Below are 52,521 nucleotides of genomic sequence, written 5' to 3'. Positions count from 1 at the left end.
GTCACGAGTGCGTTGCGGCACTGTTTGGGCAACTCGCAACTCGCTCAACATCGAGTCCTCTGCTTCGCTTAAGATAATCCGAATCGGAGCTGGCATAAATAATGGAACACTCCGTTTAGAGAACCTATCCCATCTTATATTTAATTAGTCCCAGGTACTTAGTTCGTAAGTTAACGAGAGGCGGCGCTATCTAGGGCGGGGGATACCTCTGCCCTTTTTCGTTGATATCATCCATCTGAAACCCCCAGACATTTGCAAACTTCTCGTTGCAGTTTATGGCGTGGATAGACAAAAACGTAAATACCTTGAGATTGGAAAAGCTCGGTCTGGAATTGAGAGTAATCTAGGATACCCGTTTAAGTCTTGCCATAGTTGGATAGCAACAACCAGTCGCCTTTGAGATCATGAAGTTAGATCCATAAACTACAAGAATTGCAATGCCCATCGTCTCGGCTGAGAAACTGAGCAAAGTCTACCCAGTGGCGGTCAAAGGACCCGGACTTAAGGGGACATTACAGCACTTTCTGCGCCGCACCTACCGCGAGGTGAAGGCGGTTCAAGATGTCTCCTTCGAGATTGAACCTGGGGAAGTGGTAGGGTTTTTAGGTGCCAATGGCGCAGGAAAAACGACGACTCTGAAGATGCTCACGGGGTTAATCCATCCCTCCGCAGGCATCGTGCGTGTAGCGGGACAGGTTCCTTTCCAGCGTCAGACGTCCTTTTTGAAACAAATTACGCTGGTGATGGGGCAAAAGCAGCAGTTGCTCTGGGACTTGCCAGCGATGGACTCGCTGAGGATAAATGCTGCTGTTTATAACATCCCCGACAAAGAGTTTCGGCGGATGGTGGGGGAACTGACGGAGATGCTTTCACTGCAAGGCAAGCTGAATCAGCCGGTGCGGAAGCTTTCTTTGGGGGAACGGATGAAGGCTGAGTTGCTAGCAGCACTCCTCCACCAGCCCAAGGTGTTGTTTTTGGATGAGCCGACGCTGGGACTGGATATCAATGCTCAGGTAGGGGTGCGGGAGTTTTTGCGGGAGTACAATCAGCTCTATGGAGCGACGATTCTCTTAACCAGCCACTACATGGCAGACATTACTGCTTTGTGTCAACGGGTGCTACTGATTCATCAAGGTCAGCTAATTTATGATGGCAGTTTGGATGGACTCCTAGACCGCTTTGCCCCGTACCGCGAGGTGAAAGTAGAGTTGGCGCATCCGCTACCGAAAGATGATGTAGAAAGGGGAAGTTTGGCATCTTTAAAATCTTATGGCGAAATCAAAGCGGTAGAAGGTCAAGTGGTGCGGCTGCTGGTGCGGCGGGAGGCGCTGACGCGCACAGTTGCTAAAATTTTGGCGGAAATGGATGTATTGGATTTGGCGGTAACTGACCCGCCGATTGAAGAAGTAATCGGTCAGGTGTTTCGTGCAGGAGTCGTTGTATGAGTTCAGCAATTAGAACCGCCAAAGCTTTGTTGCTAGCTTATTACGCTCATATGCTGGAGTATCGGGCAGAACTATTTTTGTGGGCGCTATCAGGTTCTGTGCCCTTCATATTGATGGGGATTTGGATGGAGGCAGCAGCGCAAGGCGGGCAATTTGGACTGTCGCCAGTAGATTTTGCCCGTTATTTCATTGCAGCCTTTCTGGTTAGGCAGTTTACGGTTGTTTGGGTGATTTGGGATTTTGAGAAGCAGGTGGTGCAAGGGACGTTGTCTTCTCGACTGCTGCAACCTTTAGACCCGGTGTGGCATCACGTTGCTTCTCATCTTTCCGAACGCCTTGCCCGTTTACCGTTCATTGGGGGGTTGATAATCTTGTTTTTCACCCTCTACCCGAAGGCTCTTTGGTTGCCGAGTGTGGGGACAATTTTATTATTTTTTGGGGTGGTCGCGATCGCCTTCACACTCCGTTTTCTCATCCAATACACGTTTGCTCTATTTGCTTTTTGGACGGAACGCGCTAGCGCCATTGAGCAATTCTGGTATTTGCTGTATCTGTTTCTTTCTGGCGTTGTTGCACCCCTAGAAGTTTTTCCGCCAACGGTGCGTGAGGTGGTGCAGTGGACGCCGTTCCCCTATCTGGTGTATTTCCCGGCGGCGTTGTTGGTAGGGTTGCCAGTGGATTTAGGGCGGGGTTTGTTGACAATGTTCGGTTGGTGTTTGCTGTTTTTTGTCTGGAATCGTTGGATGTGGCGACGGGGATTGAAACAATATTCAGGGATGGGGGCTTAGGGAGAAAGAGGGGCAAGAATGCGATCGCGTTTCTAGATGGGGTATTGAGCATTAAGCCAATCCTTGACAGCATCCCCCTCATTCTCTGGTTTCAGGTACAGGGCGCATTCTCGGACAACATCTTCAGGTTTAATACTCTGTTGGTCACACCAAGCTTGAATGCAAGCATCACTCAATTCTTCAACTTGGTCGTAATCAACCAAAGCCGTTTCAGTCTCTTCAGTGCAGGCAATTAGATCGAGGAGCTTAACAACAGTCGGCTCACGCAATTGTTTGGTTTTAGGATTATAAACAAGCCCGTGATACTTACCATTATGATTCAGCAGAACGTAAATTGAAGGGCTATGTTCTGAGTAAACTTTGGCACTAATAATATCACTAGGAATAGTCTCAGCATAGTTACGATTATCCTGTAGTTTAGCTGTGTGCTGGAAGTAGGGTGAGATATCCATATCGGCTATAGCTTCCAGGTCTAATTGCCCCGATCTTATAGTTACTTCTGATGCCACATCTGACATATTAATTTTTTGTGTAATCCTGGTAGTTAAGACAGACAAATCAGTCAACTTTCTAGATTCCTCATGACGTGCCATAAGATTTTCCCAGCGACGTCTGATGCCTACCAAATCATATTCAAGATTTGTCTTATCCGTCAAAGTAGGAATAAAAGTATATACTTCAACCGTTCGAGGAGAATGCCAAAAACGCAGTATGCGACCAGCACGCTGGACTGGACTAATGGGAGTCCAATCAATATCATAATTGATGACTATAGACGCATCCTGCATATTGACACCGACCCCATGAGCATCTGTTGAAATGAAGACATCATAATTTTCCTCATACTTGCCTTCAGCATCGTTAGCCACTGGTGCAAACTGTTTAATAAGTTTCTCTATTTCTTTGGTTTCCTTCATCTCGTATTTATGAATAGACTCTCCCTGCTCTATCGTAGTGACTACACGCAGGGAAGGTATTAACTTAGCTAAAGCTTGTAACAAGTAAATAATAGTTGCCCGTCGTTCGCAAAATATAATAGCCTTTTCTGACCTCTGCTGAAGCTCTTTAAGAATGAGACAAAGTGATTTTAGTTTAGCGTCACTCTCAAAACTGTACTCATGCAGTTTTTCGATTATAGGTAATATAATTTTTTGTCTTTCCTGGCGTGTAAATGCAAACTCTAGTTTTCCAAGTTTATACTCATTTTTTCCTCCTGGAGTATCAATAACATTCTCAAGGACTCCGCGAATTGCTAAAGGTGAACTTGACCACGCTATTTTAACCAATCTCCTTATAAGTTCTCTAAACATTGGCTTACGTGAGTTTAGATCAAAGTAGCAATTAATAATAGCCTTAGTAAGTTCTGTTTCCAGTGGAAGAGGGAAAGTAATACTGTGTAATTTCACCTTTGGAATGTATTTCTTGTCTTCGCCAAAGGTGATGTAAATCTCTTGTCCATCCGGTTGACCGTAATATTTCGCTACGTGAGGTGTAGTTAGTTGGGAAGCTACTGGTAAGTGAATAAACTCATCAGTCTCATTGATGTGCCATGAACGTGCATCATCTACATAATCGTCCAATAAAGCACGGCTTTCAGCAGTATGAGGCAATAAAAATAACTGATTATTTATATTATCAGTATTTCTTGCATAAGGAGAGCCAGTCAGAAGTAGTACCTTGAGTTTATTTTCTTTGAAAAGCGTTTTCAACCTGACAAATGCCCTAGCTTCTGCCGGTCGCTTTTTCATATTGAATAAATCTTGCTTGTGGCGATTTCTAAAAGTATGGCTTTCGTCTATGATTAGCAGCCAATGCTGTTGGTGGATATTCTCTGCAATTTCTTCAAATAATTCAAGGCTACTATCTTGAGCGGAACTTTCTTTGTCAAAAGCCTGACGAATAAAATATTCACAAGGTAGAGCAGCATCACGCATTTCGCGCTTCCAAATGTTTCGGACTGCCTTTGGACCAATAACTATGACATTATCAATCTCGTCGTCCTCACGGAGGTGCAACGCCACATGAACTGCGACCACAGTCTTGCCTAGCCCGGTAGAGGCTACTAGCATCGAACCGCCAAAATCGCGGATTTGACGGAGCGTTTGAGCAATCATGTCTATCTGGTAACTAACAGGACGTTTTTTATAGTTTCCCTTGACAGGCTGAAGGTCTTCTAGAGCCAGCATAGTTTTTAGATAGACATCCCAAGGACGCACAAAATTTAGCCAGAGCCAGAGGGCTTCTAGTAGTTCCTGCGTGATATCTTTTGCTTGTGCAAAGTAATTATCAAACTCATTCGCAAGTGCGACAACTTCACGACGTTTAGTGATGACATTGCCAGACTCGATTTGCTCCATCAAACCACGTCCAGTTAGGTTGGACGAAGCCATAATAGCTACCTTACAGTCAACTATGTAGAGCTTGGCATGATGATCTGTAGCCCTAGCATCTACAAGGCATAAACGACCGGACTCCATTTTTTTTACTAAATCAAGCACGGTCTGCCGTCGATCTCTGTCCAAGCCAGTACGCAGATCGCGCATAATTTCATCAATCAGAGCTTTTCGTGCCCGATCTTCGCCGGGGTCGTCAATACCAACCAGGAGGTAAACACGCTTACCAGTTGTGTATCTTCGGATCAGTCCCCAACCTCTTATAGTAAAAAAACCGGAGGCGATCCGAATCTCTTTTTTGCCATCTTGAAAGTAACGGCTTATGTACTCCCAGGCTTTCTTTCTCTCAAACCAACTTTCCCGCGAACTACTTACTGAGTCGCCTATGTCATCTCCTGTCGGTTTATTCATTAGAGTGCTCCACTGCTGTATTCAATCCAGTAGCAAGTAACTTTTGCATGGTTTTCTGTAGCAAGTTTGTCAAATTCTATCTTTAACCGTTTCTGGGAAAGCAACAAAGCTTGCGCCTACTAGGGCTATTTTGGAGTAAAGTGATCGCATCCCTAACTATCCATCGCTCATAGATATAAAGTGTGAAGGCGCGATCGCTATAATAGTACAACCGAACTAAAGCTACTATAAAAATGCCATGACCCCAGTAGTAATTAGACCCTCTTCTTGGCTAACGACTGGCATCCGAGTTGAAAAAGTAAAGAATATGAATCTTTTCAAGTTCACAGAAGAACTCCAGTCCCGGATGGAAGAACTTTTGGATAAAAAAAAGGCTGATCTGCTTACGCCAGAAGAAGCTGCTGAACTGGAGGGTATAGGAGAATTAGACATGATTTTTACCTACATCAACGCCCAAATTGCTGCTCAACCGTGACGATTTCAAATAAGCTCCAGCAGTTGGTACGGCAACGAGCAAAATATTTGTGCGAGTATTGCCATTCTCCTGAATTTTTGAGTACATCTCTACTCACCATAGAGCATTTGTTGCCGCAGTCTTTGGGAGGGTCTGATGAGATTGAAAATTTAGCTTTAGCTTGCCGTCGCTGTAATGAGCGTCGTTATAATTTTATAGTAGGAATTGACACAGAAACTCAAGAAGAAATACCCTTATTTAATCCTCGTCAGCAACCGTGGGCTGAACATTTTATCTGGACAACAGCAGACGGTATAAAAATTTTAGGTATTACCCCTACAGGTAGAGCTACTTGCAATCGACTTGATTTTAATGATGAGTTTCATAATGATGGTTTTATTCAGAAATCTCGTCGGTTTTGGGTGCAAGGCGGCTGGCATCCTCCCAGCGACGATCCGCGTCAGAAAAGTGGGATTTAAAGACGCGATCGCTTTCGCCGTGTTGCTATTCGCAAATCGCGTTACTTTCAAATTGGCACACCTTGCAAGCTTGAGAAGATGCAACGATATCTACGGGTACTAAAGCTATTTTGGAGTACAGCGATCGCTGCCGAACTGGAATACCGGGTCAATTTTGTTCTGGCAGCATTCAGTAGTTTGGGAAACCTTGCAGGTAGTATGTTTGGGTTGTCCTTGTTCTACCGCAATGGTTACACCTTTGAGGGCTGGAAGTGGGAAGAAGCTTTGGTTGTGTTGGGAGTTTTTACCATCCTGCAAGGCTTTTCTAATACTTTCTTGGTGCCAAATTTAAACCGGATTGTCGATCAGGTTCAGCAAGGAACGCTAGACTTTGTGCTGCTGAAGCCCATCAGCAGCCAATTTTGGCTTTCTACCCGCGCCTTTTCTCCTTGGGGGTTGCCAGATTTAGTCTTTGGAGGAGTGCTAATTGGCTACGCTGGGGCGCGGTTGGGTTTAAAAATAAGCGATTACTTTTTAAGTACGATTCCGCTACTATTCGGTTTCGCAATTCTGTACAGCCTGTGGTTTATGCTGGGGGCGACCAGCATCTGGTTTGTGAAAATCTACAACGTCACTGAGGTACTCAGAGGATTTTTGGAAGCTGGGCGATACCCAATGGTTGCTTATCCGGCTGCTTACCGTTTTTTCTTTACTTTCGTAGTGCCAGTGGCATTTTTAACAACGATACCAGCCGAGGCGATGCTGGGACGAGTTGAGGTGGGTTGGATGGTGAGTGCAGGAGTTCTGGCGTTGGCGCTATTATTTGCTTCGCGGGTTTTCTGGCGGTTTGCGTTGCGATTTTATACAAGTGCGTCGAGTTGAAATTTCCCTCTTAGACTTAGGGACACGCCAATACCGCGTCTCTACTGTTGATAGACAGAATTTGCGATCGCTTGTTGAGAACTAACCGTCAGACAGACGATTTCTATCCGGCAATCTTTAATCAATTGAAGGGGTAGAAGACGAAAGCAAAATTAAACAATGGAAACGAAAGAACTCGGACATACAGGTGTCAAAATCAGCGCGATCGCTCTGGGTGGAATGCCGATGTCTTTAAGTAGCAGACCCCCAGAATCAGAATCTATAAAAGTCATCCATCGCGCCCTCGACTTGGGCGTGACGCTGATTGATACTGCTGATTCCTACTGCAAAGATGAATCAGATAAGCACCACAACGAAGGCTTAATTAGTAAAGCGCTTTCCTCTTATTCAGGTGACAAGAGTAATGTTCTCGTTGCAACCAAGGGCGGACTGATGCGCCCCAATGGTAGCTGGACGCGCAACGGCAACCCCGACCATCTACGAGAGACAATTCGGATCAGCTTTGAAGCGTTGGGGGGAAAGCCGATAGATGTTTGGCAGTACCACCCACCCGATACAGACTACACGATTGAAGCGTCACTGAAACCAGCAAAAGAAGCTGTGGAACAAGGAACGATCCGGTTTGTCGGCGTCTCTAACTTTTCAGTAGAGCAAATTAAACGCGCCCGCGATGTGGTTGAGATTGTCTCCGTGCAAAACCAGTACAATCCTTGGAATCGTCAGCCGGAGGAGGACGGAGTTCTGGAGTATTGCGAAAAGGAACAACTAACGTTTTTACCTTGGAGTCCGTTGGGTGGTAGCCGTCGCGTGGGCAAACTGGAAGATATTGATGCGATCGCGCAACTTGCCCAAGAAAAAAGCGTTTCTGTCTACAATATTGTCCTAGCATGGCTGCGGGCAAAATCTCCAGCCATTGTACCTATCCCTGGCGCAAGTAAGGTTTCCAGCATTGAAGACTCTGTACGTGCCGTCGATGTCAATCTGTCTGATGAGGAAGTCGCCAAAATTAACCGCGCTACAGCATCCTGATTATGGTAGGGGTGAAGCCTTCGGGTGAACAACTTGCTGCAACGACAAAAGTATTCGCCCGAAGGCTTTGCCCCTACAGGAAATGAGACAAGGAGAGAATAGGGTTTTAAGCTACCGCTAGTTCTGAATCTTCCTCAGACATTTCTGTAGGAACGCCATCCTGAACCAGTGAAGGCATCTGTCCGCTTTTCTGCGTCAGATTCGTCACCATTGCCAACAAAGCATTCACCTTGCGAGTCCGCCACGTATCCACAATCTCTTCTACCGCTGCATCTGGGAGGCGACGCTTTAGCGCTTCTAAAAGATAAGCAGCGTGTCCGGTTTCGTCCTGGGCGATACTAAGGAGTCCCTTTTTCAAACTAGCGCTGTTCGGTTCGTCCTCTGGTAACACGTTAGCCATGCGAACGAAGTCTTTGCTGGCATCTAGTTCTAGGATATAAGTGCTACCCATGAACACCACCCAGTCAATATTCTGCGGTTTGAAGCTTTCTTGCGAGTATCCTTCAAAGTAAGCTTCAAAAAAGGGACTGCGGCGGCGTTCATCTGGCTTACCCTCTGGCTTGGTTTCAGCAGCTTTCTTGAAGTCAATGACTTGCTTGTTCAGCCGCTTCAGCGCTTGGGCAAAAATTTGACCGTGACGCTTCTCATCAGAGGCGTGGCGGGCGAGTTTTTCAGCTAGCCACGTATCGCCTTCAGCAGCGGCGCGATCGCTCAAGGCTTGTAGGAATGGAACTGAACCTGATTCTGCCAGTTGGAACCCAGCGAGGACATTTGGGCGCGTTAAAGGATCGCGGATTTGGCGGGCACCAATGTAAGCACTAGCACCCGATGCGGCTAGGTGCAACAGGTAAGTAAAAAAGTTCATGCTGAAATTTTCTTGAGTGTTGAGAGCTAACGGATGATATTCTATCGCTGTTTTTTTAAATGGGTGATCGGAGGGGATGCTTTGGTTGTTGCCAATGGGGTGTTTGATGGCTGATTATAAACTTTCTTGATTGTCGAGTTGAAAGATGAAAAGCATCCCTCTAAAGGAATAGTTGTTACAATTTCACCTAATGAATTTCAGATTTTGGAAGATTCTTATCTAAGCGGGCAACGCTTTAACAGGAACTGAGTGTTTCGCTAATTTAACGGAAATTGTCAATCCTCAATTTAAAATTTAAAATCAAATAATCTCTGCCTTCAAAAAAATAAGATTGCCATGAAAACTTTACCCGTAGTTTCACTGAGTTTTGCCGCGATCGCGACGGTTTTCATATCTTCAGACGCACTCGCAGAAATTTTTAAAACCAGTCATCGACTATCGGGATTTTCAACCGATAGCCGTCACTATATCTACCTGGAAAGTTATCGAAATCCGATTACAGAAGCGCCTAAAGCACAATTGCAAATTGTGAACGCCTCCAGAAATTCTTGTATTGAATACGGCTGTATAGAAACTGAAAATACTCAAGAATTTGCAAATCCAACGACTCAAGCCGCTGAGACACAATTACTCAAAAAAACGTCGGTGATTCGGTACAACTTAAAATTAAATCGCCCAGCGGCAGGAAGAAGGCTGCCTGCTCTTTCTCGCGTCACCAACCCAGATGGAAGCGAAGTTTATACCTTTTTAGTGAAGAATAAAAAAGACCCTCTACAAGTACTGATGCGGCAAAAATATATCCCATCAGTTGCCTATGGAGGAGATGCGGATATAGATCGTGCTTCCCTGCAACTAGAGGTTATTTACAACAATCGGAGACGTACCTTAAGCAGCCTGAATACATACCGCGATAATACGATGAAATATGCGCTCAGGGAAGTGCGCTTAGCTCCAGATGGACGGAGTGCGGTTATTCTCATGAATACGATCGAACCGGCTGAACAGGGGGCGGTACAGACGACTTTTGTACAGAGTTTTCCGCTTTAAATTTCTCGGTATGAATTGCCCGGTTTAAAAATGCAATGCCGCCAGAAAATTTAACTGATTATCCCTACTTTAGTGGCCGACGAGTGGTGATGGGGCAGCGAGGTGCTGTGGCAACTAGCCAACCTCTGGCGGCTTTGGCTGGGATGGAAATGCTGATGGCTGGGGGAAATGCGGTGGATGCAGCGATCGCGATGGCGATCGCGCTGACGGTAGTTGAACCCACCTCCAACGGCATTGGTTCAGACGCTTTCGCTTTAGTTTGGGATGGGCAATTACACGGCTTGAATGCTTCGGGGAAAAGTCCCCAGCAGCTCAATCTAGACGCTTTTGTTGGAATGGAGCAATTCCCGGATCTGGGTTGGCTGACTGTCACTGTACCGGGTGCTGTGTCGGGATGGCAAAAATTATGGAAGCGTTGGGGAAAGCTACCGTTTGAGCAGCTATTTCTACCAGCGATTCGATACGCTGAAGAAGGTTTCCCGGTGTCGCCAGAGACGGCACGGGCGTGGAAGCGAGCCGAGGCAATCTATTTGCCGCTGACTGCGCCGGAGTTTCAGCCGTTTAAAGAAGTATTTTTTCCGGGAAATCGGGCACCCGCCGCTGGGGAAATTTGGCGGAGTCAGGTTCATGCCAAAACCCTAAGAGCGATCGCCCAAACTGAAGGGGAAAGCTTTTATCGAGGAGAAATTGCCGAAAAAATCGCTAACTTTGCCGCCAACACCGGCGGCATTCTAACAGCATCGGACTTAGCAACCCACTCCTGTGACTGGGTGCAGCCGATTTTCACAAATTACCGAGGCATTACCGTCTGGGAAATTCCTCCCAATACTCAAGGCATCGCGACGCTGATGGCTTTGAATATTCTGGAAGGTTATCCCCTACCTGATTACCCCCGCGAATCAGTTTCTAGCTACCATCTGCAAATTGAAGCGATGAAGCTAGCTTTTGCCGATTTACATCAATATATTGGCGATCCTCAGTTTATGGAGGTGCCCCTAGAACACCTGCTAAACAAAGCTTATGCAGACGAACGGCGCTGTTTAATTGGAAAAGAAGCTGCGATCGCTCAGCCTGGTTTACCCAAGGGAGGCACCGTCTATCTCGCGGCGGCTGACGGCGAACTGATGGTGTCTTTTATCCAATCCAACTACAGTGGCTTTGGCAGCGGCATTCTGGTTCCCGATACCGGCATCGCCCTGCAAAACCGGGCATCGGGATTTACGCTCACTCCCGAACACCCGAATCAAGTGGCAGCCGCTAAACGCCCCTTTCACACGATTATTCCCGGCTTTCTGACGCAAGACAATCAACCTTTGGGGCCATTTGGTGTCATGGGGGCACCCATGCAACCGCAGGGACATCTGCAAGTCGTTGTCAACCTCCTAGACTATGGGATGAATCCCCAAGCAGCGCTGGATGCACCGAGGTGGCGGTTTGTTGCTGGTAAGACAGTGCTTTTAGAACAGATGGTGCCTCGAAATATCGCTTTAGCTCTGGCTGAACGGGGTCATGATATCCAAATCAGCGCAGAGCCGGGAATGTTTGGCAAGGGTCAGATCATCTTGCGACAAGGCGGGGTACTGGTTGCCGCCTCCGAACCCCGCGCCGATGGGCTGGCATTAGCCTGGTAACACCTTTCCTTAGAGAGACGCGATCGCATCTCTAAATACCTCCATAGGCTGAGAGGCTATTGACCAATTTATTATTAACTTTTGTAAATAGCTCTGTAACTTATCTTTACCAAAAGGCCATTCATGAAAAGTTTAGGAAAACTGTTGTTCAGCGTCATCGGTGTTGGTAGCTTAGTTGTTCTCTCTGCTTGCAGCGGTCAGCCTGGTGCAGACACGACGAGCCAAGCTCCTGCGGGCGACTCTACCGCAACGACTGAATCACCCGTTGCTCAAGCTCCTACTACAACCACCTCACCCAGTGTTGAAGCATCTCCTACCACATCACCTGCGGCTGAAGCCAACGGTGCTGCAACCGAAAACAAAAACCTGGGAGAACTCGCACAAACCGCAGCTAGCAATGGTTCCTTCACCACCCTCACCAAAGCCGTGCAAGCAGCAGGCTTGACTGACCAATTAACTGGGGACAAGCCATACACGGTATTTGCACCGACTGATGCCGCTTTCGCCGCTTTACCAGCCGGTACTGTGGACAAGCTACTGCAACCAGCAAACAAACAAACCTTAGTCAAGCTTCTGAGCTACCATGTGGTGCCAGGGAAAATCTCTTCCAGCGAACTGAAATCAGGAGAGGTGAAAACCGTTGAAGGTACTCCTGTCACCGTTAAGGTTGATAGTGCTAGCAGCGAAATCACCGTAAACAACGCCAAGGTGATCCAGCCGAATATTCCAGCCAGCAACGGCGTCATCCACGTTGTTGACAAAGTAATTTTGCCTCCGGATATTCAAGCAAGTCTTGGTTCCACTCAGACAGCACAGTAGGGCTTGACACTCCTCTGGGTAAAGCACAGGGGATTTTTCTAGATATCTATCGAAGCCTTCTTGCAATCCAGATGTATCTACTTTAATTCCATCGTTTAAAGCTTCGGCATTCAAGCTTTTGAATGTGGGTAACGATGAGGCATTGATTAGCCTTTCAGGGCGGGGAAACCCGCCCTTTTTAGTGGGTTATCCCAAATCCTTCAGAAACCGAGAAATTATAAAATGTTACAGAGAGCCTAGCAGCCGCATTGTAGCTGCGTTTTAGCCCGATCTAGAATCCCAAGTTGTCGCTGCCTTGCTTCCTTACGACTTGCTTTCTACAGCCATCGATCTTCAAAATTCTTAATGAAAATTCTCAGCAAATCAGTCTAATCTAACGTTTTAGCGGTTTTTCAGCCGCGAACAAGATCGATACGCTCCTCCGTAGACTTTAGGGATAAGAAATTTAGCATGAGTAGCAATTTAGCAACCAAATTGCGTGAGGGAACCAAAAAATCCCACACAATGGCAGAAAACGTTGGTTTTGTCAAGTGCTTTTTAAAAGGCGTTGTTGAGAAGAACTCTTACCGGAATCTGGTCAAGAACCTCTACTTCGTCTATTCCGCAATGGAAGAAGAGATGGAACGGCACCGGCAACACCCGATTCTGTCTAAGATTTATTTTCCCCAGCTAAACCGGAAAAAGAGCCTAGAACAAGACCTCGCTTACTACTACGGCACCAACTGGCGCGAACAAATCTCTGCCTCGCCTGCTGCTGAAGAATACATCCAGCGCATCCGCGAAGTCTCAACTTCAGCCCCAGAAATGTTAGTTGCCCATTCCTATACCCGCTACCTCGGCGACTTATCCGGCGGTCAAATCCTCAAAGGCATTGCTCAACGGGCGATGAACCTCACAGATGGGCAAGGGACTGCTTTCTACGAATTTCAAGAAATTGAAGATGAAAAGGCGTTCAAGGCAACCTATCGCCAAGCCATGAACGATCTGCCCATTGATGATGCCACAGCAGACAAGATTGTGGATGAAGCCAATGATGCTTTTGCCATGAATATGAAGCTGTTCCAAGAATTAAATGGCAACTTGATCAAGGCAATTGGTCAGATGCTGTTCAACACGCTGACACGCAAGCGCAGCCGTGGTAGCACGGATCTCGCAACTGCCGAATAACAAGTTTCTGCTCGCTCAAGATTAGACTACAACACACGATTTTTTACAATCCTGGAGGCTGGGTGATGGTGAAGCCATTATCATCAAGCTTTCAGGATTGTCAGCTTTTATCGGGCATCGTGGTGATAGGAAATGTCTCTTAAACGCGACTGCAAGAAGGCGATCGCGTAGCTACACGCGCCTGGTCGATCCATTGTGCGATCGCGCCCCGCGTGGGACATAGATCCCGGCGTTGTAGCGTGGCGACTTGAAGCCGCAAAATTTGTTGATGTATTCTTTCAACGGGCGTTTGCGCGAGTTGGGCACAAGAAGCAATCCCGGCATGAAGCAGCAGCCCACAATATTCGCAACCCACACCCGGAAGGCGAGACAAGTCCGCCAAAGCCACCCATTTATTGATGTGTTGAATATGAATCTGTAACTGAGTAGCTAAGGCTTGTCTTTGCACCGGGCTACTGGCTTGCTGGAGTAGTTGCAAAGTGGTTTTTATGCCGAAGTCTATTAATCCAGCTTGATTTTCAGCACTTAATCCAGGCAGTTGCTCGATTCGCCAGTTGCTAGGAATGAAGCGATTTTGACGTGAGGGATGAACAGGTTTCATTTTCCGAACTTCAAGTGTATGGACTTTTGAGAAATCTACAAAATTGCAGCGGTTGTATCAGCGCTTCCACACACCGAGCAAGTCACATCTCGCTTGGGAGGTAATATTTCCTACTCTACCAAATGGCTAATCATACAGCAACTAACGATTTAATTGGCTGAAAACTTAGATAAAAAATTACGTAAAGTTATTTACTTCTTCAGAGAGACGTAAGAATTAAATTACTTTTATAAATTAACTAGAGTTTGAGTGTCCCATTTTGAGAACACTCATTTAATCAAGTTTAATAATTTTAGGATTTGCAGAAAATTATGGCATCACACCACGCATTTTTAGAGAAAGTCAAGACAAAAGGAAACTTAAAGGATCTGGATGAAGCAAAAAATGCGGCTGAAGTAGTCTTCCGCACCATGCGCGACGTAATGTCTAATGAAGCGGTCGAGCGAGTCGAGGAAGAACTGGACAAGTCAGCAACTGATGAAGTGGAAGATTTGTGGGAAGACACCAATCCAATTGTCAGTTTCTTAAGCAAAATAAGACCCCAGTTAAAAATCAAACCGGAGAACTTTTTAGTTCGGCTGAGGCAAGAGGGTAATTTACCCGAAAGAGATGCAGAAACAATTATTAAAGCCGTATTTTCTGCAACCAAAGAGGAGCTATCTTCGGAACGAATTCAGGAAGTTGGTAGCTATCTCCCAGGTGAAATTCAGGAGATGTGGCAACAAGCTTAATCAAGTAGGATTGCACAAAACAATCTAAGTAATGAAACGGTTCATAGTTCATCGGGGAATAGAAAATTACTTGCGAACTATGAACCACGAAGCACGAGCGTGAGTTACGTTTATCTCTACCCAGTGACTTATAACTTATCCAAAAAGTCCTTGGGCGAGCTGAATATCTGCGTTCATCTATAGTTTATAGCGGTTCTCACTTTTATCCAAGACAATTTATGGTAGGGGCATCGCTTCACAACGCACCTACGAGCGTATTTAGCTCAACATAAGAACCGCTATAAACACTTCTTATCCTATTTTTTGCATAGGCTCTAATAACCGATTGATAAAGTAAGCAACAGAGTCAAGAATTGGAGCGATCGCATCCTCTCCTCCTTCCTGAACAAGGTAAACGCGATCGCATGTCATAGGGCGCATCTCGACGCAGCCTACAACTAGGAACTCTAATAATACAGTCCACACATTATTCAGATATCAAATTATAGAAGACTCACGTTGATGACGGTACTTACTTTATTACTCAGGTTACCTATCAACGCCAAGATTGGCTATGCAGCGCAGTGGCTTGTACATCTCTTCGAGCAGCAATCGAATCGGTGCGTCAACAGTACCCTTTTTCAATTGATGCCTTTGTGCTGCTGCATGACCATTTTCACTGTAGTTAGACATTACCACCAGGGGATAGTGATTATTTATGCGCCAGATTGGGGGAATGGACAGTAAAAGCATTGAGCCACCAAGTTGGGCATCTGGTAAATAAGTAGGGTGTCTCACGAGGTACCCTACAAGCTCGGCGATCGCACTTAGTCCTCCGGATAGAACCTTTGCCAATTATTTGTGAGGATATACGCAGTCCCAAAGCCATACGCATTTCCAGGGGTTTGGACTGTTATACCGAGTGTTTTTGAAACCTCTGGCGTGACCTTGACGATGTAACGTTCTACACCTTGTTCCTTAAAGACCAATTTAGGCGTTTTTAGAACCTCGAACTCACCGTCTTTTGAAGCTGTCACCGCTGCGCCCTGTGTCCCTAGTACAGGGTCATAGGCGATATTGTTCGCCACAATCCACGAGTGAGAGTCTTTACCGTCGTCGTCCCCTGTGAATAAAATTTGTTTGGTCGGCGTTCCGTCCTCCAAAAAAACGTTTCCGCCAAAGTCGTTTTTGATAAGGCCGCCTGGGAGCGTGTCTAGCGGCTGGGTAAGCAATGTGCCTTTGATTCTGCCACTGTTATCGGTTGCTGCCTGTAAACCGGGATACGACTCAAATAAATCTTTCAAAGCATTGAGCAAGAAATGGCATTGAGTCGCGGGGGCAATCGGGGCTGCTGCACCCATTGTAATCATCATATCGATTTTTTGTTTACGTGCATCTTTAGACTTTTCTGTACCTCCGCCAAGAATGTCTTTATTGGGGTCAAAGGTATTCGTACAGTAGGTAATATCAATGCCTTTATTATTGATAAAAGCATTGAAAATTTCTTGAATAATGCTGTCTACCGCCGTCGAGTCAATGGCTTTTTCCTCAACTTGATCTTCAACGTACTTAATCAGTTTGAGTTGCGGTGTACGTTCTACAAATGCGGCATAAGCATCGGGGGAGCTTTTCTTAATCTCTGCCAAAAGTTCCTGGCTTTTGAGAATGTCAATGATTTGGTCACCTGCCTTAAGAGAGTCAAGCACATTGTTAATCAAAAATTCTCCGTTGACTTTCTTTGCTAGTTCAACCAGTTCAGAAATCTTTAGGTCTGCAGCCTGATTTGCATAGGTTTTGGTGACAATCACGTTCGCTTTTTCTAAACCCATTTTGAACATTTCCATGTGATGCATATGGGAATAGCCGAGTGTATTATGTTTTTCTGTATCCGTTCCGGCTGCTACATGGCTATCATAAAAGAACTGGAAGAAGCCTACCTTATCAGCTGCAAATAACTTTGCAGAGATACGTTTTGCTAAATGAGTATCTTTCGTCTCAATAACTTTCTTGAGTTCTGCCGTTATTTCGATTGGGTCATCAGATACCCCAGACTCTAAAATTACTAAGGCTTTCTCCTTGGCTTCTTCTGGGCTACGGATATACCAATAATTGAGCTTGGATTCATTTCCTTTACTGGTATGTTTTTTAATTTTGTAGACTAACAGGCTGACAAAATAATCAGGAGAGTCAGCGTAAAGCTCTGCCGCCTGTTTCGCAAATTCTGTTGAGTTTGACTCATCAAAGGCATCTTCAATCTTCGATTTTATTTTGGATTGGGCTTTTGTGGATCTTGGCTTAGGATTATTGGCCCGTTGAATGGTCAATTTGGATAGAGTTTCAGTGGTTGAGGTTTGCTGGTGCTGCTCCTGTGGCTGAGGCGATCGCTGCACTGCCCCGCCATTCTGCTGCACCACATGGGTCAACTCATGAGCAATCAACTCCTGCCCCCCGCGACTCCCCGGAGCATACGCCCCCTGCCGAAAGAACACATCCTGCCCCGTCGTAAAAGCCTTAGCCTGAATTGATTGATTAAGTTGGTCAGAATGGGCATCAGTATGGATGTTAACGCCGCTGAAATCTGCCCCAAATGCCTTCTCCATCGGTTCCCGGATATTGTCTGCCAGGGGTTGTCCACTCCCTTTAGCCTGTTGAATAGATGCTTCCAAGTCAGGCGTAGCATTCATTCCACCACCATCAGACTGACGGTGTACCTCTGGTTTCATCTGAAGTTCTTCCTCTTCAGGCATTTCCTCACGCTGGATAATACCGGATGCTGGTTTCATCTGAAGTTCTTCCTCTTCAGGCATTTCCTCGCGCTGGAGAGTTTCAGCTTGAGATGATTGCTGGGGAGCTGGTGCATTAATCTGATTTACGACTTGCTGTGCTGTTTGGTCAGCTTCCTGCTCATATTTATCTCCGGGCTGACCAATGGTAAGCTTCGCCTGAATCGGTTCTAGCTCCTCTTTGCCCGACTCTTCCTGACGCTGGACTACTCCCGCCCCTGACAGACTCCGCATCAAGTTATTATTAGTCACCCAGTCAGCGGGTAGTGGAGTGTAGCTGGGCATTTCCTGCTCTTGTGGCGACGCAGAAACTGGTTTAGCTTGCACTGGCATCGCAGGGGTAGTCCAGCGAGAATCTTTTTTATGGATGTGAGAATTCCCAGAGGAGCGTTTGGAGACTCGTTCGTAAGCCATAAATTATTGACCTCTACGTGCCAGTGTCAGGAATTTTTTCAATAATATCTTTAGATAAATGGATTGAGTATTCATGTGCATGAATATTAATATTTTCTCATCAAAACAAGTAAAAATAATAACCTCAATATCTTTCTTTGAATTAAAAAAATAAGTAGCTATGTATACAAATTTTCAATGTTTTTTCGTGAAAACAAGTGGAAATCATTGCCTTGAATGACGCTTTTATACCAGGGGTGCAGGAGAAGTGGTGATGATGAAACATAGGCGGCAAGCGGCTAAAAGCGAGTATTTGGAATTGGAGCGATCGCTTACTGATGCTGAGGTAAAAGGTTGGATTTAATATAGAGCCTGTTCACCATCCACTATCTTTTAGCCCGTGAAGGGGAATACACTCACATTGCACCGGCTGATGGAGATAACTGTATCTTATTTGTTATTAATAGACTCGCATCACCAAAAGAACAAGCAGATTGCCTGCCAAGGTAGTACAGAAAACGTCTCTTATTTTTGAAATAGCTGCTACACAAGGGGTTCAAGCATTTAGTTTTTATATTTATCTAATGATGAGATTCTGCTGGGGAAAGACATCCAGAATTTAGATGCGATCGCCCTAGAGCGCTCGCGCAATCCACCTAAATTTCAGCTTTCAGCCTAGAATAGTCAATCGTGTATACAAGGCACTCGTAAAGAAACGGAGATCCGCCCTCGCCGCCTTGGTACTGAATGATGAATTCAAAACCCAAAACCTTTCCAACAATGGCTACCAAAATTCCCGTCACTGTCATCACCGGCTTCTTAGGGAGTGGTAAAACAACTCTGATTCGCCACCTGCTACAGAACAATCAAGGACGCCGCATCGCCGTTTTAGTCAACGAATTTGGCGAACTGGGGATTGATGGCGAATTGCTACGTTCTTGTGGCTACTGTCCAGAAGAAGAAGCCGACAGCACCAGCAATATTGTTGAATTAACCAATGGTTGCTTGTGCTGTACGGTTCAGGAAGAATTCTTGCCGACGATGCTAGAACTACTGAAGCGCAGAGATAGCCTGGACTGCATTTTAGTAGAGACATCGGGATTGGCGTTACCGAAGCCGCTAGTGAAGGCATTTCGCTGGCCCGAAATTCGCAATGCAGCTACAGTAGATGCTGTGATTACAGTCGTGGATTGCGAAGCAGTGGCGGCGGGAACGTTTGCCAGCGATCCCGAAGCGGTGGACGCACAGCGCCAGGAAGATCCCAATCTAGAACACGAAACCCCATTGCAAGAACTTTTTGAAGATCAGCTAGCGTGTGCGGATTTGGTGGTGTTGAATAAAACCGATCTGGTGAATGCTACGCAGCAGGCTGAGGTCGTAGAGTTAATTGAACGAGAACTGTCTCGTGCTGTCAAGATGGTAGCTAGCGATCGCGGAAAATTAGATCCGGAGGTTCTCCTGGGCTTCCAGAGTGCCGTAGAAGACAACTTAGATAATCGTCCCAGTCATCACGACACTGAAGAAGACCACGATCACGATGAAGAAATTACCTCAACTCAAGTGGTTTTAAACCGTGCTTTCGATCCCCAGAAACTGCAAAAACAGTTGGAAGCGTTAGTGCAACAACAGGAAATCTATCGAATCAAGGGATTTGTGGCTGTTCCCAATAAAGCGATGCGGCTGGTATTACAAGGAGTGGGAACGCGATTCGATCAATTTTATGACCGTCCTTGGCAACCAGAGGAAACTCGGCAAACTCAGTTAGTCTTTATCGGTCAAAAGCTCAATCCGGATGAAATTGAGTCGCAGTTGGCAGCGTTACCGGGCTGAAACTCCTCAAATTATCCAAGCTGAATAATGCTTTCTAACGTTGCGCTCAAGTTTGCAAGTGCGAGGAATCCTGGCAGGAAATATTACTCATTCGCCTTTTGCCCTTTACACAGGCTGTCCATCTGACGCCATTGCCGTGACATCCTCTTCTAAAAACTAGCAAGTTTCCGGATCGTCGTAAGTGTAGGAAAATTCGGAAACTTCTTTCATCCAAATGGGTCTAGCGGAGACGCCCAAATGAGTGAGGTGCGATTGACTGGGTTGATGCTTAACCTTTACTTCTATCAAGCGATCGCCTGATGAGCGTATGCTTGTCTCAGCACAATTTGCTCTAGCTTTTTCTAGATGTAGGACTGGATATCCACACCACATTGATCGACTAGATAACAAAGCGCCCGAAAACGCAAGCCAACCAGTTGGTCATAAAACGGATTCAGTTTGCACAAGGGAGGAATATGTCCTACTTTGTGACCAAATAGCTTGATATCGCGCTCAAAGGGGCACTGTGCCGGAATCGCCTTTGCGAGACGCTCAGCCATTTGACGGTCAGAAATCTCAATTCCGTCCAGCCATTGACGGAGTGGGCGCAGTAGATCGAATGGCTGCTTTTTGGGCGAGCGAACGACTTTAGCTGCTTGTACGCTCTCTGCCGAAGCGAGGGCAATACTTTCTAGGGTATTCGGCTGTTTGTCTGTGCAGATCATACTCATTAGGTTCACCCTTATGTTTTCCGGTTGCTTGAGTATTTGCTCATCCCTATTTCCAAGATACAAACCCTAAAGAAATGTTTCATAAAACTACGAACAAATTCTATCAGGATTTTTAAAGATTTGATGAAATAATCAGCAATTCAACAAATGGCACGTCAAAATACCTCAGATGAGATTGCTTAGAGGCTGAATCTAAGTTTATTTCTCGACTGGTTAAAATCATGAAATGCCAGACCAAGCCAATTAGAAAAGAACAGAAGTTAGATAAGTTAAACAAATGTTCCGGAATTTCTGCTTTCAGTAAGTTTCAGGATTCGCTTGGCTGTACTGCATCTATTAATTACATTTAAACTAAGTATTCAGTCAATGCGGAAGTATCCAGCGGGGTAATTTTTTTGAGTGCTATTTGTTCATTATCTTTCCTGGGATTGATAGAGGATTGGTAGCAAAAGTAACAAAAGATTTGCAGAGGGAAAGAGAAAAGTTTTGACGCTACCGATTTTCCCGATTTATTGGTATCCAATTTTCAACTTTTTAACCCTGCAAATCGGGCGCTAAGACTCGCGCTAAGACTCTTTGATAAATTAGACGAGTGCCGGTTCTGGGAGTGCCCCTTGCATCTTACCCAACCAAGTAATCAGATGTTCCGTCTGCTGCTCGGCAGGCAATACCCCCAAACCGCGGACGGTGACTTTACCGGGGGTGTAGACAAAGCGAGTTTTCAGGTGTTCTGGCAAATTATCTTTGAGCAGGTTCCAGGCGGGTTCCTCCATCGGTGTCTCTAGGATAACGTGTTGCTTACTTTCTGGTTTGATCCGGCTAAAGCCGAGTTTTTTCGCCAGTTGTTTGAGTTCCATCACCCGCAACAACTGAGTTGCAGATTTGGGGATACTCCCGTAGCGATCGCTCCATTCTGCGGCAATACTCACTAATTCCTCCTTAGAATTCGCTGCCGCCACTGCCCGGTAAGCGCTCATCTTTTGATCCAAATCGGGGATGTAATCAGCGGGGATAAATGCCGTTAGCTGCAAGTCAATCTGCGTATCGTCAACTTGGGGAATCTCCTGTCCGCGAATTTCGCGAATCGCTTCTTCCAACATTTCCATATAAAGGTCGAAACCAATGGTATTCATCTGCCCCGATTGTTCCGCACCCAATAAGTTACCGACGCCCCTGATTTCCATATCGCGCGTGGCAAGTTGATAGCCAGAACCCAACTGCGTGAATTCCTGAATGGCTCGTAACCGTTGCCGTGCAGCATCTGAGAGCGCCTTGTGCTTGGGATAAAATAGCCATGCGTGAGCTTGGATGCCAGCACGTCCCACCCGTCCGCGTAATTGGTACAGCTGGGATAAACCAAATTTATGGGCATCTTCAATCAAGATGGTGTTGACTCTGGGGATATCTAAACCGGATTCAATAATCGTGGTACAGACGAGGATATCCGCTTCCCCAGCGCTGAAGGCAAGCATCGTCGCTTCTAACTCCGATTCGTCTAATTGACCGTGAGCGATCGCAAGCCGGGTTCCTGGCACCATTTCCCGCAACTTCGTGGCAGTTTCTTCAATTCCCTCGACTCGCGGCACGACATAAAACACCTGTCCCCCCCGGTCGAGTTCTTGGCGAATCGCCGTGCGGATCGCTTCGGGATCGTAGGATGCCAAGTGAGTTTTAATCGGACGCCGAGACGGTGGCGGCGTGGTAATCAAACTCATTTCGCGGATTCCCGACAGGGACATATAAAGCGTCCGGGGAATCGGCGTGGCGCTGAGAGTCAGCACATCCAACTGGGTTCTCAAAGATTTGATTTTTTCCTTCTGGTTGACGCCAAACCGCTGTTCTTCATCCACCACCAATAACCCTAAATCGCGGAAACGAATCTCCTTACTTAAGAGTTGGTGAGTGCCAACGACAACATCTAATTCTCCCGTCGCCAGTCGTTTGATAATATTGCGGCGTTCCTCCGCACTGCGGAAGCGGTTGAGTAAACCCACCTCAATCGGGTAAGGGGCGAAACGCTCTTTGAGGGTGTGGTAGTGCTGCTGAGTCAGAATCGTCGTCGGGGCGAGGAAAGCAACTTGCTTCCCAGCGGTAATCGCCTTAAATATGGCGCGGATGGCAACTTCTGTCTTGCCGAAACCGACATCACCGCACACCAACCGATCCATCGGGCGATCGCTTTCCATTTCCCGCTTCACATCCTGCACCGCCTTCAACTGATCTGGCGTCGGTTGGTAGGGGAAAGAATCCTCTAATTCTTCTTGCCAAGGCGAATCCGCTGGATAAACAAAACCTTGTTGCTGCGATCGCTGAGCATACAACTTCAGCAAGTCCACCGCCAACTTCTTAATCGTCTTGCGGACTTTATTCTTCGTAGCTTCCCACGCCTTCCCGGACATTCGATTGAGTTCCGGCGGTTTCCCCTCAGTGGCGCGAAACCGAGACATCGCACCCACCTGGTCTGCCACCACTCGCAGTAAACCATCTGCGTACTGCACGACCAAATACTCGCGGGTTTCGTTATTAACGGTAAGACTTTCCAGTCTCAAAAACTTACCGACCCCGTGATTTCGATGAACCACATAATCACCGGGGCGCAACTTGTTGGGATCGACTTGCTTAGACGCCGCCCGACGACGCTTGCGGATATAGCTGGGACTTGTCAGAGAATGCTGTCCAAAAAATTCCCTGTCTGTCACCACCACCAACCGGAAAGTCGGCAGAATAAATCCTTCCAGTTCCGCGATCCCGGAATATTTTACCGCCACCGGCGTCTTCTGGAGTTGTAACTTGTCAATCGCCGGATAATCGTGGGGATTGGGAACAAATTGCGCCGGACAATCGTGTTCTTGGAGCAGCGACACAGAACGCGAAGGCTGTGCAGAAACGATCCAGATCGAGAAACTGCGATCGCGCTCATTCCGCAAAGTTTCCGCAATCTTAGCAAACTGATGCGGCGTTACCGGAACCGGACGACTAGCCAGATTGAGGGCGGAGGATTGAGGATTGAGAACTGAGGATTCAACCAGTTCAGATAAATACAGCCGTACAAACCGTTCCGCCGCCGCTAAAGATTCATCAAAATTGCGGTGGATTTTTGGTAATTGCTCCTTCCCATTCGCAATTGTCCATTGTTCTTCAGCGTGTTCCACCCAGCGATCGCTATGGGCGCGACATTGCTCCGGTTCATCAATCGCAATTAGCGTATTTTCTGGCAAATAATCCAACAAAGAAGCCGGTTTCTCAAAAGCCACCCCCAACAACCGCCGCGTAGTCTTCTCTGGTTCTTCTTCCCTCTTTTCCTTCGCGTCCAGGGCTTCGCCCCGCTTCGCTAGGGCGTCTAAAGCGCTAACGCGCATGGCTTCGCTAGTGCGGTTCGTATCTTCTAACGCCGCTTTCACAATTGGACTAAAATCAGTCGGAGTCAACACCAATCGCTCAATCTTATCAAGCGATCGCTGCGTCGCCGGATCGAACTCCCGCATCTGATCCAGCTCATCCCCGAACCATTCCAAACGCACCGGCAACTCAGCCGACACCGGAAACACATCGATAATATCCCCGCGCCGACTCCACTGCCCCTCCATTTCCACCAAAGGCACCCGTTCGTATCCCAGAGTCGCGACCTTCTTGCTAAAGGCGTCTAAATCCCAACTCTGCCCGCGTTCTAGGGTGATGCAGTAAGGCTTAAAAGCTTCAAGCGGCGGTAAATGAAGTTGCAGCGATCGTTCTGTCGCCACAATCGCCATCTTCACTGCTGACTGAGGACTGTTAACGAAGGGCTGGGAAGCAGGGGGTGAGGGGGAAGAAGTGCTAGAAGTCAGAGGCGGAGAATTTCCTTTGGACTCCTGAGGGATTTCCTCAGTCCTCAGTCCTGTCACCTCCGCCCTGACTAAGTCTGCCAATACCTGCATCTGTCCCCAAGTCATCTCTGATTCGGGATCGAATGGTTCGTAGGGCGACGCTTCAGAAGTCGGATAAAAATGTACCGTCTGCCAACCCATTGCTTCCAGTTGAGCGCAACAACGGCTGGCTTCCTCCAGGGTGGCACAGACTACGAACAAATTCTGCCCTTGGGCTTGGGCGAGGGCAGAAGCCACCAATCCCTTTGGAAAACGGGGAATTCCGTTGAGCTGTAGATACCGTTGTTGGTTGAGCTTAGAAAGGAGTTCTGTCGTAAGAGGCGATCGCCCTAGGGCACGAATAATAGAAGAAAATGCCATCAGTTGGAGGAAATGCTTAATTCGTTCTGATAAAAAGGCAGGAGTATATCTCCCTACCTCCATCATTTTAGAAGGCAGTTCAAATCGAGACTGCTCTATCGATAGATTTCTGCTTTACACAAAATGCTACTTTCTCTATAGCTACTGCTTTTTTGGGGAACCCCAGGTTCCGATATTGGGGTGGGCACGTCGTTCTCTGGTTTTCAAAAACCAACTTTGGGGATCGCCCCTTCTTCCACTTTAGGCACCGTTCGCCGATACTACTGACATCTTTACAAATGACCCCTACTACCGAATTTCTGATTGTTTTGCTCCTGATCGTTGCCAATGGCATCTTTGTGATGTCAGAGTTAGCTATCGTCTCGGCTAGGAAGGTGAGGCTGCAACAGCTGGCTAACCAAGGGGATGTCAAAGCACGCGCTGCCTTGGAACTGGCGAATTCCCCGAATCAGTTTTTGGCGATTGTTCAGGTAGGGATAACCCTCCTAGCAATTATCTCCGGTGCTTTCGGCGAAAGAACCATCGCCAAAAGCCTTACCCCTCTATTAGGGTTGATTGCCTGGATCGCTCCGTATAAAAACGCGATCGCATCAGCGATCGCCATTCTGATCATCACTTATCTGACGCTGATTATTGGCGAACTAGTGCCCAAGCGGCTGGCTTTAAATTATCCGGAACGGATTGCTTCCGCCGTTGCTATCCCGATGCGGATGTTGGCTACTATTGCCGCCCCAGTTGTTTATCTATTGAGTACCTCCACAGATATGATGGTGAGGCTGTTGGGCATCAGACCGTCTACCGATGGTGAAATCACCGAACACGATATTACAGCTTTAATCGAGCAAGCCACGGAGGCGGGAACCTTTGAGGCAGCGGAACAAGACATGGTGGAACGAGTGTTTCGCCTAGGAGACCGACCCGTGAGTGCGTTAATGACACCCCGACCGGATATTGTCTGGCTTGACCTAGAAGATTCTCAAGAAGAAAATAAATGCAAGATTATAAACAGCGCCTATTCCCGATTTCCCGTCTGTCAGGGAGTGCTGGATAATGTTTTGGGCATCATTCCCGTGACCGACCTATTAGGGCGCTGCCTGTCCGGACAACAGCTTGACCTAACGATCTCGTTGAAACAGCCGGTATTTGTGCCTGAAAGTACCGGAGGGTTGAAAGTTCTGGAATTGTTCAAGCAAACCGGCACTCACATGGCGCTGGTTGTAGATGAATACGGCGTCACTCAGGGATTGGTTACGCTCAACGACATCTTAGTAGAAATCGTTGGTGATGTAGAAATCGATAGTAAGACATCTCCTCCAGCCGTACAGCGCGAAGATGGTTCGTGGTTGATTGATGGAATGTTGTCAGTGGAAGAGTTTTTTGAAATATTAGATATTGAGGAATTGCCGGGAACGCAAAAAGGCAATTATCACACAATGGGCGGCTTTATGATTACCCATTTAGGGAAAATTCCTACGGCTGCTGACCATTTTCAGCTGGGTAGCTGGCGTTTTGAAGTGATGGATATGGATGGCAATCGGGTTGATAAGGTGCTGGTGATGCCCGTCTCTACAGATGCTGCTGATTCCGAGTCGGGCGATTGAGACGCTGAGATTGCTGGGTTGAGAGTGTTTTAAAGCTTTGCGTGCTATCGGCATTGGTGGCATCGGGCGGTGATGATACAGAAAGATGGCATAGAAAGCGATCGCTTCTCAATCTGATTCGCTTAGAGCTAAAAACACTAATTTCATCGGATTTCCCGTAGGTGGGAAAAAACGAACTGCCGAGGACGCAGAGGGCGCAGAGTAAGAGAAGAGAGAATTTTACAAGACCTATTTTAGGAGTCAAAAATGAAGCCGGAAGAAACAATCCGAGAGCAATTTGACCGCGCCGCAAATGCCTATAGTACATCACCCATTTTCGCGCAAGGGCACGATCTGAAGCTGATGGTGCAGGCAGCGGAGCCAACATCACAGATGAGTGTACTTGATGTAGGGTGCGCGGGAGGACATACTGGGTTTGCTTTTGCCCCCCACGTTCGCGAAGTTATTGGCATTGATTTAAGCCAGAAAATGTTAACGGAGGCATCGCGGCAAGCAGCGGCACGAGGCTTGAATAACGTGCATTTTCAGGAAGCCAATGCGACAACACTCCCCTTTGCCGATGAGCAGTTTGATATTGTGACTTGCCGCTATGTCGCTCATCATTTTCCTCATTTGAAACCCGCGCTGAGTGAGGTTTTTCGAGTGCTAAAACCGGGGGGGAAGTTTCTGGTTGTAGACATAATTTCACCGGAAGATATTACCTTGGCAGAATTTATCAATCAGGTGGAGAAACTACGCGATCCTTCTCATAGTTGGAATTGGATGATCTCTGAGTGGCAAGCGGCTGGCGAAAGTATTGGGATGCCCTTTACTGCGATAAAACAATGGCATCTACCGATTGATTTCTTAGATTGGACAGCACGACAGCAGACGCCACCAGAAGCCGTTCAACAACTGGAATTCTTACTCGATAATGCGTCTTCCCAAGCAAAATCGCTATTCTCTATTGCGGGTGCGCCGCAACGTTCATTTCACGAATACTCGGCTCTCTTGCGGGGAACGAAATCCTAAACTAGGGAAAGGAATACCCTCCCGGCTAAAAATTCTATGCTTTATCCACATCTCTTAAACTCCTGTAGGGGCTTTCGCATTCGCGCAGAAATACTTGGGTATAACCAACAAGATTAAAACGCGAATGCTTCCTATGGCTAATCCATCCTACAAATAATTAATTCCACCTACTTAGTAGCAGGAGAAACGAGCGGTGGAGAAACACAGTGTGTCCGTGCCGCCTCAATAAAGGCAGTCACATCCTCTTCCTTAGTGTTGAAAGCGGTTACTAATCGCACGGTTGAGGAATATTCCCCCTCCCAGCGATAAAATTGGAAACCCTCGGTAAGAAGCCCTTGGATAACTTCCTCTGGCAACTGAATAAAAATTTCATTTGCTGCAACCAGGTAGCACAGGTTCATTCCTGGTAGCGCTGTTAGCCCGTGCGCTAATTTCTTAGCCATTTGGTTAGCATGGGCAGCATTTTTCAGCCACAAATTATCTTTGATGTAAGCTTCCAACTGGGCAGATAAAAACCGCATCTTTGAAAAGAGATGCCCGCTGCGCTTGCGACGATAGGCGAAAGTTTTGGCAAAATCTCGATTAAAAAAGACGACGGCTTCTGCTGCCATCGCACCATTTTTAGTCGCTCCAAACGATAGTACATCAACCCCAACCCGCCAAGTGATATCCGCCGGAGAACAACCCAAGCTAACTACTGCATTCGCAAAACGGGCACCATCCATGTGTAAACCCAAATTGTGGGTATGGGCAATTTCGGCAATCTGGGAAATTTCCTCTGGCTGATAGATAGTTCCAGCTTCCGTTGCCTGAGTCAAGCTTACCGCAGCAGGCTGTACGTGATGGACGACGCCAGCACCCGCTTTTGCCAGCGCAGCAGCCAAGTCAGCAGCGCGAATCTTGCTATCTGCGCCATCAAGTGTCACTAGCTTTGCGCCGCCAGTATAAAATTCGGGTGCCCCGCATTCATCCAGGTTGATATGAGATTGGCGATGGCAATAAATCGCCCCAAAGGGGGGTGCAATAACAGACAGGGCAAGGGCATTAGCAGCAGAACCCGTGGCGACGGGGAAAACGGTCACATCTGTCTCAAACAATTCCGTGAACTGGGCTGACAAGCGCTGGGTATATTCATCATCACCATAAGGCATGGTGGTACCCTGATTAGCGGCAGCGATCGCTGCCATAATTTCCGGCGAAATTCCGGTGACATTATCGCTACAAAAATTCATCTGTTTATCTCGCGCTTCTCAATACTCAACTCTATGCTAGTCGCCTCTGCCGAGATAGATCCCAGACTTCTCGAATCATTGAGAGTTGCTATATCTTGTTCTGCCAAATCGGAATCTTAATGACGAACTCTGCCCCTTGTCCGGGTGCAGAAACACACTCCATACTGCCACCATGTTTTTCTACCACAATCTGATAACTAATAGACAATCCTAAGCCGGTGCCTTTTCCCACCGGCTTCGTTGTAAAAAAGGCGTCAAATAGATGAGAACACACGTCTTCTGTCATCCCCGGCCCATTGTCAGCAATGCGAATCACCGCTTTATTTTCGTCTTCAACAGCGGTGCTAATTTTGATGGTTGGTAAAAGACAAGATATTTTCTCCTTGGCGACTGACTCTTCCACTGCATCAATCGCGTTACTCAGCAGATTCATAAACACTTGATTCAACTGTCCCGCGTAACATTCAACTAATGGCAAATTGCCATATTCTTTGCTCACGGTAATCATGGGACCGCCAGCGATCGCTTTCAGTCGATATTGCAAAATCAGTAAGGTGCTATCAATGCCTTCGTGAATATCAACCGGCTTCATTTCCGCTTGGTCGGCGCGAGAAAAGGAACGTAGAGACTGCACAATTTCCCGAATCCGTTCAACTCCCAGGTGCATTGATTTTAGTAACTTTGGCAAATCCTCAATGATAAAATCTAAGTCGCTTGCTTCAATTTCTTCTTCGATTTCAGGTGTGGGTGGGTATTGCTTTCGGTAAAGGTGTAACAAATACAGTAAACTATTCACATATTCACAGGCATAGTTTATATTGCCGTGAACAAAGTTAATTGGATTATTAATTTCGTGAGCCACTCCAGCCACTAATTGACCGAGGCTGGAAATTTTTTCAGTTTGAATCAGTTGAGCTTGAGTTTTCTGGAGGTCAAGCAGAGTATTTTTTAGCTCTTGGGATTTTTCTCGGTAGCGATTTTCACCTTGCTTGCGCTCAGCAACTTCAATCAGCAACAAGTCATTTGTCTGTCTAATTTCTGCTGTCCGTTCCTCAACTCTTCTTTCTAGCTCGATGTTGGAACGGTGCAATTCTTCTTCTACTTGCTGGCGCTCAGCAATTTGTTTTTGCAGCTCAAGATTAATTAGTTCTAACTGTTTAGTTTTATCTAATAATATTTTTTGGGTTGCTTCTAACTTGTCAACCGTTAAGGCTTCTTCGCGAACGGTATGAATATACTCCGAATTCAAGCCAATCAAAGGGATGATGTAAGCAATATTTCTGAGAAAATGGGCAATATTGAAATGGTTATCAAACAACGCAGTTGACCCAAAAGCCATGTGACATTGAGCGGCAATTTGGGGAATCACGCTAATCGCTAGTGCTAAAGAAAAATGGCTAGGATAAGCATCATAAAAGCGAGGAAAAACAAAAAAACCTGCAAATATAAAAAATAAAAGGGGGGGGATATCCCAAGGACGAGTGACAATCGATGGGAAAACAGTTGTCGGTATGACGCTATGGGTGCAGAGATAGATAATTGTATAAGAAGCAATAACCAAGGATAAACTAGCGATCGCAACAAAAGCCGCGCCTCCCTGCCACTTTCCTGGTTTCGTCACCAGAAAAATTCCCGCACCTCCCAGTAGAATCAAAGCATTGAAAAGTCGGGAGATTGCCCAAGTCAAGGGAATTAGATTTTGGCTATCTGCCATCCCCTCGATCAATCGGTCGGCGGCTAAGGCATGAAAGGTGTCCATGCACCCCGCGCCAAAAATTGCCATGCCAATCATGAGCATGACAGCATCGCGCTTCAGGCTGAAGTGAATCAAAGACAAAATAAGAATGGATATGGCGATACAGAACGCACTCCACTCCAGAAGAGTGTGCAGAAAGCTCCCGGAGAGCGTGTAGTGCATCGCCTCGATCAATTCGCGGGGAGACCTTCCCACCGTCCCTGGCACCTCGAAGGGATGCTTCTGTGAGGCAAAATCCACTCCCAACAAATTCAGCAAGCTAGGCAGCACGCAGATTGCCACCACGACCCAAATCAATTGAAAAGGAATCCTCATTGTTTGCATAACATTTTTCCCAATCCCCCCATTTCAAGATGCCACTAAGCTTAGCCACAAGTACAGAGGGAAGTGATTTCTGACTCTAATAGCGTGGCTTTTAGCCTTCTGGCATCTCTGGAGGTCAGTAAGGTGATATGCGCGATCGCTAATTGAGTAAATAAAAATACACCCTATGGCAGTTCTACGTAACTAACCGTAACTATATTCTGGGATACGTTAACGCGACTTCGCCATCAGGCAATAAATACTCTTAACAGCGAGGCTAATTAAAGGTGAGAATTGGCGCTTGTTACTTGGGCAACGGAAATTGTGAATTTACCGTTTGGGCACCTACTCTTCATACAGTAGCCGTACAAATTGTTTCTCCTGAAGAACGCCTTCTCACCATGCAACAGGATGAAGAAGGCTACTGGAAAGTCAAAGCTTCAGGGATTGAACCAGGAACGCTTTACTACTATAAACTCGACGGAGCAATTGATAGACCCGACCCAGCTTCAAGATATCAACCGAAGGGGGTACACGCCCCTTCTCAAGTTATCGATTCTAGCACTTTTGTCTGGAACGATACGGATTGGTCTGGCATCCCCTTAGATGAAACCATTATCTACGAATTACACGTCGGCACCTTCACCCCAGAAGGCACTTTTGAGGCAATAATCCCCAGACTTGCAGAATTAAGGGAATTAGGTATTAATGCTATTGAAATTATGCCAGTTGCCCAATTTCCCGGTGAAAGAAACTGGGGATATGATGGCGTGTTTCCCTTTGCCGTACAGAATTCTTATGGTGGCCCCGAAGGACTTAAAAAACTCGTCGATGCTTGTCACCAATACGGTATTTCAGTCATCTTAGATGTTGTCTACAATCACCTAGGTCCTGAAGGAAATTATTTCCGAGACTTTGCTCCCTACTTCACCACCAAATATCGCGGTGATTGGGGAGAAGCAATGAATTTTGATGACAAATATAGCGATGGCGTCCGTGATTTTTGCTTAGAAAATGCTCTTTACTGGCTCCAAGAATATCACATAGATGGTCTAAGATTAGATGCCATTCAGGGTATTTTTGAGATGGGGGCTAGACCCTTATTGCAGGAAATGGCAGACCAAGTCGCTTATTTTTCCCAGCAACAAGGAAGAAAATTTTATCTAATAGCAGAAAGTGATTTAAACGATGTCCGAGTTATTCGACCCAAAGAAGTAGGTGGCTATGGAATAGATGCACAGTGGAATGACGATTTTCACCACGCATTGCATACATTACTCACGGGAGAAAATGACAGGTATTATGAGGATTTCGGAAAGGTTGAGCAACTTGAAAAATCTTTCAAGGAAGGCTTTATTTACTCTGGGCAATACGCTTCTCATAGAAAACGTCGTCATGGCAGTTATTCTAAAGACGAACCAGGATATCGATTCATTGTCTTTACCCAGACTCACGACCAAATCGGTAATCGCGTCTTAGCAGAAAGATTATCTCAGCTTGTTTCCTTAGAAGGGCTGAAGCTAGCTGCGGCGGCTATTTTTCTATCTCCCTTTGTCCCCTTCCTTTTTATGGGGGAAGAGTATGGTGAGGAAGCGCCTTTCTTTTACTTTATTAGTCATTCAGATAAGGACTTGATTGAAGCCATTCGCAAGAGCAAAGAAGAAGAATTTAAAGTATTTGTCGGTCGAGGCGAAATGCAAGACCCTCAAAGCCCTGAAACCTTCCAGAGGTGTCAGCTTAACTGGGAAAAGCGAAAAGAAGGCAAACACAAAGCTCTTTGGGAATTTTATCAGCAACTCATACAGTTCCGCAGAAGCATTCCCGCTTTGAAAAAACTAGACAAAAATACTCTAGAAGCATCCAGCATTGAAGCAGATAAAATTTTATTCCTTCGTCGTTGGAGTGAAACTAGCCAGATATACTCCATCATGAACTTCAATCAGAAAGAGGTCACTTTTACAGCTAATCTACCAAGTGGCAACTGGCAAAAGATTTTAGACTCTTCCGATGCTCAGTGGATGGGTTCTGGTTCCACCTTACCTGAAAAAATCACGCCAAACCAAGAATTGACCATAAAACCACAGAGTATCATTCTCTACGAAATCGCAGGATAATACACGAGGCGGAGCTTTTCAATCCTGATTATCAAACTGATGATAACGAGACGATTGAAGCTTGGCTTCGTCAGTCGTCACTGTAGAGTCAGCACTGTAGAGCAAGTACTGTTCACCTGACAAAATTAAAAATATCATTGAGGAATCAAAATCACATCATGCGGATTCCAGCAGCTACTTACCGAATTCAATTTAACGCAGCTTTTCCCTTTGATTCAGCCAAAAAAGTGATTGCTTATCTCGCTGAATTAGGAATTTCCGATGTTTACGCTTCGCCCATTTTCAAGGCAAGAGAAGGTAGCACTCATGGCTACGATGTTGTTGATCCCACACAACTGAATCCGGAACTTGGAACGCAAGAAGAATTTGAAGCCTTGGTGAGTGAAATCAAGAATTATGACATGGGATGGGTACAGGATATTGTTCCCAACCACATGGCTTATGATAGCCAGAATCAATTCCTGATGGACATTCTAGAAAATGGGTCAAATTCCGAGTATTTTGACTACTTCGATATTGACTGGAATCATCCTTATGAAAACCTGAGAGAGCGAGTTCTTGCCCCAATGTTGGGGAACTTTTATGGCGATTGTTTAGAAAATGGCGAAATTCAACTCCGGTATGACAATCAAAGTGGGTTGAGTGTCAATTACTTCAGCTTAAAACTCCCTGTAAAAATAGAAACTTACGCGCCCTTCATTACTCATAATTTAGGAAAACTAGCTAAATCTCTGGGAAGAACTCACCCAGATTTTATTAAGTTGCTAGGGATACTGTATCTGCTCAAAAACACGTTAACAGAACCGAAAGGCAAAGAACGATACGACCAGATAGCCTTTGTAAAAGGACTTCTCTGGGAACTTTACACCCAAAACCCAGAGATTCAAGAGTTTATTGATAGTAATCTAGAATTTTTTAATGGGGAGAAGGGCAATCCAGAAACTTTTAATGCTCTCGATAGGCTGCTTTCAGAACAGTTTTATCGTCTCTCTTTTTGGAAGGTGGGTGCTGAAGAACTGAATTACAGAAGATTCTTCACAGTTAACGAATTAATTTCTGTGAAAGTCGAAGAACTTAAGGTTTTTCACAAAACTCATAATTTTATCAGTCAGTTGGTTGAGTCTGGAACAATTACTGGACTCCGAATCGACCATATTGACGGACTCTACGATCCAAGTGAATATTTGCAACGGCTGAGAAACAAAACGGGAGATATCTATATTACGGTCGAGAAAATTCTGGAACACAAGGAAGATTTACCCGTTTACTGGCCGATAGAGGGAACCAGCGGCTATGACTTCTTAAACCGTGTTAATGGGATTTTCTGCAAAACTGAGAGCGAGGAGCGGTTTACCGAGATTTACTCTAGACTGACAGGTTTAAATACCCCCTACGAGCAACTTTTTATGGATAAAAAGAGGCTGATTGTGGAGAAAAATATGGCAGGAGATGTAGATAATTTAGCCCATCTCCTAAAACGAGTGTCGGGGCATTCTAGAGTAGGAATCGATTTTACTCAGCATGGTCTGCAAAGAGCATTGGCTGAAATTTTGATACTGTTTCCCGTTTACCGAACTTACATTAATCAGGAGGGCTTGAGAGAATCGGATCGCTTCTATGTAAAGGAAGTCATTGAAAAAGCTAGAGAGCAAGTGCCATTGCTTTTGAAAGAACTAAACTACATTGAAAAATTATTATTATTGGAAGAGGAAGACTCTTTAAAAACAGAACAAAAAGAAGTACAGCGTCACTTCGTGATGAGGCTTCAGCAGTTAACGGGCCCCTTGATGGCGAAAGGAATTGAGGATACGCTTTTCTATGTCTACAACCGGCTTTTATCGCTGAATGAAGTGGGGGGGAATCCGAGCCAATTCGGGGTTACAGTTGGGGATTTTCACGAGTTTAACCAAAAACAGCATGAGCGTTGGCCTCATAAAATGAATGCCACAGCAACCCATGACACGAAGCGTGGGGAAGATGCCAGGACTAGAATAAATGTGCTTTCAGAAATCCCTGATGAGTGGGAAAAACAGGTAAAGACTTGGATTGAAATTAACGATTCTAAAAAACGCCGACTGAACAATCGGGTTTTTCCCCAAAAGAATGATGAATACTTCTTTTATCAAACGTTGGTCGGTGCTTTTCCCTTTGGTGAAAGTGAGCGATCGCACTTTGTAGAGCGCGTGAAAGAATTTGTAGTGAAAGCGGTTCGAGAAGCTAAAGTTCACACAGCTTGGCTTAGACCAGATACTGATTATGAAGATGGCTTTGTTGCCTTTATTGAAGAGGTGCTGAAGCCTTCCGCAGATAATCAATTTCTCCAGGAGTTTCTGCCTTTCCAAAAGCGAATCGCTCACTATGGAATCTTCAATTCTCTCTCCCAAACTTTGCTAAAAATTACGGCTTCTGGTGTGCCTGACTTATATCAAGGAACCGAGTTATGGGAGCTGAGTTTAGTAGACCCGGATAATCGGCGTCCAGTAGACTTTGAGCAGCGGCTAGGATTTCTCAAAGAGATTAAAGAGAAAGCTAAGGCAGATGTTCTGAAGTTAATTGAGGAGCTATTTGCGAGTAAAGAAGATGGAAGAATTAAGCTTTTCTTGATAGCTAGGGTTCTTGAGGCAAGAAAACAAAATCTGGAAGTTTTCCAAAAAGGAGATTACATCCCGCTAGAAGTGGACGGGAAGTTTAAGGATCGGATTGTTGCTTTTGCCAGAAGCCATGAAAATCGGGTAGCAATTACGATTGCGCCGCGATTGCTGACGAACCTTATTCAGGAAGGAGAATATCCTTTGGGTGAAATATGGGAGGACACTCAGTTGAAGCTACCTCAGGGAATGCCCTCTGCGATGAAAGATGCAATTACTTCTCAGTCACTCACCGCGAATGGCACGGTGTTGATTGGGGAAGCCTTAAAACACTTTCCGGTGGCTTTATTGATGAGCGACGATCGCTAATCCCAAATCTTCCTTTGTCATGCTACACCTCAGATAGCCCCGCCCGTCGCTTGATTGAGGGCAACAGACGAAGCTGTTACAAATACTCAGGAAAAATCGTGATTAATCAATCATCCCCTCAAACCGAATCGTTTCCCTCCCTAGAACAAATTCAGGCAGTAAGAACATACATCAAAAAAACTTGGAAAACGCTCTATCGCTCTCACGAACATATTTTGGATGCTGCCCGCGACCCAAAAATTGGTCATATTCCAGGTAAACGGTGGCCTATATATGTATCGCAAGCCGAAGATAGGGCGCTCATTGAAGCATCTTTGCGAGAAGTCCTGAGCAACGAAGAATTTAATCAAATTGAAGTTCGCACGTTACCGGCAGAAGTTGAACAAATTGAAGATCACGGATTGCTCTATTTACCTCATGCCTATGTGGTTCCGGGCGGTCGTTTTAATGAGATGTACGGCTGGGATAGCTATTTTATTCAGTTAGGGTTGTTGCGGGATGGAGAAATCGAATTAGCTAAAAGCTTGGTGGAACAGCTAATTTATGAAATTGAACATTACGGCACGATTTTAAATTCCAATCGTACCTATATGCTGACGCGATCGCAACCTCCCGTCCTCACGCCAATGATTTTGGCTCTCTTCCAGCACACGCAGGATCAGCACTGGTTGCAATCGGTACTGCCAACTGTTGAACGTTTTTACTACTATTGGACATTACCCCCCCACCTGAATCAAGCAACCGGACTTTCGCGCTATTTTGCATTAGGTGAAGGTCCAGCGCCGGAAGTGTTAATTTCCGAACGGGATGAAGAAGGAAGAACCCATTATGATCGAGTACGGGAATATTATCGCACTTTTGCAGTAGAAGCTTACGATGTCAATTTATATTATGACCGCCAGAGCGATCGCTTAACTGATTTATTCTACAAAGGCGATCGTTCCATGCGAGAATCTGGTTTTGATATCAGCAACCGCTTTGGCCCATTTAGTGTAGATATTATTCACTATGCGCCCGTTTGCCTGAATGTTCTGCTTTATAAAACAGAACAAGATACCGCCCAGATAAACGATATTTTGGGATATGAAGAAATTGCTCATCAGTGGCGCGATCGCGCTCAGAACCGCCACAAATTAATTGACCGATTTCTTTGGGATGAAGAAGCCGGACTTTACTTTGATTACAACTTTCATACTGGCAAACGTCGCCCCTATGAATTTGCCACTACATTTTATCCCTTATGGGCTGGAATTGCATCTGAAGAACAAGCCAAGAGAGTGGTAGAAAACTTACCCGAATTTGAGGCACCCGGAGGATTACTTACCAGCACTCATGTAACCGGGAATCAATGGGACGCCCCCTTTGGTTGGGCACCTTTACAGTTAATTGCAGTTCAAGGACTCCATCGCTATGGCTATCACCAAGATGCCGATCGTTTAGCGGAAAAGTTTGTATCTTTGCTAGTCCAAGAGTTTGAAAAATACGGAACTTTGGTAGAAAAATATGACGTTTGTAATTGCTCCGCCAATGTTTCCCATGAAATTCTCTTCGGATACAGTTCTAACGAAATCGGATTTGGTTGGACAAACGGAGTCTTCCTCGAACTATTAGCAACCTTAGAATAACTGAAACTTTATAACGCAGAGTTAGTAAAAGAAAATTGCAAAGGTACAAAAAGTTAAACATTCCTTCGCGTACCTTTGCGCTTACCTTAGCGTACCTTTGCGTTTAAATTCTTAAGATTCCCGTCCTGTTGCCCATCTATCGCGCCATTTTACCGTTCCTTCCGTGGCAATAACCCAGCGACGACCGACATTATTTTCGCGTAAGGGTGCCTGACCTTCACGCCACAATGCATACTTGTAAGTAATCAACTTTCCAGCACTTTCATTAAAGGGAATTTCACCAAACCAAGTATTAGTATTGATGAATTCTAGCGGATACGCTTTAGAGATATCCCAATTGCCTAACTCCGGACAATCACCAATTACCACAACAATTTCACCCGGCTGTGTCTGCACACCATTAAGTTGCACCCGCACAATCGTTTGTCCCTTGATGCGTTCCCCGACATGACTGATGACAATTACATCCCGCGCGTCTAGTTCCAAGTCTTGCAACTTCCCGTCTGTAACTTCAAACTTGCGCCGCATTAAAACATCGGTGTGTTCTCCGTCTGGTAACTCCGTATCAATTGCCTCCAACTTGACAGCTTCTCCTCGATTCATCGCCACAAAAACAACAGAATCGCGGTAACGTCGTACATAACAATAAACGTCAGGAGTTAGATATTTTTGCCACTGACTCCCCATCGATACGGCTGGATTTAATCGCCGCAAACCTGATAGCAACCGGATATCTCGATAGAGGGGCGACTCGGTATCCCAATTTTCCATCATCGGACGGTTATAAGGATCGTTACCGTCGTTGGTATCGTCGTGGAGATACTGTTCTGTACCGTAGTAGATACAGGGAATTCCACGGGAGGTCATAATCACAGCGATCGCTACCCGCAGCATCTCCGGATCGGGATTCAGCGACTGAAAGCGGGGCATATCGTGATTATCAATAAATGTAATCAACTCCGTCGCCCCGCAGTAACGATGATCCAGATCCAGAACATCTTGAATCAGGTGAAATCCTCCTTCAGCACCCTGCGCCAAAGCCGCTCGGATTGCCAAACAAAAACCAAAATCTAGCATTGTCATGCCAGACTCATTGGCAAATTCCACCGAAAGGTCGCTTCGAGGATCGCTAAAAATCCACTCGCCAAAGATAAAAACATCTGGTTTGTGGGAGGTAATATCCGCGTTAAATTCTTGCCAAAACCAGATGGGCATATGCTTTACAGTATCCACCCGCAAAGCATCAACTCCCCGGTCTAACCATTGTTTAATGGCTGATTTAATGTAGTTTCGGTACTCGATATTATTTTCGTTGAAGGTGGCTAAACCAGATAATTCACAATTTTGCACCTGCCACTCATCTTCCCAATTGGTAACTTCACCATAGTGGTGATACCAGTTATCTTTATCGTCATTAAAATCAGCAATTTTTACTCCATCGTCGTAGAGTTCTCCCTTCTTCCCACTGAAATCTGGGTTGCTGTGATTACACACAATATCCAACACCAGTTTCATCTTGCGTTTGTGTAACTCAGCAACTAATCTATCAAAAACTGTATCTTTAGTATCTTGAGTTTTGTTTAGCGAAGGTTCTTCATCCTTGCCAATAAAGCGAGGATTAATCCGTTTAAAATCCTTCGTCCAATAGCCATGAATTGCAGCTTGCTCAACAAATAATGCTTCCACTTGCTCAAACAGAGGGGTAAGCCAAACTGCGGTAACTCCTAAGTCCTTTAAGTAATCTAGTTTTTCAATAATTCCCTGTAAATCTCCACCCCAATATTTACCCCAATCTTTTCGCTCTGGATCGTAAAGTTCTGGGTTTGGTCCTTCGCTGTTGTCAGGATCGCCGTCATAGAAACGATCTACAACAATGAAGTAAATGGTTTCCTGGCGAAATTCAATATCTCTGGTATATAGAAACTCTAAATCAATATCACTCTCTGGTTTAGCTTCGAGAACCAAAGATTCAATTTCTGCTTCTGAATTAGTAACTTCGTATTGAGATGACGAAGCTTGAGATGGAGGCGTTGATACCATAAAGTTTAGTGCGGCTATTGTTGATAGAGGTGCGATTTGGGAAAGGTCTGTGCTGTCAGAGTAAGGGGTTTAAGCCTTTAGTCCAACTTTTTATAAATCTAACGAATTGTTTCCTTTTTTGTATATATCCCTGAAGATAGTAGATTAATTAAACAAACTTGTGATATATATTGTAGCGTTTGTGGAAATTTTTAAAGTAACTAATCTGCGGTTGGGTTGAAGGACTAAGCCTTACCCAACGGAACAGAGTGTTGGGTTGAAGGAAAAAAGCCAACCTAAAAAATACTTTACCCCCTTTAAGGGCTACCATGTACACACATCAATTTGATTAAGTGCAAAACGTTGATTGATCCCCCTAAATCCCCCTTTTTCAGGGGGACTTTGACTTTATTCCCTCCCTTTTGACTTGCGTAGCGGTGCGATAGCACGGGGGTTTGAGGGATCAAAACGGGACTTGCAAGTTCAAGAAGACTTGTGTATACCCGGTAGCTTTTAACCGAGGGAGAAATACAAGCAGATGTACACTCCCTAGATGAAATTTATTTTGTATACTCCGTGGATTAAATGTATTTTTTATAATAAAAACAAATGACACTAGATGATGATTACCATTGAGGATTTACTTTAATCATTTCTGAAGCTAATTTACTTTCTACAGGTTTAGAAAACAAATATCCTTGCCCAAAATCACAATTGAGCGCTCTCAATTGTGATAATTGTTCGGAAGTTTCTATCCCTTCAGCAATCACACTTATCCCCATCGTATGAGCCATTCTCATAATTGCGGGAACTAACCCCATATTTTCTTGACTACTTTCCATCCGGTTGACAAAAGATTTGTCAATCTTCAGAGTATTAATTGGAAAACAATGCAAGTAACTTAAAGAAGAATAACCCGTTCCGAAGTCATCCAGACTTAACTGAATTTCACGCTTCTTGAGTTCCTGAATAATTGCCATTGCTGATTCGCTATTATTTATCAGGACACTTTCTGTAATTTCCAGTTTTAAGCTTTGTGGACTTAGTTGAGTTTTTTGGAAAATTTCGTCAATTTGCTCAATTAAGTTAGACTGGGAAAACTGCCGACCTGAAAGATTAACGCTAATTGTTAGAGATTCTTGTGTGAGTTTTTGTTCTTGCCAAATTTTTAATTGCTGGCAAGCTTCCCGCATCACCCAAGTATCAATTTGGGTAATCAAACCTGTTTCTTCGGCAATTGGAATGAAGTCCAATGGAGAAATAAAGCCGCGATGGGGATGATTCCAGCGTACCAGCGCTTCAAATCCAGCAATTTTGCCGGTATTGAGTGAAACAATCGGCTGATAATAAACTTGAAATTCTTGTTGATTTATAGCCTTTCGCAGGTCGGTTTCTAGCTGTAAAAGCTGGAGCGCTTCCTGGTGCATCGTTGGGTCGAAAACGTGATAGCGAGCTTTGCCGCAGGTCTTGGCATGATACATGGCGGTATCTGCATCGCGCAACAGATATTCGGGTTGTTCATAGTTAATATTTCCTAGAGCGATGCCAATACTGGCGCTCATAAATACTTCATGTCTCGATAGGTGAAAAGGATGGGAGAGGTCTTGAAGAATTTGATCGGCAACTAGGGTAGCGGTGCAGACATCATTGATTTGTTCAACGATGATGGCAAATTCATCGCCGCCTAATCGCGTTAGCGTATTCACGACGTTCAGGCAGGGTTCGAGTCTTCTGGCGAGAGCCTTTTGGATACGCTTGGCAAATGCAATCAGCAATTCATCTCCTACCAGATGACCGAGAGAATCGTTGACGACTTTGAAGCGATCGCAATCGAGAAATAACACCGCGAACTGATAATCTGTCTCGTACTTAGCCCGGCTGAGTGCATTTGTTAGACGCTCCATGAAGACAGTCCGGTTGGGCAAGCCAGTTAACGGATCGTGCAACGCCATCTCTAGAAGTTGGCTCTGGATTCGCTTGCGCTCAAGAATTTCCTCATTGAGTTCTTGATTTGTCCTTTCTAACTGACTGGTACGTTCCTTAACCCGATTTTCAAGCTCTGTATTCAGTTGCAGGACTCTGACTTGTGCTTCCCTCAGAGCTAGTTGATTCTTGACACGGACTAAAACTTCTTCTATCTGAAACGGCTTGCTGATGTAATCTATACCGCCAACCGTAAAAGCTTTTACCTTGTCAATCGCCTCATCAAGAGCGCTTAAGAAAATTACGGGAATCTCGCGGGTTTGCTCATCAGCTTTCAGTTTTTCGCAGACCTCATAGCCATTCATGTAAGGCATATTGATGTCGAGCAAAATCAGATCCGGCGGTTTTGCCTGACACGCTTTCAGAGCAGTTTGCCCGTTCGTGACGCTGCGAACTTTGTACCCCTCATGGCTTAACAAATCGGACAGAAGCCGCAGATTGTTTGGCGTATCGTCAACCAGTAGAATATTTCCGTTTAGTGGAAATACGCGATCGCTATTCATTAGACAACTTGTTCGGTTAAATTAGTAATCTCTTCAAACTGAAAATTGTTGACGAAATCCACCAGAGCATTGAATATTGGAGCATTTGACTCGACGATTTGCTCGGCGAGGTTCAAAATCAACTCCGCATCTGCCTCAATCGCGGCTTGATGTAGAGCTGCAACCCACTCAACAGGCATCTCTTGGAAGCATGAAGAAGTCAGGAGAAAGGATGGATTTGGTGTTGAGGCTTCCGCATCTCCCCCAAGACGCGGGGAGAGGAGACTTCTACTGTCTAGTAACTCTTCATAACGATAACGCACCCCTAAATGTTGAGCCATTTTTTCAAAGATGATTTCATTCCGAAAAGGTTTGCGGATAAAATCATCACAGCCAGTTGACAAAATCAGATTTCGCTGCTCTTCAAAGGCACTAGCAGTTATGGCAATAATGACTACCGCCTGACCATTCTCATCCGCTTTAATGCGTCTGGTGGCTTCATACCCGTCCATCACCGGCATCCGCATATCCATCCAGATCAGGTGCGGCTGCCAAGTCTTCCACAGAGCAACTGCCTCTAGACCATTTTCGGCTTCGCGCACTTCAAACCCAACATCAGTCAGGACTTTGACCAGCAGGATGCGACTTTCTAGACGGTCTTCTACCACTAAGATGCGATATTGAAGTTGGTTTGGTGCTAAACCAATCACCGTGGGTTTTGGCTGCGTCGTCTGAATCTCACTCAGTTCAGCTTGACGAATCTGGATATCAAAGGAAAATCGGGTTCCCCTGTCTAGTTGGCTGCTAACTGCGATTTCTCCCCCCAGAAGTTGCACAAATTTGCGGCTAATCGGTAGACCTAATCCAGTTCCTTGCTGAGATTTCCGACCTGTTTCTGTTTGGGAAAAAGCTTCAAATAATTTGTCTATTTCTTGTGGGGAAATACCGGGGCCAGTGTCTTCGACTTCAAACACCAAAAGGTGATTGGAAATGGATAATGGGGAATGAGATTTTTGCGGATTATCGATTTCCTTTTTAACTCGCAAGGTGATACCGCCGGATGAAGTAAATTTGATGGCATTTCCGAGGAGATTCATCAAGATTTGCCGCAATTTACTTTCATCTGTTTGCACGTATTGAGGAATATCGGGGGCATAGTCTAGGATGAGCTGTAATCCCTTTGATTTCGCTTTTAATCGAAACATCTCTTCTAGGTTTTCCAAGAGGCGAATTAAGTCAAAGCTATTTTCATGAACGGTCGTTCTGCCAGCCTCAATTTTGGACATTTCTAGAATGTCGTTGATTAATTCCAGCAGATGCTCGCCACTTCGATTAATGATTCCTAGATATTCCTGATGCTCTTTGGATAGAGATGAGTCGAGGTTCATCACTTGAGTAAAGCCGAGGACGGCATTGAGTGGCGTTCTCAGTTCGTGGCTCATATTAGCGAGGAATTGACTTTTGGCGTGGTTGGCAACCTCAGCAGCTTCTTTGGCTCTGCGTAATTCTGCCTCAGCCTGAAAGCGATCGCTAATATCGATCATCAAACCATCCCAGAGGATATTCCCATCCGCTTGCTTTTCCGGTCGAGAATCCCCTTGAATCCATTTGATGTTCCCTTGCACGATAATTCGCCAGATGCCATGCCAATGTTTTAGGGTATTTGCTGAAACAGCGATCGATTCAATGACATTGGATAAGTCATCAGGATGAACTACATCAAATATCAAAGAAATATTCTGCTGAACCGCCTCTGGAGAAACACCAAAGATGTCTTGGCAAACGGGGCTGATATACGGAAAACTCATCATCCCATCCGGGCGCATCATAAATTGATAAATCATGCCCGGTATGTTTGTTGCTAAATTTTGATAACGGCTATTGCTCCGTTGTAATGCTTCCTCTACCCGTTTGCGCTCGATGATTTCAGTGGTGGCTTTTTCAAAAAGCGTGCATTGCTGGATAGCGATCGCCAATTGCACAGATAACTGGCTAAGACATTGGATCTCGGAGGGGTGCCACTGCCTGGGACTTTGACAGTGCTGAGCAATTAGCAGTCCCCATAATCGTTCCCCTTGCAAAATGGGAACGATTAGGTTAGCTTTCACCTCAAACTGCTGAAGTAAATCAATGTGGCACTCATTTAGACCTGCGTTGTGAATATCCGCGATCGCTCGAATGCGACCTTCCTGGTAAAGGGGGACATAGGCTTCCACAAAGCATTCGTCTTCAATATTGCTGCCGACAATTGGCATCCAATCCCCGCCCACCGACTCGACAACCACAACCCCGCTCCAGTCTGGATTAAAGCGGTAAATAATTGTCCGATCGGTTAACAAAAATTGCCGGACTTCCTCCACTGCTGTTTTCAAGACTTCCTCTAGGTTGAGAGAGGAGCGAATGCGTTCTTGGATAGTCCCCACCAACCGTTCCCGCAAAAATTGCTGTTGCAAAGAAATTTCCGCTTGTTTGCGATCGCTAATGTCGCGGCAGATGCAAACCCGAAATCCTTCTTCGGTGAAAGTCAGAGAAAGTTCTAGGAAAAAGGTGCTTCCATCCTGCTTTTTACCGATCGCTTCTCCACACCATTCTCCGTCCCGGATCAGCAGGGGAACCACTTCTCGCTCTAGGCGATTGATTTCATCTGGTTGATAAAGTTCGCGCCAAGTCTTACCCAAAAGGTCGGTGGTGCTGTCGTATCCAAACAGCTTGACATGAGCATCGTTCAGATAGATGTACTCATCCTGGGCATTGAGAATCGCCATACCATCCAATGCCGACTCTACTGCGACTAACTGCCGCCGCAGTTCGCTTTGAGTATTGACAAGCTCTTCTTGTGCCTGTTGACGAACTCTAATTTCTTGCTGTAGCTGTTGATTTTGGCAGTCGAGATAGGCACGCTGTTGTTTTTCCTGCTCTAAGAGAGAAGCTTGAGCGATCGCAATCCCGACTTGAGCCGCAACAGACTCTAATAGTTCAATCTCGTCTGCTGTCCACTGACGGATGCGATCGCACTGATGTAAGCCAATCGCGCCATTCGGTTCTCCCTGATAAGAAGTTCGCACTGATAGCATCGACTTCAGACCGATCTGGCGGCATAATGGCTCAGCAGCTTCTAAAAGAGGGTCAGCATAAATATCTGGCGAAGAGATAGCAGCATCTTGCGCTAGCATTTTCTCGCCATGCGGATTACCAACAACTGGAATCTCCAAAGACAGCAGAGATTGATAGCCAGGAGCCACAAACTCAGCGACTACAGGAATTCTGGGTTCGGGTTGAGCAACATAGGTATGAATTAGGCAGCGATCGATTTTGAGTAACTGAGAAATTTGGGCAGCGGCGGTGGCAAAGATTTCCTGAGGTTCTAAGCTAGAGCGGATTTCTTCGGTAATCTGCTTGAGCAGGAGAGTCCGGCTAAATTGATTGGTCAGCGCTTCTACTGCCATTCGCTCCTCGGTGATATCCGCTTGAATCCCCACATAGTGAGTCAAGCGTCCTAAAGCATCTCGCACCGGCGCAATAGAAAATTCATTCCAAAATAAGCTGCCGTCTTGGCGATAGTTCCGCAGTACGACGCGACACTCTCTTTCTTCGCGCAGTGCCAGCCGCAGCTCCTCAAGAGCGGGTTGGGCGGTGTCGGGTCCCTGTAAAAAGCGGCAATTTTTGCCCAGAGTTGCTGATACCGAGTAACCCGTGATGGACTCAAAAGCTGGATTGACGTAAATCACTGGGGTATCGGGCAGTTGGGCATCGCTAATTACAATACCATTGCTAGAAGCGGCGATCGCTCGCTCAAGCAGTCGCAGCCGATCTTCTGAGCGCTTGCGATCGCTGATGTCTAACGAATACCCAACGATCTCGATGGGGTTGCCAGATGCATCTACGATCAGCTCAAGTTGATCGTAGAGCCAGCGATAAGTTCCGTCTTTGTGTAAAAAACGGTATTCGTGGGTGTAATCTCCTATAACAAACAGTTGCGGTAATTCAGCAAAGACGTGAGTAACATCTTCTGGATGAATGTGGCTTGCCCAAAAAGTTGCATCTTCGAGAAATTCCTGGGCTTCATAGCCTAAAACTGTCTTGATATTCTCACTGACAAAGGTGATGTCATAATTCCCCGATGCCTTGCAGCTATAAATAATCCCCGGACTAGAGGTGAGCAGATGTTGCAGGCGTTCAGTTGCCAACCTTAGTGCCACCTCCGCTTGTTTGCGAGCAGTGATTTCCATCACCACTGCCCCGATACCAGTGAGCTGATTATCCTCGTCTGGTATGGGAAAGAAAGAAACCATCCAGTCTCGCACAATCCCCGGTTGGCTCGGTACTTCACCGCTAATTTCTTGGTTGAGAATGGATTCGCCCGTTGCGAACATTCGCTGATAGAGCGGTTCCAACTTAGGGGCGACATCGGGGATGACTTCACGGATAGTCTTGCCAATCATGTCACCCGCCGGGAAACCATTCACCTCTGCCAGGAGTTCGTTGATTTGCACAAATCGCAGTTCCTTGTCCATGATGCTCAATCCGACAGGAGCCGAGCTGAAAAAGGCATTCAGGCGAGCTTCCCGCAAGGCAAGTTCTCGTTCTAAGGCAATGCGATCGCTAACGTCTTTATGCGTCCCCGTCATCCGCAGCGCCACACCAGAGCGATCGCGCTCCATCACCTTGCCATGACACAAAATCCACTTCCACTCGCCTGATTTTGAGCGCATCCGCAATTCAATTTCGGAAACGGGTGTTTTACCTTCCCGATGCGAGGTTAAAGCGTCTATCGCGCTAGCGGTATCCTCTGGATGCACCAACCGCTCCCAGAATTGATAACTGTTCTCAATCTCCTCTGGCTCATACCCCAGCATCTTCTTCCATTGCCGGTCAAAATACATCTCTCCGGTCGTTAAATTCCAATCCCATATCCCTAAGGCGCTCCCATCTAACGCCATTTGCAGCCGTTCTTCGCTGCTTCTGAGAGCGGCTTCGGCAAGTTTGCGTTCAATCAGCCAACCCAATTGAGCCGCAACCGCATTCACTAGCTCAAACAAATGCCGATCTTCTGCACTTTTGCTCCGCTTAAAGAAAACTAAAACTGCCAACACTCGCTGATTGGCAAGGATTGGCACGCCCAAACCTGTTTTTAATCCAACTTTTGCGGCGATTTGCGATCGCGCAAAGGTTTCCTGTGTGGTTGCGGAAACATCTTCTACCCATTCTGGTTTCTGAGATGACCAAACGCGCCCTGGCAGCCCAACGTTGGCGGTAAAGGTGACTGTTTCGCTATGACATCGGAATTCTTCAACCGAGCGATGTCCCAAGGCGACTACCGCTTCGCTATCGCACCCATACCAACCCGGACTATTTTTTAAAACCGTACCATCCTCAGTTGGAACCCAAGTTTCTCCAACATCCCAGCCGATTGTCGTACAAATTAATCGCAGAATAATTGCTAAAGCAGTATCTACGTCAACAGAGCGATTGATGGCTTGGGTGGCTTCCAGCAACAGACGAATTTCAACTTCTGCTTGCTTTCTTTCAGTGATATCGCTCGTCGTGCCAAGAATCTGTTTCACCTTGCCGTCAGAGGTTCTGGCAAACAGAGTATCCCGGTTCAGCAGAGTCCGCCATTCTCCGTTTCGATGCCTCATCCGGTACTCGTTCTCAAAGATTTCACTGTCAGAGGCATCCTCGAATTGTTGGAAATATTCCGGCAGTCTGGCAAAATCGTCAGGATGCATCAGGTTTTGGAAATCTAACCCCGGTTCTTGAATTTCTTCGGGCGTATATCCTAAAGTTGCGGCGATTTCACGATTGATATAGACATTGCGTTGCTCGATCAGATCGTAGAGAAACAAAACATTGGGGCTGGCTTCGGCAATCCGCTCAATGAAATGCTGACTCTGGAGTAACTCCTGCTGTGTCCGTTTGTGTTCGGCAATTTCAGATTGGAGGGTATGCAGGGTTTTTGATAATTCGGCAGTGCGATCGCTGACCCGATTTTCTAACTCATCGTTGACGCGGCGTAATGCTTCTTCTGCCTGCACCCGGATTGCAATCTCGCTCTGAAGTTCCCGGTTGAGAGTCTCTAGTTGTTCTGGCGTTTTCAAAGCCAAGAATTGCGGCAACAGCGTTACCATTTGTAGAGCCGTGTAGCAAGAAACCAAGGCAGTCATCGCTTGCTCAATTCCTGTCAGCCAGTAAACCGGATGCCAAAGCGTCCAGATTTCCATCAGGTGCCCGGTACCGCAGAGAATAATAAAGGCTCCAAATAAGGCAAATATCCCTTGAAAGGGAATATCTTTCCGCTTGTGGATGAAGTAGATGAGCATCGCCGGAATCGAGAAATAGGCGATCGCAATCAATAAGTCAGAAACCAGGTGAAGCCATACCAGTTTCGTTTGCCAAAGGTAGCAGTGACCGTGAGGGATGAATTGTTCTGATGAGAATATTTCTTTTAAAAGCTTCCACATATAACGATCTTTGGCTATAATCCGGAGTTATTTCCAATTCATAAAGATACGGTCAGACAAGCTTCGCAGTTTTATCCTTTGCTGCAACCCCTCAAGTGCATTCGGCGAAAACTCGAAACTGAAACTAATGGATAACTGAGCCTTGAGTTGGCATTGCTGCCAATAATCATCAGAAGCATCTGCTTGAGATTGAGCAAGTTGAGTCGGTACAATACTCATTCCATGATTTATCCTCTCTCTTTAGAATAGGTATTTTTCTTCATTAAAGATGACAATTCCGTGTGGGTTCGTCAAGGGAAAAATGTAGTTTGAGGTGCCTATCTTGAACTCTTCTTTCCCCAAGATAAACTAACTTGCTTGTTTATACTTGGCAGAGAAGGCAGTTTAGGTTTTATGAATTTTCTTTGTATACGTGACAACAGCTATCGGAACATAATTCAGCAATGCGAGGTGAAGGAGCGCGATCGCAAAGCAGTAGTCACCTTGTAAAATGGCTTTGTAAATGCGGCAAGATGTCTGCAACCACTCCGTCTTTTACCCCTTTTTACGGGGGCTTTGTCCCTCCTAATAATTATTAGAGCGTCCACTTCATAGTCCTCAATTGGGTGCAATATTTATAGGGACATGGCATTGCCATGTCCCTACATCAGAACCGCTATACCTATAAAATTCTTGCGTTATCTATAGCAATTCTAAACGATTTGTGAACCCCTATAGAGACGCGATAATCCTTGTCTCTACACTAATGCGAATATAAGGCGAATACTTGCGCCAAACTTAAATAAAACTGCTATATCTGTAATTGTTCAATTCATTAATTAGCAATAAACAATTAGCAGCAAAACAACCTTATTGAATTTTGTGGCGATCTATCGTCAGCTGTGCCGAACTATTTGTTCAGGTGAGAATTTGTCAAAATTGTGGGGTTTAAACTTTCTGTTGTATCCTCTCCCACATCAAAACTAACTGTATAAACAGATGCATCAGGCGAGTACACTTCAATTTTGTAATTGCCATCAGAAGGCAGCAATCCTTGCCAATGTGCCCCATCGGTAATCGTCCCGACAGTTTGCCCTTCCGGATCGATCACAGTGATATTGACGTTGCCTTCTACCGCTGCCACCGTCAATAGCTGCCCCTCAGTGGCGGCAAGCGAGAAAGAGTGGCGCTGATTGGGTTCTAAGCTGCCACCCATCGTTGTTTGTGTAGAACCTGAGTGGAAAGTGACCTCCTGCGGGGATAGCGTATCTGCTGGGATTCGCTCCTCTGGTGGGCAGTGATCTATCGGTGCTGAAACCATCTCTTGGGGCGTCTTTTGGGGCGGGTTGTTTTGTCGTTGTTTTCTTCTTTTTGGAGCCAGCCGACAGACGACTGCGGAGCCGCCGCTAACCAGCAAACCCAGCGCTGGTGCTGCTACAGGTACCCAACCTGCCTGCATAAAGAAATAGAAGCCAGTCACAAACAAGACGCCTAGCGTTGCAGTTCCAACCGCAATCAATCGCAGGGGATGACGGATTCGCCAAGTTAAAATGCCCCCAACGGCTGCCCATCCCACAATCCATAACAGCTCAACCCATTCCGACCAAGACCAAAACAAAGGTCGCTTGTCTAGAACGACACTGAGGATTTGGCTGATGGTTTGTGCTTGCACTTTTACCCCAAACATCTTACGCCCACCTCCGTAGGGGGTGTAAAAGGCGTTATCAACCGTGGGTGTGGTGACACCGATCAGAACAATGCGATCTCTAACCCAATCTGGGTTGATCTGACCTTTTAAAACTTCAGTGAGTGTTACCTGCTGGGCAATATTGTGAGCAGAGCGATAATCAAGCAGGATCTGGTAGCCGCCTGAATCTGCCTGCTGGTATCCTCCAAAATTTGGTTCTAGGGGTTTGAATACAATTGAATTGAGTTGGAGATAGTTTTTCGGGTGCGGTTGTGCCTCGATTCCCAGTTGTTCCAGGTAGCGCAGCGCCAGACGCGCACCTAGGGAGTAGGGAGTCTTACAAGCACCAACATCGGAAGTTGCAAACAAAAGACTGCGGCGAACGGCATTATCGGGGTCGATCACCAGATCGTCGAAGCCAAGGCGGTCTTCTGGGACAGTTTTGGGCGGTGCCACTCCAGGATTATCGAGATCGCTGATTTTGCAGACGGGAATGATGCGATCGCTCTTTTGCAATTGCTTGGCTAATTCTGCATGACCGGGTTCGATCGGGATATCGCGGTAGATATCCAAACCGATGACTCGCGGTTGATGCCGTTCTAGTTGCACTAATAGCTGATGCAGAGTCCGATCGGATAGCGGATATCTGTTTTGAGCTTTGATATCTGCTTCGGTGATTTCGACGACCAGGAGGCGAGGATCTGGCCCTTCCATCGGGGATGAACGATCTAAGTCTCCCAATACCCGCGTCGCAAACCGTAACCGCACCATCTGATCGAAGGTTGCCAATTCCAAGGACTGCAAGCCTCCCAGTTGCCTCACCCCCAGCAGCAAGCCAGTCGCGAGGATACTTGCGATCGCTAAACGGATCGGCGACGCTTTTTTCTCAAGGACACCCGCGCGATCGCTAATTTTTTCCCCGCTTTTGTCAGCGAGATTTTCTGGAGAAAATTCTTCTGGAACGGGCGTAGTTTCCGAAAAGGATACCTCAGTCAATGAAGCGATCGCTTGGCTGACTTCTGTCGCGGACTGGTAGCGATCGCGGAAGTGGTATCGTACCATCTTTTCTAAAATCGCTGCTAGGCGATCGCTGACCTCGGCTTTATCCCGCCAAATAATCTCAGAGGTTTCAGGATCTTCTGGTAGATGGTTGGGTCTAAACCCTGTCAACAGTTGGATCGCAGTGATCCCCAAGGCATAGATATCGCTACTGTATTTTGGCTTACCGGCTAATTGTTCGCTGGGCACATAACCCTGAGTGCCAATTCCCACTGTAATGTTGGTCTGATCGGTTCCACTCGTCAACTGGGTGCGGATTTCCTTGACCGCGCCAAAGTCAATTAAGACTAATTTGCCGTCCGGTCGCCGCCGGATCAAATTGCTCGGCTTGATGTCGCGGTGGATGACTTGATAACCATGAACAAACTCTAGGATGCCCAGTACATCCTGCAAAAACTGAATAACTTCAGATTCGCCCAAGCACGTACCTTGGTGCAATTCCTCACTCAGGGGAGAACCTTCAATGAACTCCTGCACCAGGTAAAATTGTTGGTCTTCTTCAAAGTAAGCTAGCAGATGGGGGATTTGCTGGTGATGTCCCAGTTTTTCAAGCGTTTTTGCCTCGGTTTGGAACATCCGCCGAGCCATATGCAAAAAAGCCGGATCTTGGCGGGCAGGTTTGAGGTGCTTGACGACACACCTAGGGTTTCCCGGTCGCTGCGTGTCCTCAGCAATATAAGTTTGACTAAATCCTCCAGCTCCTAGGACTTTGACTACTTTATAGCGCCCTCCCAGTTGTGTTCCCAGCATGGTCGCCCAGTATGCATCAATCCTGATTTTGGCACACAACTCAGTTTTGCTGAGCTTGGTTACTTATTTGTTGTCAGTTTTCGGTCGTTAATGATTTTGACCTTGTGGAGAGAATAATGCTCTTTGAGGCAAAATGGAACAATTAAGGTGTCTGTCCCCTGGTGGGAAATGAAGTGTCCAAAGTGTAATGCAACCGAGGTGGCCAAGAACGGTCATCGTCAAGGTACACAGTGCTACAAATGCAAGCAGTGTGGTCGCCAGTTTCTAGCTCATTACCGACCCTGGCAGTATTCCAACGATGTTAAGCGACTGTGCCTTAAAATGTATCTGTTTTGTCTTGGGACTGCGAGGAACCCTCGCGAGTCACAGACATTCACCACACGACCATCCTGCGCTGGGTTTGAGCGGCAGGTTTGTCACTACCAGATGCCCCAGAGTCCCTTGGAAATTCTTGAGATTAGTGATCTCGATGAACTTCAAACGGATGTTGCCACAAACGTAACAAGGCGTGGATTTGGACTGCGGTCAATCACTTTCAGGCGGGTATCTTGGCTAGGACAGTGGGCGATCGCAGTGCAGAGACTGTCAAACCTCTAGGGCTAATTGTCAAATGCTTCGGGTGCTGCTTTGATGTCACCGACGGATGGTCGGTGTACCCGATATTTATCCAAGATGGAGACCACATCGTCAGCAAGGCCTATATGACACGCGCGTGAAGAAGAAAATATTAGACCTCTTGCGTGAATGGAAGGAAGGTGGGAAAAAGTAGGTTAAGGAGGAAAGCCGCATGACCTACAAACAACTCAAACAACTCACGCCAAGTGCTTTCAAGCGGCGATGCGGAGTGCATCCGGAGATATTTG

At 46.1% G+C, this 52,521-nt stretch carries 32 protein-coding genes and 1 pseudogene; 18 read left to right on the top strand and 15 right to left on the bottom strand.

All coding sequences use genetic code 11. The features are described 5' to 3' along the window. The first annotated feature begins 437 nt into the window (after window positions 1-437). Both H6H02_RS23295 and H6H02_RS23290 read left to right on the top strand, forming a co-directional pair. Window positions 438-1,445 (top strand): ATP-binding cassette domain-containing protein, encoded by a 1,008-nt coding sequence (locus tag H6H02_RS23295; protein WP_190822273.1) that lies wholly within the window; start codon window positions 438-440, stop codon window positions 1,443-1,445. After that, window positions 1,442-2,233, top strand: coding sequence for an ABC-2 family transporter protein (locus H6H02_RS23290; protein ID WP_190822271.1), 792 nt, complete (start codon window positions 1,442-1,444; stop codon window positions 2,231-2,233). The genes H6H02_RS23295 and H6H02_RS23290 overlap by 4 nt, the downstream gene beginning before the upstream one ends. Before the next feature lie 32 nt (window positions 2,234-2,265). Here the strand turns inward: H6H02_RS23290 and H6H02_RS23285 are convergent, their stop codons facing one another. Beyond that, entirely contained in the window at window positions 2,266-5,037 is a 2,772-nt protein-coding gene (locus H6H02_RS23285) for a helicase-related protein (RefSeq protein WP_190822269.1), read from the bottom strand. Between the two features lie 238 nt (window positions 5,038-5,275). Here H6H02_RS23285 and H6H02_RS23280 point away from each other — a divergent pair, with 238 nt between their 5' ends. The 4 genes from H6H02_RS23280 (at window position 5,276) to H6H02_RS23265 (ending at window position 7,860) form a co-directional block, all read left to right on the top strand. After that, window positions 5,276-5,512 carry a hypothetical protein gene (locus H6H02_RS23280; protein ID WP_190822267.1) on the top strand — a complete coding sequence of 79 codons (237 nt, stop codon included), beginning with the start codon at window positions 5,276-5,278 and terminating at the stop codon, window positions 5,510-5,512. Further along, window positions 5,509-5,970 carry an HNH endonuclease gene (locus H6H02_RS23275; protein WP_190822265.1) on the top strand — a complete coding sequence of 154 codons (462 nt, stop codon included), beginning with the start codon at window positions 5,509-5,511 and terminating at the stop codon, window positions 5,968-5,970. The genes H6H02_RS23280 and H6H02_RS23275 overlap by 4 nt, the downstream gene beginning before the upstream one ends. A gap of 78 nt (window positions 5,971-6,048) precedes the next feature. Further along, window positions 6,049-6,831 (top strand): ABC transporter permease, encoded by a 783-nt coding sequence (locus H6H02_RS23270; RefSeq protein ID WP_190822263.1) that lies wholly within the window; start codon window positions 6,049-6,051, stop codon window positions 6,829-6,831. 159 nt (window positions 6,832-6,990) lie between these two features. Further along, complete coding sequence (locus H6H02_RS23265; protein ID WP_190822261.1) at window positions 6,991-7,860, top strand: aldo/keto reductase; 870 nt, start codon at window positions 6,991-6,993, stop codon at window positions 7,858-7,860. A gap of 106 nt (window positions 7,861-7,966) precedes the next feature. Here the strand turns inward: H6H02_RS23265 and H6H02_RS23260 are convergent, their stop codons facing one another. Further along, window positions 7,967-8,725 carry a ferritin-like domain-containing protein gene (locus H6H02_RS23260; protein ID WP_190822259.1) on the bottom strand — a complete coding sequence of 253 codons (759 nt, stop codon included), beginning with the start codon at window positions 8,723-8,725 and terminating at the stop codon, window positions 7,967-7,969. A 336-nt stretch (window positions 8,726-9,061) separates the two neighbouring features. Here H6H02_RS23260 and H6H02_RS23255 point away from each other — a divergent pair, with 336 nt between their 5' ends. From H6H02_RS23255 to H6H02_RS23240, 4 genes are all read left to right on the top strand, one after another. Then, window positions 9,062-9,772 (top strand): hypothetical protein, encoded by a 711-nt coding sequence (locus H6H02_RS23255; protein WP_190822257.1) that lies wholly within the window; start codon window positions 9,062-9,064, stop codon window positions 9,770-9,772. A 35-nt stretch (window positions 9,773-9,807) separates the two neighbouring features. Continuing rightward, entirely contained in the window at window positions 9,808-11,403 is a 1,596-nt protein-coding gene (locus H6H02_RS23250) for a gamma-glutamyltransferase family protein (RefSeq protein ID WP_190822255.1), read from the top strand. Window positions 11,404-11,526: 123 nt separating this feature from the next. Then, window positions 11,527-12,222, top strand: coding sequence for a fasciclin domain-containing protein (locus H6H02_RS23245; RefSeq protein WP_190822253.1), 696 nt, complete (start codon window positions 11,527-11,529; stop codon window positions 12,220-12,222). Window positions 12,223-12,672: 450 nt separating this feature from the next. Continuing rightward, a complete protein-coding gene (locus H6H02_RS23240; RefSeq protein ID WP_190822251.1) occupies window positions 12,673-13,389 on the top strand; it encodes a heme oxygenase (biliverdin-producing) in 717 nt (238 codons plus the stop codon). Between the two features lie 139 nt (window positions 13,390-13,528). On the opposite strand, the gene H6H02_RS23235 is transcribed toward H6H02_RS23240, so the two are convergent. Then, the gene (locus H6H02_RS23235) at window positions 13,529-13,990 is read right to left on the bottom strand and encodes a DUF4332 domain-containing protein (RefSeq protein ID WP_190822249.1); all 462 of its coding nucleotides are present in this window, start codon (window positions 13,988-13,990) and stop codon (window positions 13,529-13,531) included. A 311-nt stretch (window positions 13,991-14,301) separates the two neighbouring features. Here H6H02_RS23235 and H6H02_RS23230 point away from each other — a divergent pair, with 311 nt between their 5' ends. After that, window positions 14,302-14,721, top strand: a complete 420-nt coding sequence (locus H6H02_RS23230; RefSeq protein ID WP_190822247.1) for a DUF2267 domain-containing protein — start codon at window positions 14,302-14,304, stop codon at window positions 14,719-14,721. Window positions 14,722-15,012: 291 nt separating this feature from the next. Here the strand turns inward: H6H02_RS23230 and H6H02_RS27790 are convergent, their stop codons facing one another. After that, a complete protein-coding gene (locus H6H02_RS27790) occupies window positions 15,013-15,141 on the bottom strand; it encodes a hypothetical protein (RefSeq protein ID WP_277922591.1) in 129 nt (42 codons plus the stop codon). Window positions 15,142-15,195: 54 nt separating this feature from the next. On the opposite strand from H6H02_RS27790, the pseudogene H6H02_RS27980 reads away from it, so the two are divergent. Further along, window positions 15,196-15,386: pseudogene (locus tag H6H02_RS27980) on the top strand (transposase); the annotation flags it as partial. 141 nt (window positions 15,387-15,527) lie between these two features. Here the strand turns inward: H6H02_RS27980 and H6H02_RS23220 are convergent. Next, on the bottom strand, window positions 15,528-17,897 hold the full coding sequence (locus tag H6H02_RS23220) for a DUF4157 domain-containing protein (protein WP_199329499.1): 2,370 nt from the start codon (window positions 17,895-17,897) through the stop codon (window positions 15,528-15,530). A 759-nt stretch (window positions 17,898-18,656) separates the two neighbouring features. Between H6H02_RS23220 and cobW the strand changes: the two genes are divergently transcribed. Next, complete coding sequence (gene cobW, locus H6H02_RS23215; protein WP_190822242.1) at window positions 18,657-19,706, top strand: cobalamin biosynthesis protein CobW; 1,050 nt, start codon at window positions 18,657-18,659, stop codon at window positions 19,704-19,706. 341 nt (window positions 19,707-20,047) lie between these two features. Here cobW and H6H02_RS23210 read toward each other — a convergent pair whose 3' ends face one another. Continuing rightward, window positions 20,048-20,410, bottom strand: coding sequence for a Mo-dependent nitrogenase C-terminal domain-containing protein (locus tag H6H02_RS23210; RefSeq protein WP_190822281.1), 363 nt, complete (start codon window positions 20,408-20,410; stop codon window positions 20,048-20,050). Between the two features lie 590 nt (window positions 20,411-21,000). Beyond that, window positions 21,001-24,639: a transcription-repair coupling factor gene (gene mfd / locus H6H02_RS23205; protein WP_190822240.1), complete on the bottom strand. Its 3,639-nt coding sequence runs from the start codon at window positions 24,637-24,639 to the stop codon at window positions 21,001-21,003. Between the two features lie 278 nt (window positions 24,640-24,917). On the opposite strand from mfd, the gene H6H02_RS23200 reads away from it, so the two are divergent. Then, window positions 24,918-26,240: a hemolysin family protein gene (locus H6H02_RS23200; protein ID WP_190822238.1), complete on the top strand. Its 1,323-nt coding sequence runs from the start codon at window positions 24,918-24,920 to the stop codon at window positions 26,238-26,240. A 246-nt stretch (window positions 26,241-26,486) separates the two neighbouring features. After that, on the top strand, window positions 26,487-27,251 hold the full coding sequence (locus H6H02_RS23195) for a class I SAM-dependent methyltransferase (RefSeq protein ID WP_190822236.1): 765 nt from the start codon (window positions 26,487-26,489) through the stop codon (window positions 27,249-27,251). Window positions 27,252-27,418: 167 nt separating this feature from the next. Here H6H02_RS23195 and H6H02_RS23190 read toward each other — a convergent pair whose 3' ends face one another. Next, window positions 27,419-28,483, bottom strand: a complete 1,065-nt coding sequence (locus tag H6H02_RS23190; RefSeq protein ID WP_190822234.1) for a low specificity L-threonine aldolase — start codon at window positions 28,481-28,483, stop codon at window positions 27,419-27,421. Between the two features lie 88 nt (window positions 28,484-28,571). Next, window positions 28,572-30,563 (bottom strand): ATP-binding protein, encoded by a 1,992-nt coding sequence (locus H6H02_RS27345; RefSeq protein ID WP_242040842.1) that lies wholly within the window; start codon window positions 30,561-30,563, stop codon window positions 28,572-28,574. A 266-nt stretch (window positions 30,564-30,829) separates the two neighbouring features. Here H6H02_RS27345 and treZ point away from each other — a divergent pair, with 266 nt between their 5' ends. The 3 genes from treZ to H6H02_RS23170 all read left to right on the top strand — a co-directional run bounded on the left by treZ (window position 30,830) and on the right by H6H02_RS23170 (window position 37,238). Next, window positions 30,830-32,656, top strand: coding sequence for a malto-oligosyltrehalose trehalohydrolase (treZ, locus tag H6H02_RS23180; RefSeq protein WP_190822232.1), 1,827 nt, complete (start codon window positions 30,830-30,832; stop codon window positions 32,654-32,656). 158 nt (window positions 32,657-32,814) lie between these two features. After that, window positions 32,815-35,613 (top strand): malto-oligosyltrehalose synthase, encoded by a 2,799-nt coding sequence (gene treY / locus H6H02_RS23175; protein ID WP_190822230.1) that lies wholly within the window; start codon window positions 32,815-32,817, stop codon window positions 35,611-35,613. A gap of 98 nt (window positions 35,614-35,711) precedes the next feature. Then, entirely contained in the window at window positions 35,712-37,238 is a 1,527-nt protein-coding gene (locus H6H02_RS23170; protein WP_347342641.1) for a trehalase family glycosidase, read from the top strand. 111 nt (window positions 37,239-37,349) lie between these two features. Here H6H02_RS23170 and H6H02_RS23165 read toward each other — a convergent pair whose 3' ends face one another. From H6H02_RS23165 to H6H02_RS27340, 6 genes are all read right to left on the bottom strand, one after another. Continuing rightward, entirely contained in the window at window positions 37,350-39,278 is a 1,929-nt protein-coding gene (locus H6H02_RS23165; RefSeq protein WP_190822228.1) for an alpha-amylase family glycosyl hydrolase, read from the bottom strand. A 605-nt stretch (window positions 39,279-39,883) separates the two neighbouring features. Next, window positions 39,884-41,743: a GGDEF domain-containing response regulator gene (locus tag H6H02_RS23160; protein WP_190822225.1), complete on the bottom strand. Its 1,860-nt coding sequence runs from the start codon at window positions 41,741-41,743 to the stop codon at window positions 39,884-39,886. Then, on the bottom strand, window positions 41,743-48,183 hold the full coding sequence (locus H6H02_RS23155) for a PAS domain-containing protein (protein WP_190822223.1): 6,441 nt from the start codon (window positions 48,181-48,183) through the stop codon (window positions 41,743-41,745). The genes H6H02_RS23160 and H6H02_RS23155 overlap by 1 nt, the downstream gene beginning before the upstream one ends. A gap of 27 nt (window positions 48,184-48,210) precedes the next feature. Then, window positions 48,211-48,402, bottom strand: coding sequence for a hypothetical protein (locus tag H6H02_RS23150; RefSeq protein WP_190822221.1), 192 nt, complete (start codon window positions 48,400-48,402; stop codon window positions 48,211-48,213). Window positions 48,403-49,072: 670 nt separating this feature from the next. Continuing rightward, a complete protein-coding gene (locus tag H6H02_RS23145) occupies window positions 49,073-51,658 on the bottom strand; it encodes a CHASE2 domain-containing protein (protein ID WP_190822219.1) in 2,586 nt (861 codons plus the stop codon). Window positions 51,659-52,193: 535 nt separating this feature from the next. Beyond that, on the bottom strand, window positions 52,194-52,343 hold the full coding sequence (locus H6H02_RS27340) for a hypothetical protein (RefSeq protein WP_242040841.1): 150 nt from the start codon (window positions 52,341-52,343) through the stop codon (window positions 52,194-52,196). Between the last annotated feature and the right edge of the window lie 178 nt (window positions 52,344-52,521).

Origin of the sequence: Coleofasciculus sp. FACHB-1120, from assembly GCF_014698845.1 — a bacterium.
Lineage (GTDB): Bacteria > Cyanobacteriota > Cyanobacteriia > Cyanobacteriales > FACHB-T130 > FACHB-T130.
This window is presented reverse-complemented; position numbering and strand designations above follow the sequence as displayed.

What these genes read in the sequence shown, in the direction of transcription:
- H6H02_RS23295 (WP_190822273.1), top strand. Translation starts at nt 438, where the DNA reads ATGCCCATCGTCTCGGCTGAGAAACTGAGCAAAGTCTACCCAGTGGCG.
- H6H02_RS23290 (WP_190822271.1), top strand. Translation starts at nt 1,442, where the DNA reads ATGAGTTCAGCAATTAGAACCGCCAAAGCTTTGTTGCTAGCTTATTAC.
- H6H02_RS23285 (WP_190822269.1), bottom strand. Translation starts at nt 5,037, where the DNA reads ATGAATAAACCGACAGGAGATGACATAGGCGACTCAGTAAGTAGTTCG.
- H6H02_RS23280 (WP_190822267.1), top strand. Translation starts at nt 5,276, where the DNA reads ATGACCCCAGTAGTAATTAGACCCTCTTCTTGGCTAACGACTGGCATC.
- H6H02_RS23270 (WP_190822263.1), top strand. Translation starts at nt 6,049, where the DNA reads ATGCAACGATATCTACGGGTACTAAAGCTATTTTGGAGTACAGCGATC.
- H6H02_RS23265 (WP_190822261.1), top strand. Translation starts at nt 6,991, where the DNA reads ATGGAAACGAAAGAACTCGGACATACAGGTGTCAAAATCAGCGCGATC.
- H6H02_RS23260 (WP_190822259.1), bottom strand. Translation starts at nt 8,725, where the DNA reads ATGAACTTTTTTACTTACCTGTTGCACCTAGCCGCATCGGGTGCTAGT.
- H6H02_RS23255 (WP_190822257.1), top strand. Translation starts at nt 9,062, where the DNA reads ATGAAAACTTTACCCGTAGTTTCACTGAGTTTTGCCGCGATCGCGACG.
- H6H02_RS23250 (WP_190822255.1), top strand. Translation starts at nt 9,808, where the DNA reads ATGCCGCCAGAAAATTTAACTGATTATCCCTACTTTAGTGGCCGACGA.
- H6H02_RS23245 (WP_190822253.1), top strand. Translation starts at nt 11,527, where the DNA reads ATGAAAAGTTTAGGAAAACTGTTGTTCAGCGTCATCGGTGTTGGTAGC.
- H6H02_RS23240 (WP_190822251.1), top strand. Translation starts at nt 12,673, where the DNA reads ATGAGTAGCAATTTAGCAACCAAATTGCGTGAGGGAACCAAAAAATCC.
- H6H02_RS23235 (WP_190822249.1), bottom strand. Translation starts at nt 13,990, where the DNA reads ATGAAACCTGTTCATCCCTCACGTCAAAATCGCTTCATTCCTAGCAAC.
- H6H02_RS23230 (WP_190822247.1), top strand. Translation starts at nt 14,302, where the DNA reads ATGGCATCACACCACGCATTTTTAGAGAAAGTCAAGACAAAAGGAAAC.
- H6H02_RS27790 (WP_277922591.1), bottom strand. Translation starts at nt 15,141, where the DNA reads ATGCGCCCTATGACATGCGATCGCGTTTACCTTGTTCAGGAAGGAGGA.
- H6H02_RS23220 (WP_199329499.1), bottom strand. Translation starts at nt 17,897, where the DNA reads ATGGCTTACGAACGAGTCTCCAAACGCTCCTCTGGGAATTCTCACATC.
- cobW (WP_190822242.1), top strand. Translation starts at nt 18,657, where the DNA reads ATGGCTACCAAAATTCCCGTCACTGTCATCACCGGCTTCTTAGGGAGT.
- H6H02_RS23210 (WP_190822281.1), bottom strand. Translation starts at nt 20,410, where the DNA reads ATGATCTGCACAGACAAACAGCCGAATACCCTAGAAAGTATTGCCCTC.
- mfd (WP_190822240.1), bottom strand. Translation starts at nt 24,639, where the DNA reads ATGGCATTTTCTTCTATTATTCGTGCCCTAGGGCGATCGCCTCTTACG.
- H6H02_RS23200 (WP_190822238.1), top strand. Translation starts at nt 24,918, where the DNA reads ATGACCCCTACTACCGAATTTCTGATTGTTTTGCTCCTGATCGTTGCC.
- H6H02_RS23195 (WP_190822236.1), top strand. Translation starts at nt 26,487, where the DNA reads ATGAAGCCGGAAGAAACAATCCGAGAGCAATTTGACCGCGCCGCAAAT.
- H6H02_RS23190 (WP_190822234.1), bottom strand. Translation starts at nt 28,483, where the DNA reads ATGAATTTTTGTAGCGATAATGTCACCGGAATTTCGCCGGAAATTATG.
- H6H02_RS27345 (WP_242040842.1), bottom strand. Translation starts at nt 30,563, where the DNA reads ATGCAAACAATGAGGATTCCTTTTCAATTGATTTGGGTCGTGGTGGCA.
- treY (WP_190822230.1), top strand. Translation starts at nt 32,815, where the DNA reads ATGCGGATTCCAGCAGCTACTTACCGAATTCAATTTAACGCAGCTTTT.
- H6H02_RS23165 (WP_190822228.1), bottom strand. Translation starts at nt 39,278, where the DNA reads ATGGTATCAACGCCTCCATCTCAAGCTTCGTCATCTCAATACGAAGTT.
- H6H02_RS23160 (WP_190822225.1), bottom strand. Translation starts at nt 41,743, where the DNA reads ATGAATAGCGATCGCGTATTTCCACTAAACGGAAATATTCTACTGGTT.
- H6H02_RS23155 (WP_190822223.1), bottom strand. Translation starts at nt 48,183, where the DNA reads ATGTGGAAGCTTTTAAAAGAAATATTCTCATCAGAACAATTCATCCCT.
- H6H02_RS23150 (WP_190822221.1), bottom strand. Translation starts at nt 48,402, where the DNA reads ATGAGTATTGTACCGACTCAACTTGCTCAATCTCAAGCAGATGCTTCT.
- H6H02_RS23145 (WP_190822219.1), bottom strand. Translation starts at nt 51,658, where the DNA reads ATGCTGGGAACACAACTGGGAGGGCGCTATAAAGTAGTCAAAGTCCTA.
- H6H02_RS27340 (WP_242040841.1), bottom strand. Translation starts at nt 52,343, where the DNA reads ATGTGGTCTCCATCTTGGATAAATATCGGGTACACCGACCATCCGTCG.